We start from the raw sequence: 56,077 nt of genomic DNA, 5'->3' as shown, positions 1-56,077 counted from the left end.
CTTTTTCGCGGCGTGGAGTGTGCTCTCCAACCTGTTTTGCGCGCTGCTCATCTTCACCGTGCGGCCCTTCAAGATTGGCGACTACATCGAGGTGCTGGACACCGCCGAAAAGCCCGGGGCCAAAGGACGTGTGGTGGACATCAACCTGCTCTACACCACGCTCGAAGACCATGGCGCTGCGGCGGACCAGGTAGCCTGGCTGCAGATTCCCAATGCGCTGGTATTTCAACGCGTGGTGCGCAGGTTTCAGGGGGTGCCACCACCGCCTGCACTACCCGCCAACGCTGCAGAGGCCGCAGAAAGTGCACCGGCAGCCCCGCCTCCAGTCACGCCAGGGCCTTTCAACACGCCCTAGTCCACTGAAGCCGAGAAATCGGCTGTGCGTGAGGGTCTGGCAGGGTCGCACGCTAGGCGGCGAGCGCAGGCGGGTTGCACACCCGGCGAGCACGGCAACGACGAGGGGCGCCGCACCAGACTCCCGGCCACTGGCTCTCACGGCGTCAGGGCAACAGGTCCAAGGCCTGCAGATAGGCGGGCTGGTACATCAACTCATCCCAGGCCTGGGGAAAGGTTTCGGGCAGCAGCGCCAGGCGGCGGGATTCGCTGTCCACACTCGGCTGCCAGCGGCCCAGCTTGCGGGCCTGTTCCAGGCCGTCGATGAGTTCATCCACGGCCTTGCCATCGCCCACGCTCTGGTTGCACAACAGCACCAGGTCGCAGCCTGCCTCCAGCGCTGCCATGGCTGCGTCGGTGTAGCTGACGACCTGGCCGTCCAGACGCCGAGCGCCTTCCATGCTGAGGTCGTCGCTGAAGATGGCGCCGTCAAAACGCATCTGCCGCCGCAGGATGTCCTGCAGCCAGCGCTGCGAGAAGCCTGCGGGGCGGCTGTCCACCTTGGGGTAGATCACATGGGCGGGCATCACGCTGGTGAGCGTGCTGCTGAGCCAGGGGTATGGCGCGGCGTCGTCGGCCAGGATGGCCTTCAAGCTGCGCTTGTCCACCGGCACCTCGGTGTGCGAGTCGGCTTTGACAAAGCCGTGCCCCGGGAAGTGTTTGCCGCAGTTGGCCATGCCGGCCTGCAGCAGACCGTGCATGAGGCTCTTGGCGAGCAGCGCCACCACACGCGGGTCGCGGTGAAAGGCACGGTCGCCGATCACACTGCTTTCACCCCAATCGAGATCGAGAACGGGGGTGAACGAGAAATCAACCCCACAGGCGCGCAACTCCGCACCCAGCACGTAGCCCGCCGCCGTGGCTGCATTGGTGGCGCGCAGCGCGCCGCTGCCAGGCACGACCTTGGCGCCCTTGCCGTCATCCATCCACATCTCGCCCAGGGCGCGCATGGGCGGCAGGTGGGTGAAGCCATCGGTGCGAAAGCGCTGCACACGGCCGCCCTCATGGTCCACGCAGATCAGCAGATCGTCACGCACGGCCTTGATACTGCTGGTCAGCTGCAGCAGCTGCGCGCGGTTTTCCCAGTTGCGGGCAAACAGGATCACGCCACCGGTCAGCGGATGGGTCAGGCGGCGGCGGTCGGCGGCGGTCAGCTCTGTGCCTGCCACGTCGAGGATGAGGGGTGCGTGTTCGGTCATAGGGTGTCAAACATCAGGTTGCTATTACAAACATAGCTGCTAGCGCTTATCCATCAAGCGCTAGAGGCCATTTTTAATCCAATTTCTCTACCACACAGAAGCTGGCGGCGTAGTCGGTCTCGTCCGTAACGCTCAGGTGCGCTTTCAGCCCTTTGGCGTCAAACCATTCCTTGAGTGCGCCGTGCAGCACGATCACGGGCTGGCCGCTCGCAAGCTTGGCCACTTCACAGTGGCGCCAGGTCATGGGCATGCGCATACCCAGGCCGATGGCTTTGCTGAACGCTTCCTTGGCAGAGAACCGCGTGGCCAGGTAGCGCAGGCCGCGGTCGGGCCAACGGCCACTCCTCTCGTGCCAGGTGGCCAATTCACCGTCGGCCAGCACCTTCTGGGCAAAGCGCTCGCCGTGGCGTTCCAGGCTGGCCGCGATGCGGCGCACGTCGCAGATGTCGGTGCCAATGCCGTAGATCATGGTTTTTGAATAAAATTGGGCTCTAGCGCTTATCCATCAAGCGCTAGCAGCTATCAAATCAGGAGTTATCAGGTTGTGCGGCACAACCCGACTGGATGCAGCCCAGGTAGGCCAACACCGTGGCGGCGTAGCCCAGCTCCAGCGCGTCGGCAATGAGGGCGTGGCCGATCGAGACTTCGAGCACACCGGGCACCTCGCGCACAAAGGCGGCGAGGTTGTCACGGTTGAGGTCGTGACCCGCGTTCACGCCCAGCCCCACATCCAGCGCGGCCTGGGCGGCGGCGGCGTAGCGCTTGAGCTCAACGTCTTGCTGCGGCGTGCCCCAGGCTGCGGCATAGGGCTCGGTGTACAGCTCCACCCGGTCAGCGCCCACCGCCTTGGCGGCGGCCATCTGCTCGGGCACGGGGTCCATGAACAGGCTCACGCGCACGCCCAGTGCTTTGCACTCGGCGATCAGGGGTGCCAGGCGCTCGGCATCCTGCGGAAAGCTCCAGCCGTGGTCGCTGGTGAACTGGTCTTCGCTGTCGGGCACAAAGGTCGCCTGGTGCGGGCGAGCCTCGCGGATGAAGTCCATCAGGTTCTGAGATGGATTGCCCTCGATGTTGTATTCGCGGTCGGGCCAGGCCTTCATCAGCGTGGCCAGCTCGAACACGTCCTGGCTGCGGATGTGCCGCTCGTCGGGCCGGGGGTGCACCGTGATGCCCTGGGCCCCCGCCTGCAGGCACAGCTCGGCCGCCCGGGTGACACTGGGAATGCCCAGGTGGCGCGTGTTGCGCACCAGGGCGACTTTGTTGACATTGACCGAGAGGGCCGTGGCGTGGGGGGTGCGTGAGGTCTGGTTCATAGGGCCTGCAGATCGATCATGAGCTGGCGGGTGCGCAGCATGGGGCTGCCGCAATGGTATTGCAGCAGGGCGCGCAGCTGGGGTTTGAGTTCTGCAGCCACCGGCGCGCAGGCACGCAAGGTGGCGGTGTAGGTGGCCGCGTCGTCCAGCGCGCGTTGCAACGTCTGCCACTGGCCGCCGAGCAGGCCCACGCGGTCGGCCGAGGAGGAGGCGCGCAGGCCGCCTTCGGGCACCAGCGTGTAGCGCGTCTTGGGTTGCAAGACCTCCAACGTCATGGTCTGAACATCCAGGCCAGGAAGCAAGCCAATCTCGCGCAGCAGCAATAGTTCGAAGCTGCGCAGCACGGGTTCTAACGCATCACCATGTTCGCTGGCCAACACGCGAACCACACCGGCATAGGCATCGAACAGGGCCGCATGTGGATCGGCGCGCGCCAGCAGGCGCAGCAGTAGCTCGTTGAGGTACATGCCCGACAGCAGGGCATCACCCGTGGGCATCACATGGCCGCCCACCCACTCCGCCCCCTTGAGGGTGTGGATGTCTGCGCTGCCATCCCCGGTGAGCGTGTAGGTCACCAACAAGGGCTGGAGCGGCAGTAGCACCGGGCGGAAGTTGGAGCTGGGCTTCTTGGCCCCCTTGGCCACCAGCGCCACACGCCCTTGCTGACGGCAGAAAACCTCCAGGATCAGGCTGGACTCGCTCCAGTCGTAGCTGTGCAGCACGAAGGCGGGTTCATCGGAGATGCGCTTGGCGGCAGCCATTGGCTTCAGGCCCGCAGAAATGCATGCGGCTGGCAAGCGCCAGACAGCTTGTGCCGCCCGGACAAGACAGGGTCGCAGGCGGGCACGGAATTATTCGTAACCGAACGAGCGCACGCGCGCCTCGTCGTCGGCCCAGCCGGAGCGCACCTTGACCCACAGCTCCAGGAACACCTTGGCATCCATGAGCTTTTCCAGTTCCTGGCGGGCTTCGGTGCCAATACGCTTCAGGCGCTCGCCCTTGTCGCCGATCACCATCATCTTGTGGTTGTCACGCTCGACCACGATGGTGGCAGCGATCTTTACAAGCCGCTTGTGCTGCTTGCTGGCTTCTTCCTCAAACTTGTCGATCACCACGGTCGAGGTGTAAGGCAGCTCGTCGCCCGTGAAGCGGAAGAGCTTCTCGCGCACGGTTTCGGACGCCAGAAACTTCTCGCTACGATCGGTCAGTTCGTCTTCGCCGTACCACCAGCCCTGCTCGGGCAGGTACTTGGCGCAGATGCCAAACAGGCGCTCGATGTCGCCCTTGTTCTTGGCCGACATAGGCACAAACTCGGCAAACGGGTGGCGCTCCTGCATGCTCTTGAGCCAGGGGGCCAGCTCGGCACGGCGGTGCACCATGTCGAGCTTGTTGGCCAGCAGCAGCGTGGGGATGCCGGGCTTGAACAGCGACAGCACCTTGGCATCGGCCAGCGTGAAGTTGCCAGCCTCGACCACAAAGAGGATCAGGTCCACATCGCCAATCGCGCCCATCACAGTCTTGTTCAGCGACTTGTTGAGTGCGGTGGCATGGCGCGTCTGGAAACCCGGTGTGTCCACGAAGATGAACTGTGACTGCTCGCGCGTACGAATACCGGTGATGCGGTGCCGCGTGGTCTGCGCCTTGCGCGAGGTGATGCTGATCTTCTGCCCCACCAGCGCATTGAGCAATGTGGACTTTCCCACGTTGGGCTTGCCCACGATGGCGATCACACCACAACGCTGGCCGGGCACGGCGGCCGGGGAGCCTGCTGCCGCCAGCATGGCTTCGAGGTCATTTTGCGCTCCAACGCTTGCTGGATCGGCTTCATTCGCTACATCTTTGGTAGCATCATTCATAATTTCTTTGCTTTCAATGTGGCCAGCATGGCAGCAGCGGCTGCCTGCTCGCCCGCCCGGCGGGAGCCGCCGATGCCGCGTTCGGTGAGGCCCAGTTCAGGAATATCGCACTCGACGTCGAAGGTCTGGCGGTGCGCAGCGCCCACTGTGGCGACGACCTTGTACTGCGGCAGCTTCATTTTGCGGCCCTGGAGCAACTCCTGCAATGCAGTTTTCGCGTCCTTGGATGCAGCCTGCATCTGCGGGTTGATCTCCACGCCCTGAAAAAGGCGGTGCACCAACGCTTCGGCACTCGCGTACCCGGCATCCAGGTACACCGCGCCAATCAGCGCTTCCAGCGCGTCGGCCAGGATGGAAGGACGTTGCTGTCCACCTGATTTGGACTCGCCCTCTCCCAATCGCAGCACGTCGGAGATCTTGAGGCCCAGCGCCAGTTGGTGCAGCGTGTCCTGCTTGACAAGGTTGGCACGCACGCGAGAGAGATCGCCTTCCGGCAACGCCGACAACTGCCGATACAGCAGGCTCGCAACCGCCAGATTCAACACGGAATCACCCAGAAACTCCAGCCGCTCGTTGTGGTCGGCCGAAAAACTGCGGTGCGTGGTAGCGCGCTGAAGAAGGGATGGATCGGAGAAAACATGCTGCAGACGGGTCTGCAGCGCTTGAAGGCCGGGATGCACTAGTTGGTCTGTCCTTCAAAGCGATAGACAAGGTAAGCAGGGCCTGCCAAGGGAATCTCGCGGGAATATTTGTAAGACACAACGATTTTGTTGTCACCGCGCTTGGCAATCTCCAGGTCTTTACCTTGGATCGAATTGATGGTGTCAATGGCTGCGGCACGGTCAAACGAGGAACGGACTTCTGCGACCGTGGAGCCTTCCTTCGCGGCCTTGGCTGCAGCCTTGCTGATCGCTTGGTACTCCAGAAAGATGGGGACAGACTGTCCACCGATCGCAAAAGCAGCCACAGCGATCAAACCGATAAAAATCACCCCAATGAACGACAAGCCACGTTGGCGAAATGGGCTGGTAGAGCGATTGATATGCATATATTTCCCCCTCAGTGTCCTAAAAAGCTGGTCATCCCTCAATGGAACGACCCAATGCGCTTGAGATTACCGAAATTCATCCATACAAAAAAGGCCTTCCCGACGATATTGCCCTCAGGAACAAAGCCCCAGTAGCGCGAATCGAGCGAGTTGTCCCGGTTGTCCCCCATCATGAAATAGTGGCCCTCGGGCACCTTGCACACAACGCCCTCAACACTGTAACGGCAGTTCTTGCGGTAGGCAAAATTGCTGGCGCCTTGCACAAAGGCGGGCACATCCGGGTTGTTCAACAAACGGTGGGGCTGTGCACCCAGTTGCTCTTCAAACTGTTTGAAATAGCGCATCGAGTCTTCTTCGAAAAAGTCTGGCAGCGCCTTGGTGTCAATGGCCTGACCGTTGACCGTGAGGCGCTTGTTGATATAGGCCACCTCGTCACCCGGCACACCCACCACCCGCTTGATGTAGTCAAGGCTCGGCTGGGGTGGGTAGCGGAACACCAGAACATCTCCACGCGCAGGCTTGGTGCCCTCGGTGATCTTGGTATGGATCACCGGAAGACGGACGCCGTAGGTGAACTTGTTCACCAGGATCAGGTCGCCCACCAGTAGGGTGGGAATCATCGAACCCGACGGGATCTTGAAGGGTTCGAAAAGAAACGACCTCAGAACAAACACGGCAACGATGACCGGGAAAAGCCCCGCTGTCCAGTCCAGCCACCAAGGCTGCATGAGCAGCCGCCCCTTGGCCTCCTGCACATCCACATCGACCTTCTGGATGCCCATGCGGTCCAGCTCCGCACGGCGTGCGGTCGCCGCATCTTCGACGGCCTGGGCTGCTCGGCGGCGTTGGGGCAGAAAGTAGAAACGCTCGGCCAGCCAGTACGCGCCCGTGACCACCGTGGCCAGGAACAACAGCAAGGCGAAATTGCCTTCGATGGCACCAAAGTACCAGGCCCCGATATAGCCACCAAATGCGGCCAGCACCAGGGATGTGAAAATCTGCATGAACTGGAGCATCAGTCTTCCACCTGCAAAATGGCCAGGAATGCCTCTTGTGGCACTTCGACCGATCCGATCTGTTTCATGCGTTTCTTGCCTGCTTTCTGCTTCTCAAGGAGCTTGCGTTTGCGGCTGACATCGCCGCCGTAACATTTTGCCAGCACGTTCTTGCGCAATGCCTTGATGGTCTCTCGCGCAATGATGTTGGCACCAATGGCGGCCTGGATGGCCACGTCATACATCTGGCGGCTGATGATCTCGCGCATCTTGGCAACCACGGCTCGGCCACGGTACTGGGACTGAGAGCGGTGCACGATGATGGACAGTGCATCCACCTTTTCGCCGTTTAGAAGGATATCCACCTTCACCACGTCGGACGCACGGTACTCCTTGAACTCGTAGTCCATGGATGCATAGCCGCGCGACACCGACTTGAGCTTGTCGAAGAAGTCGAGCACGATTTCGCCCAGCGGCATTTCATAGGTGAGCATCACCTGGCGACCGTGGTACGCCATGTTCATCTGCACACCGCGCTTTTGGTTGGCGAGCGTCATCACCGGGCCGACATAGTCCTGGGGCATGTACAGATGAACCGTGACGATGGGCTCGCGGATTTCCTCAAGCCGCCCCTGGTCCGGCATCTTGGAGGGGTTCTCGACCATGATCACTTCACCATCGGCCTTGACCACTTGGTAGACCACGCTGGGTGCAGTCGTGATGAGATCTTGGTCAAACTCACGCTCCAGGCGCTCCTGCACGATTTCCATATGCAGCAGGCCGAGAAACCCGCAACGAAAACCGAAGCCCAACGCTTGGCTCACTTCAGGCTCGTAGTGCAGCGAAGCATCGTTGAGCTTGAGTTTTTCAAGCGCATCACGCAGCGAGTCATATTCGCTCGCCTCGGTCGGGTACAGACCGGCAAACACCTGGGGCTGGATTTCCTTGAAGCCAGGGAGCGCCTCGGCGGCAGGGCCCGCATTGTTGGGCAACTTCTTTTCGAGCGTAATCGTGTCTCCCACCTTGGCAGCCTGCAGCTCCTTGATGCCAGCGATGATGTAGCCCACCTGCCCTGCGTCAAGCGAGTTGCGCGGCTCGTTGGCGGGCGTGAACACACCGAGGTTGTCCGCGTTGTACACCGCACCACTGGCCATCATCTTGATACGCTCGCCCTTGAGCAAACGGCCATCGACCACACGCACCAGCATCACCACGCCCACATAGCTGTCGAACCAGCTGTCGATGATCATCGCGCGAAGCGGTCCATCGGCATTGCCGCGCGGCGCGGGCACCTTGGCCACGATGGCTTCGAGGATCCCGTCGATGCCCATGCCGGTCTTGGCGGAGCAGGGAATCGCGTCGGTCGCGTCGATGCCAATCACATCTTCGATCTCAGCCTTCGCATTGTCGGGATCGGCATTGGGCAGATCCATCTTGTTGAGTACGGGCACCACCTCGACACCCAGATCCAATGCGGTGTAGCAGTTCGCAACGGTCTGAGCTTCAACGCCTTGCGAAGCATCCACCACCAGCAACGCGCCCTCGCATGCCGACAACGAGCGGCTCACTTCATACGAGAAGTCCACATGCCCCGGTGTGTCGATCAGATTGAGGTTGTAGACCTGCCCATCCTGCGCCTTGTATTGCAGCGCTGCGGTCTGCGCCTTGATGGTTATCCCACGCTCTTTTTCGATATCCATCGAGTCCAGAACCTGGGCCTCCATCTCACGGTCCGCAAGGCCTCCGCAGCGCTGGATCAAGCGATCTGCAAGCGTCGACTTGCCATGGTCGATGTGCGCAATGATGGAAAAATTTCTGATGTGGTTCATCAACGGAAAGCGTCAAGTGATTGAATTAAAACGGAGCACACAAGAAAAAAGGGCGCGTCGAATGGCGACGCGCCCTGAACCAACAATCATTGGCAACTGCGATAGTTGGAGCTTCATTGTAGGCAAAAAGCCCGCAGTAAAAAGCCCATCCGACTGCATCCAAGGGGAGTTGCCAGGGTGCAACAGGGATCTTATCAACAACTTATACACAGTCTGCACAACTACAACGCTGGACAACTTGTGGGTGAGCTGTGGATCGGCTGTGCATGACACCGTCACATCCCGCATCGTGAATCAACGTCCAGCCAATATATGAATTAGCGTTGAACAGGGGCCTCTATTCTATCGAAATCAGTTGATAGACCTTCATAAAGTTAGCCAAGGCTAACTTTCAACATCGAAAGAAGGAAAAGACAAAAAAACCAAAATGCCCACACCTGCGACAAAGGCCTGCTGCAAACGTGGGGAAATGGGTCAACCCATCCCCCCACATCCGCCACAACGCCGCTCGTCATCGGCCGGTACGGATCAAGGCATATTGGGCCCACTCGCCGCGCCGATACAGCACATTGATGGGCTTGTTCTTGTCGGCCTTGGCGAGCACAGCCTCAAACTCCTTCACACCAGACACTTCCGTGTTGGCAATCGCGAGAATCACATCCCCTTCGCGCAGGCCGGCACGCGCTGCGGCCTCTGTGGCCGTCGCGACCAGCACACCGCCCTTGATTTTGAGCTCCTTTTTCTGGGCGTCCGAAAGTTCCGCGACCGCCAATCCCATTTGCTGTGCAGCGGCCGAAGCCTTGGGTTTCTCCTCACGCTCCGCCGTTTTGGCAGCTGGCTTGTCGGGCTCAATTTCGGCAATGGTGATGCCCAGGTCCCGCGAAGCGCCACGGCGGAACACGGTCATCGTGCTCTTGGTACCAGGCTTGGTATTGCCCACCAGGCGAGGCAGGTCCGCAACCTTCTCGATGGACTTGCCGTCAAAGCGGGTGATGATGTCACCAGCCTCCACGCCCGCCTTGTCTGCGGGTGACCCCGCCTCTACCCCAGTCACCAGCGCACCCTGGGCCTTGCCCAGGCCAATGGACTCCGCAACGTCCTTGGTGACCTGCCCGATCTGCACGCCGATACGGCCCCGTGTCACCCGGCCGGATGCGCGCAACTGCTCACTCACGCGGATGGCCTCGTCCATCGGAATCGCGAACGAAATGCCCATGAATCCACCCGAGCGCGAATAGATCTGGCTGTTGATCCCCACCACCTCACCACGCATGTTGATGAGCGGACCGCCCGAGTTGCCCGGGTTGATGGCCACATCGGTCTGGATGAACGGGAGGTAGTCCCCAGTATCGCGCTGCTTGGCACTCACAATGCCCGCAGTCACCGTGTTCTCCAGCCCGAAGGGCGATCCAATCGCCATCACCCATTCGCCCACCCGCAAACGCCCCACATCACCCACCTTGACGGCTGGCAAGCCGGTCGCCTCGATCTTGACCACCGCCACATCGGTTCGCTTGTCCGCACCAATGATCCTGGCTTTGAATTCGCGCTTGTCGGTCAGCGTGACGATCACCTCATCAGCGCCGTCCACGACATGCGCATTGGTCATCACAAACCCGTCCGCTGTCAGGATGAAGCCAGAACCCACGCCGCGCGGCTGCTCATCGTCTTGCGGCCGCTGAGGACGTTGCTGCCTGGGCACATTGGGGATCGGCACGCCAAAGCGGCGGAAGAACTCCATCATCTCCTCGTCCATGCCGTTTGCACTTGCACGGCTCGACGCTTTTTCTACCGTCCGAATATTGACCACCGAGGGCCCCACCTGGTCCACCAGATCCGTAAAGTCTGGCAACCCGCGAACCGCTGCAGCAGGTTGTGCCAAGGCCGCTTGGGGCAAACCCATACCGCCAGCAGCCCCTGCGAACATGCATGCAAATGCCAGGGAGCGCAGCGCATTTCCATCGAACTTCGACATCATCGACCTTTCGTGATTGGTAGCAAATACAGTCATCAAATTGTGTGTAACTGTGAAGAGTGTGCGGCCATTTGGTTCCCGCATCGCAAATGCACTTCGCATGCCCCTGCAAACGGCCCCGCCACAGCGCTGGCTCAGAGACAGCAGCCGCCAGCGTCACGCCCACTGGCCTCAGTGTCAGCGTGTGCGCTCCAATTGACCCGCAAACAGGCGAAGGGTCTGCAAAGGAACCTCCCCCACTACTGTGAGCCATACATCGGGCAAGACCCGTTGCGCAAGAAGCTGCGTGGCCCCCATACCCGAGACCTGGGGCTGGGGGGGGTGTCGCTGGGGATCAAAGGTCTCGATGAACAGCGATACCGATGCAAGACCATCGGAGTACAGGCACTGCAAGACACCCTGCGCACCGTCGTCAGCAGACACAGCGCGCCGATGGCAGCTCACCGGAACAAAGCCAGCAACCGGCTGACGAAGCACCCAGCCCTCGGCCATGGCCGTGGTCTTGACCACGACCGGCGCCACCACCTTGTAACCAGCGGTCGCGTCCATCAGGCGTGAAAGCTGCTCCACGCGAACGGGGGCGTTCAAGTCCAACTCCGAGAATGCAGCCTGCTCCAGAACGCGTCCGCTCGCGCCCAAGGTCTGCAGCTTCACGACCAGACCGGTCTCCCGCTCGCTCCACAGCTTGTAGCCAAAACGCAGCGAGTCCACGGGTTTGAACCACACCACGTCGGCAACAAATCCTGCAACGCGCTCTTGGCCCACAGGGCGTGCGGCATAGAACTGGGATATGGAAGTGCCCTCAACCACCGGAACTCGTGGAAACAGCCCAGAGGCATCCCGTCGATCCGACCGCACCACACGCGACTGTGGCCAGAACGTACGTACCTCGTCGTTGCGCCGAAAAATGGTCCGGGGAGTGCCACTGAGAGCCTCCACGCGCTCCATCTGCTGCGCCCCTTCACAGGCGTGCCAGATGCGTGAACTGGCCATCGCTCCAGAAGCAGCCAGCACCACAAAGGTACCGGCATACGGGCGCGCGCAGGGCGCACTGTGCATGCGCTCGATCCACTGCAGAATACTGCGCTCCGCAGGCGCGGGAGCCGCCTCTGCTGCAGAAGAAACACCCCCCTCAGCCGACGAGACCCCTGCCGATACGGAAAGTCCTGTCACACACAGGGCAGCAACCACCCCGTGTTTGAACTGCTGCGGCAGTGCTTTCAACCAAACGCACAAAACTCCCGGGTAGCTCATCACACAATCTCACCACGCCAGCAAGCCACTCCCGGCTCAGCGGCTGGGCGTCTCAAAGGTGGCATTGCGCAAAAATCCTGCAGGCATCTGCAATGCGGATGTGCTGCCAAACTGCTTGTGTGCCGCCAGCAACTCATCCAGGCGGGGATCCCGAATCATCACCTGCGCTCCGCCATCATCAGCCACTGCGACCACAGGGGCACCGGAGCTGGGGCCATTCGCACCCGACTCGGGAGAGATGGCCAGCTGGGCTCCACCCGTGGCACCGGGTGCGCCATTGCCTTGCAACGTGGCCAGAGAGGTCCAACCAATCGCCGCAACTGCCGCCAAAGACGCAAAACCCGCGACCATTTTCCAGCGAAAGACCGACGCATTGGCAGCATCCGCCATTGCCGGGGCCACCACATCCGCCTGCTGCACAGCAGCGGCCGCAGGACGTACCACAGGCCCTTCCTTGGCCAGTTCATCACGCAACCGCGCCATGAAGTTCGGATTGGCAGGTTGCGCAAGGTCGGAAGAACGCAATACATCTCCCACCAGATGGTAGAGCTGCCAAGTGGCATGGCCTTCGGCTTGCGCCGCATAGGCCAGGGCGTCCGCCACCTCGTCCCCATGCAACTGACCATCCGCCAGTGCCGACAATTGCTCGCGCCTGCTTATCTCAGCCACCACAGCACCGCCCACCAATCCATCACTTCGTACAGCGTTGTTCATTTCATTACCTCACCACCGTTTGCCTGACTGGTTCTCAAGCAGAGGACGCACTTTTGCCGAAATGGCCTCTCGCGCCCGAAAAATCCGTGACCGCACCGTGCCGATGGGGCAATCCATGGCCGTCGCAATCTCTTCGTAACTCAGCCCTTCAATCTCGCGCAACGTTACCGCCTGGCGCAGATCGTCGGGCAACGCCTCCATAGCCGCATTCACGGCTTGCGCGATTTCTCGGGCAGCGAGTACGGTTTCGGGGGTTTCGTCGCTGGTTAGTTCGTGTCCGAGGCGGGAAGTTTCATCTTCGTCCTCGTTCCCCCGCAAAGCGTTCTCCGAGATGACCGGATTGCGCTTCATATCCATGAGCGCCTTCTTGGCGGTATTGACAGCAATCCGGTAGAGCCAGGTGTAGAACTGCGCATCCCCCCGGAACTGGTGCAGCGCGCGGTAGGCCCGGATGAACGTCTCCTGCGCTATGTCTTGAACGATGTCGGTGTCCCGCACCATCCGCCCAATGAGACGCTCGATACGGCGCTGGTACTTGATGACCAGTAACTCATAGGCACGCTGATCGCCCGCTACCGCGCGCTCCACCAGTTGGAGGTCGCTATCTTCGGAAGGGGAAGGCGGAATTACAGTCATGGATACTCAGGATTCACGCCCACGGCTGCTGGCCGGGGCGGTTTCGTCAGCGTTGTCAGCGCCCGGTCTGGCGCGCGAATATACCGCACGCCGCAGATCCAGCCAACGCTCGGGCTGCGCGGAACACGCCAGCCACAGCCAGGTGCGGCGGTGCCCCACCGGAATGACATGCAGCCACAGATGTGACTGCAAATCGAGAAGGACTTCAGGAGGCCCGGACAATGCCATCCAGGCCGCCCCGGAGTTCGGAGCCACCAGCGTCCAGGCCTGGCCATCCCAGTGGATACCACCAGAAAATTGACAGAACCAAAAATGGAATGCGCTGGCGGCAGCCAGACACCAGAGACCACCCGCCATCGCTGCGGGCCATGGGGATGCAGCACCACCACTTCGCAAGAACCAAGCAGCCAGCCCCGCTGCGCTGATCAGCAACAAGGCCCCCAGCAAGCCCCCGAACAGGCGGCTGCGCCGCAGGGGGTAAAACACCGAAGGTGGTCGCTGCGAAGTCACACCCACGAAACGCTACCGAGGCTGTGCCGCCTGCTTAGCACGGAACATAGGCCCGTGCTGAGCAACCAACGATTGCAGGATCGCAACAAGACACCACGGCCTCGCCAAGTCGGGCGGCAGAGCACCTGACCCAACAATCAGACGCGCTTGAAAACCAGCGTCCCGTTGGTGCCACCAAAACCGAAGTTATTCTTGACTGCAACGTCGATCTTCATGTCACGCGCCGTGTTGGCGCAGTAGTCCAGATCGCACTCGGGGTCCTGATTCGCCAAATTGATGGTGGGTGGTACCTTCTGCTCATGCAAGGCCAGCACTGTAAAAATGCTCTCAATACCGCCCGCACCACCCAGCAAATGACCGGTCATGGATTTGGTGGAGCTCACCACAGCCTTGTAAGCATGGTCGCCCAAGGCCGCCTTGATGGCATTCGTCTCATTAATATCACCCAGCGGCGTGGAAGTGCCATGGGCGTTGAGGTAGTCAACTTGATCGGCATTCATGCCGGCATTGCGCAGGGCGTTGAGCATGGCACGGCGCGGACCATCCATACTGGGGGCCGTCATGTGGCCTGCATCGGCGCTCATGCCAAAACCACCCAGTTCCGCATAGATCTTGGCACCACGGGCTTTGGCATGCTCGTATTCCTCCAGCACCATGACCCCGGCGCCTTCACCCAAAACAAAACCATCTCGGTCCTTGTCCCAGGGGCGGGAAGCGGTCTTGGGGTCATCGTTGCGGGTAGACAGGGCGCGCATGGCCGCAAAACCACCAATGCCCAGCGGCGACACCGTGGATTCAGTGCCGCCCGCCACCACCACATCCGCATCACCGTATTCGATCATGCGACCAGCCTCGCCAATGCAATGCAGGCCGGTTGTGCAGGCCGTCACGACCGCGAGGTTCGGCCCCTTGAAGCCAAAGCGCATGGACACATGGCCCGCCACCATATTGATGATGGACGCTGGCACAAAGAACGGCGTGATGCGCCGCGGACCGCGACTGACCAGTTCCGCGTGGGTATTCTCGATAAGTGGCAAGCCACCAATCCCCGAACCGATCACGCAGGCTATGCGTGTTGCAAACTCTTCACTGAGCGCTTCACCCGTGGGCAGACCGGCATCTTCAACCGCCTGTGCAGCAGCTGCAATGCCGAAATGGATGAAGCTGTCCATCGCGCGCGCATCCTTGGCGCTGATGTACGACTCCAGGTCAAGACCTTTGACCTCCCCTGCAATCTTGCAGGCAAAGTTCGACGTGTCGAACTTGGTGATGAGGTCAATACCGGATTTTCCGGCAAGGAGATTGGCCCAGGATTCGGCCACCGTGTTGCCCACGGGGCTGACGCATCCCAGGCCGGTCACGACAACGCGACGACGGCTCATGCGTAAAAACCTTCTGTTGATCGCTTGAGTCAGGCGCAGTGCGCCGCTCAGGCCTTCTGGTGGGTGTTGGCGTAGTCGATGGCGTTTTGCACCGTCGTGATCTTCTCGGCGTCTTCGTCAGGGATCTCGATGCCGAATTCGTCTTCCAGTGCCATCACCAGTTCCACCGTGTCGAGCGAGTCGGCACCGAGGTCTGCCACGAAGGCCTTTTCATTGGTGACTTGGGACTCTTCCACACCGAGTTGTTCGGCAATGATTTTTTTGACGCGTGCTTCGATATCGCTCATGGTTTCCCTCTGGGGGTTGTGAATGAATCCGCGATTCTAGCCGCTTAAGGAGAAGCCCCTCAGCAGCCCGCCGTCCGGATGAACCGGCGTTAACTTGTCTCAATTACATGTACATGCCGCCATTGACATGCAACTCCTGCCCGGTCACGTACCCTGCTTCGCGCGAAGCAAGGTAGGCCACGGCATGTGCGATGTCTTGCGGCTTGCCCATATGCCCCAAAGGGATCTGGGCGTTGAGGGCTTTTTGCTGTTCTTCGGGCAGCACGGACGTCATATCCGTCTCGATAAATCCCGGCGCTACACAATTGACCGTGATGCTGCGGCTGCCCAGTTCGCGGGCCAGTGCACGGGTCATTCCCGCCACTCCAGCCTTGGCTGCCGCGTAGTTGGCCTGACCAGGATTGCCCGATGCCCCCACCACACTGGTGATGCTGATGATGCGCCCGAATCGCTGTTTCATCATCGGGCGAATCGCCGCGCGGCTCACGCGGAAAACTGCCTTGAGATTGGTGTCCAGCACCGCATCCCAGTCATCGTCCTTCATGCGCATGGCCAGGGTGTCGCGGGTGATGCCCGCATTGTTGACCAGCACATGCAGACCACCCTGCTGCTTGACGATGGAATCCATCAACGCCTCGATGGCAACTCCGTCATTCACATTCAGATTGGCGCCACGGCAGCCGGGGTAGGCCGCTAGGGCCTGGCTGATGCGCTCGGCGCCATCGTCCGTCGTGGCCGTGCCCACCACCTGGTAGCCGCGTACCGCCAGCTCGAGCGCAATGGCCGCCCCAATGCCGCGCGATGCGCCTGTGACCAACGCCACTTGCGCGGCCAATGAGGATTGCGTCATGCCAACAACTCCCGGGTTTCGGCCAGCGTGGCCATGTCAAACAGTGCCGCACCCACCAGTTCAGGATCGATGCGCTTGGTCAGACCCGCCAGCACTTTGCCAGGGCCACTTTCAATAATATGGGTGACTCCCCGGGCCTTGAGGGCCTGCACACACTCCACCCAGCGCACGGGGCCAAAGGCCTGGCGGTAGAGCGCGTCTCGGATCGCCTCAGCGTCCTGCTGCACCGCGACATCCACATTGTTCAGAACCGGAATCTGGGGCGCAGCAAGCGCCACATCCGCCAGCGCCAAGCGCAGCTTCTCAGCGGCAGGCTTCATCAGGCTGGAGTGAAAAGGGGCAGACACCGGCAATGGCAGTGCGCGCTTGGCACCTGCCGCCTTGAGCATTTCGCAGGCCTTTTCGACGCCGGCCTTGGTGCCCGCAATGACCGTCTGGACGGGGTCGTTGAAATTGACAGCCTCAACCACTTCTGCCGTTCCCACACCGAACGAGGACACTGCCTCGGCACATCCTGCGATGACCTTGGAAGCCTCCATCCCCAAGATGGCAGCCATGGCCCCAGTGCCGACCGGCACGGCCTCCTGCATGGCAGCTGCACGCAGGCGCACCAGCGGCGCCGCCTGGGCCAGCGTCAACACACCTGCGGCAACCAACGCCGAATACTCGCCCAGAGAATGCCCCGCAACAGCGACCGGGGCAGCACCACCTTCTGCACGCCAGACACGCCATGCAGCCACCCCAGCCACCAGCATCACCGGCTGCGTGTTGGTGGTCAGGGCCAGTGCCTCCTTGGGACCTTCCTTGATCAGCAGGCCGATGTTTTCACCCAGGGCATCCGAGGCTTCCTGCACGGTCTGGGCCACCACCGGGTGATCACCCCATCCGTCGAGCATGCCCACCGATTGCGAGCCTTGTCCCGGAAAGACAAATGCAAAAGACTTCATGAAAAATCCAGAAATATGATTGAAATTGATGCCTAGCGCTTATCCAGCAAGCGCCACAAGCTATAACTTCAGGAGCGCCGCGCCCCAGGTAAAGCCGCCGCCCACACCTTCGAGCAGCAGGGTCTCACCCTTTTTGACCTGGCCCGTACGCACCGCATGGTCCAGCGCCAGGGGGATAGAGGCTGCCGAGGTGTTGCCATGCTGGTCCACCGTGACCACCACCTTGTCCATGGACAGCTTGAGCTTGCGGGCCGTGCCCTGCATGATGCGGATATTGGCCTGGTGTGGAATCAGCCAGTCAATATCGGCCTCGGTCAGCCCCGCCTTGGCCAGCACCGCATGCGCGGCCTTCTCCAGCACGCCCACCGCCAGCTTGAAGACAGCCTGCCCGTCCATCTTGAGGACGGGGTCCCCCAGGACCTTGCCACCCGACACGTTGCCGGGCACACACAGGATGCCGACATGCTTGCCGTCGGCATGCAGGTCGCTGGACAGGATGCCCGGCGTTTCCGACGCCTCCAGCACCACGGCACCCGCACCATCACCAAACAACACGCAGGTCGTGCGGTCATTGAAATCCAGAATACGGCTGAAAACTTCTGCCCCAATGACCAGCGCGCGGTTGGCAGCACCCGTCTGGATCATGGCATCCGCCACGGACAGGGCATAGACAAAACCGCTGCACACCGCCTGCACATCAAACGCAGGGCAACCATTGGCTCCCAGCTTGTTCTGCAATATGCAGGCAGCCGAGGGAAACACCATATCCGGGGTGGACGTGGCCACGATGATCAGATCAATGTCGGTCGGCAGAAGGCCCGCCGCCTGCAAGGCATTGCGCGCAGCCTCCAGGCCCAGATCGCTGCAGGCAACATCGGGCGCTGCAAAGTGGCGCGCGCGGATGCCGGTGCGCTCCACGATCCACTCATCTGAGGTTTCGATGCCGCGCTGGGCCAGTTCAGCCACCAGATCAGCGTTGGTCAGCCGGCGCGGGGGCAGGTAGCTGCCGGTGCCGGTAATGCGGGAGTAGCGTCTCATCAATGTGTCATCGTCGCCGCAACGCCAGGCTGGGGCTGGGCATCCGCAGGCACCAGAAGCGGCGCTGCGTGCGCAATCCGGGTCCGGACGCGGTCGAGCAGGTTGTTGCGGGCTGCATCATACGCCCGGTTCAAAGCCTGCTCGAACGCCATTGTGTCAGCCGACCCATGGCTCTTGAACACCAGCCCGCGCAGCCCCAGGAGCGCCGCGCCGTTGTAACGGCGGTAGTCCATGCGCTTCATGAGCGCTTTTAAGATCGGATACGCGGTGATCGCAGCGATTTTAGTGAAGATGTTGCGAGAGAACTCCGTTTTCAGGGCACCAATGATCATCGATGCCACCCCTTCACTGGCTTTGAGGGCCACATTGCCCACAAATCCGTCGCATACCACGATGTCAACGGTGCCCTTGAAAATGTCATTGCCTTCAACATTTCCATAAAAATTCAAATCACCGGAATTGGCTGCAGATCGAAGCAATTCACCGGCTTTTTTGATTACTTCACTACCTTTGATCGCCTCTTCACCGATATTGAGCAAACCGACGGTGGGCTCCCCGCCATCCCGAAGGACCGAAACCAAGGCAGAGCCCATCACGGCAAACTGCAGCAAATGCTCGGCGGAACAATCCACATTCGCCCCAAGGTCCAGCACCGTGGTGGCACCACCTGCGGCGTTGGGCAATTGCGTCGCAATGGCGGGGCGGTCGATGCCGTCCAGCGTCTTGAGGAGATACCGGGCAATAGCCATCAGCGCGCCGGTATTGCCTGCCGAAACGGCCGCAGAGGCCGCGCCATCCTTGACCTGCTGAATCGCCACGCGCATGGAAGAATCTTTCTTCTTGCGCAGAGCCACCTCGACAGGATCATCCATGGCCACCACTTCGGTAGCAGGAATGATCGTGGCACGGTCGTGCGAAAACGATTGCAGACTATCCACCAGGCCGACGAGCAGCAGGCGGGCATCAGGGTGTGTATCGAGAAACTGGCGGCACGCCGCGAGCGTGACGCGGGGGCCATGGTCGCCCCCCATGCAGTCAACAGCCAGTGTGATCATGGGCGACTTGTCCGGCCGGCCAGGAGGGCCGGAAAAATAAATACGACGGTCAAAACAAAGGCCCGCGCTACGGTTTCAGTAGCAACGGGCCTTTGGATGGGGCGAAGATCAGGCTTCAGACTTGTTCTTCAGCACCTGACGGCCACGGTAGAAACCGTTGGGGCTGATGTGGTGACGCAGGTGCGTTTCACCGGTGGTGGGTTCCACAGCAATGCCTGGCACATTCAGGGCATTGTGCGAGCGGTGCATGCCGCGCTTGGAGGGGGACTTTTTGTTTTGCTGAACGGCCATGATGGCTCCTGATCTGGAATAGGTTGGTAAAAACGCGATCAGCCCAAAAGACACGATGGGGTTCGCGTGAAGCCCACGATTATAACCCAAATGATTTTTGGGTCGTCCAATCAGCCCTTGTTGTCTTTGCGCAGTGCGGCCAACGCCGCAAAAGGATTGGGCTTTTCGTCGTTGGCTTCCTCAAAATCGTCGTCCGAAGAAGCCAGTGGTACTGCGGTAGGGCACTCGTCGTGTTTGGGCACCACGGGCAAGGCCATCAGCAACTCATCCTCAATCAGCTCGTGAAGGTCAAACTCGCGGCTCATGGCCAGCAGGTCTTCTTCGCTTTCGTCGTCCAGAGCCTCTGCGGTGGCCTCGTCGGCCACGAAGCGAAACTCACGATCCACCTCCAGCGGCACATCCACCGGCGTCATGCAACGCTGGCATTCCATGGGGAAGCTCGCAGTAACCTTGATATGCAGCCAGACTTGGCCCATGCCGCCCAGCGCCGTGCGCACTTCGCCCACAGCCTCCCAGTCCACCATCAGGTCCGGGTGCAGGCCCTTGGCCTCCTGGGCCAGGCGTTCGTACTTCAGCAGTGAATCGTGGCCCGCCAGCCGACCGCCCGCCTGTGCAAAGGCTTTCACGTCGAGGCGCTGGGGGGAGAATTCCTTGGTCATGGCGGCAGTGTAAGAGAATCGGCGCATGCATCAATCCCCCCCCCTGAAACGCCCTCTGGTATTGGGCTCCACATCGCGGTATCGGCGTGAATTGCTTGAGCGGTTGAACCTGCCTTTTGACGTCACGGCCCCGGAGGTGGATGAGACCCCCCTGCCCGGCGAAGCCCCTCGCTCACTGGCCTTGCGCCTGGCGATGGCCAAGGCACGCGCCGTGGCGCAACTCTACCCCGATGCGGTGGTAATCGGCTCCGACCAGGTTGCCGACCTCGCTGGCGAGCCCCTGGGCAAGCCCGGCCACCACGAGCGTGCGGTGGCGCAACTGCGCCAGATGCGCAGCCAGACCGTGGTGTTCCAGACCGCCGTGGCCGTGGTGTGCGCCGCGACGGGTTTCGAGCAGATCGACCTGGCCCCGGTGGAGGTGAAATTCCGTGACCTGTCCGACGCGGAAATCGAGCGCTACCTGCGCGCCGAGCAACCCTACGATTGCGCCGGCAGCGCCAAGAGCGAAGGCCTGGGCATTGCGCTGCTGGATGCCATCCACAGCGACGATCCCACAGCCCTCATCGGACTGCCTTTAATCCGCACCTGCCGCATGCTGCGCGCGGCAGGCTTGGTGCTGCCATGACAAATCCCCCCACCGAACCGCGCTCTGGCGCTCGCAAGGGCACGCTTTATCTCGTGCCCGCCCCCCTCGACTTTGGCTGCGACACCCAGGTCCCGCTGCAGAATGCCTTGCCCTCCGCCACCCTTCAGACGGCTGCACGACTGACCCAGTGGGTGTGCGAGAACGCCAAGAGTACACGCGCCTACCTCAAACGCATCGACGCACTGCACCCCCTGGCAGCCCCCCTGCAGCAACAGCAGATCACCGAGCTTCCCCGCGAAGTCCACAAAAAAGGCGACCATGGCGACAAAGGATCAGCCCCGTTCGACGCACGCCCGCTGCTCGCAGCGGCACTGAATGGGCACGACATGGGGCTGATCAGCGAGGCGGGCATGCCTGCAGTGGCCGACCCCGGTTCGTCTGTGGTGCGCGCGGCACACGACCTTGATATCCCCGTTGTGCCCCTGGTGGGCCCTGTGTCGCTGCTGCTGGCGCTGGCGGCCAGCGGATTGAACGGGCAAAACTTTGCGTTTGTCGGCTACCTGCCCCAGGACAGCCAGGAGCGCATCCAGCGTATCAAGGAGCTGGAAAGCCTGGCCCTCAAGACAGGACAGACCCAGCTTTTCATCGAAACTCCTTACCGCAACGCCGCCCTCTGGCAGGCCCTGGTGCAAACGCTGCAGCCCCACACCCGCCTGGCGCTGGCCAGCGGGCTGACGCTGCCCGACGCACGCATCCGCAGCCAGCTCGTGCGGCAATGGCGCCAGCACCCCACGCCCCCAGACAACCGCACCCCTGTCGTGTTTGCGATGGGCCGCTAAGCATGAACCGTCTATTCACTATATTTTTTATAGCTGTTAGCGCTTATGGTTCAAGCGCTGAGGCCATTGTTCGTTGTGAATTGAATGGCAAACCCATCAATATTTCCAACGGTGCCGAAACCGCCGGCCAGTCCGGGCTGGTGCGCTGCCGCGAAGAAGACACCGGCCACCTCCAGCGCGAGCAGGAACTGCGCGACGGAAAGTTCGTGGGCCTGGAGCGCATGTTCGACCGCGAAGGCCGCCTGCAGCGCGAACGCACGGTCAACGAACGCGGCAACAGCCACGGCCGGGTGGCCGAGTTCTGGCCCAACGGCCAGGTGCGGCGCGAAGAAACCGCCGACAACGGCCGCACCCAGGGGGCCGTGAGGCGCTTTGACGCCACCGGCCGCGTGGAGCGCGTGTCGTTCCACGGCGGCGGGCAGGAGCTGTTCTATGTGGAAACCAACAGCAAGGGCCAGCCCACACGCCTGTTCTGCCCGCGCACCAGCGTGCTGCCCGAAGACCGCAAACTCTGCGGCTTTGACGGTGCCACTGACACCCTGCTCCATGCAGACAACGGCGCCAAAACCGCGCAGCTGCACTACGACCAGGGCCGCCTGCTGAGCGCGACCGAATGGACCCGCGACGGCATCGTCGCCGCCCAGCAACTCGTGGTGGACGGTCGGCGTGTGCACCGCAGCTTCACCACCGAGGGCGGCAAAAGTGTGCTGCGCGAGGAACGGGTGTTCGCACCGGATGAGCGCACACTCCGCGATACGCGGGGCTCGCTGCTCAGCGCCAAGCGCTACGGCGCATCCGGCCAGCTGATCGAGCAGCGCAGTTTTGCCGATGGGCGGGAGGTGCAGGTCGAGCGCTGGTACCTCAACGGATCGGTGCGAGAGCGCAGTACCTGGACCGGCGCCGGTGAGCAGGCGCGCGTGCAGCGCGAGATGTACCGTGACGATGGCAAGCTGGCGCGGCGCGAACAGCTCAATGCCGAGCAATGGCCCGTGGGCACGCAGCAGGCCTTTCACGACAACGGCCGGCTGGCGATTGAAGAACAGTATTCAGCCCCCGATGCCCGGGGACGCACGCGCCTTACGGCCCGCAAGCAGTGGGACGAGACGGGCAAGCTGGTGGCTGACGACACCATCCTGGAAGACGGCTCGCGCCAGCGCAAAGCGGGCGGGCTGGACAGCTAAAAACCACCCTCCTGCCAGCCCTCGGAGGCCGGCACGGCCGACTGCGTCACACCACGTACCGCCACGCAGGCCCAGATGCAAAAAAAAGCCCCGGGTGGAGTCTCCACCCGGGGCTTTTTTTGTGCATGGCCCAAAGGCCGCGTCGGACAGTGTCAGCGCAGCTGAGGTCCAGCCACTGCCAATGACTTCACGGCGCCCACACCAATCGCCGCGCCAAAGCGCTTGACCAGCCGTTCCGCCACGTTGTCGCGGCGGGTGTAGTCAATGATGTCTTCGGCCTTCACCACCTCGCGGGCCACGTAGTCCAGGTTGCCCAGCTTGTCGGCCAAGCCCATTTCCACGGCCTGCTGGCCGGTCCAGAACAGGCCACTGAAGGTGTCGGGCGTGGTCTTGAGGCGGTCACCACGCCCGGCTTTCACCACGGCAATGAACTGCTGGTGGATCTGGTCGAGCATGGTCTGCGCGTAGGCACGCTGCTTTTCGGTCTGCGGGCTAAACGGGTCGAGGAAACCCTTGTTCTCGCCAGCGGTCAGCAGGCGGCGCTCCACGCCCAGCTTTTCCATGGTGCCGGTGAAGCCAAAGCCATCCATCAGCACGCCGATACTGCCCACGATGCTGGCTTTATCCACGTAGATGTCGTCGGCTGCTGCGGCAATGTAATAAGCCGCCGAGGCGCAGGTTTCTTCAACCACGGCGTAGATCGGCTTGTTGTGCTTGGCCTTCAAACGAACAATTTCGTCATTGATGATTCCGGCCTGCACCGGGCTGCCGCCGGGCGAGTTGATGAGCAGCACCAAGGCCTGCGAGCCTTCGTCCTCCAGTGCGCTGCGCATGGCGGCCACCACGAACTCGGCACTGGCCTCGGCGCCGCTGGCGATCTCACCTTTGATGTCCACCACCGCCGTATGGGGCGTGCTCTTGCTGGCACTGGGCGATGCCTGGCGCAGGGCCGCAAAGGCAACTGCGGCAATCAGCACCAGCCATGCCAGGCGGAAGAAGATCTTCCAGCGGCGGGCGCTGCGCTGTTCTTGGAGGGCGGAGAAGGCCAGCTTTTCCAGCGTGGCGCGCTCCCAGCCGGGTTCACGCGATGAGTCGCTCACAGATGCTCCTGAATTTGTAGCTGCTTGCGCCCACAGATCGGGCGCGGGATTACTTTTTGGGTCAAAACCCGAAGAGCCGGGCTGCTGGGGGTCTGTCATGTCGTACGTCCTGGGCACTGCAACACTGCCGCCCGCGCACCGCGCTGGCTGGCACCAGGCGACAGCACATAAGGGTAATTCATCTGGATTTTCTAGAACTCTACGGGTTGCAGGTTGTAGGCAGTATGCCAGTGCACCACACCATCGCTTTCGGACAAAGCAATTTTCACCAGCCCGCCCCGGCACGGGCCGCCCGCGCACTGGCCGGTGCTCGGCAGGTAGGCGGCCCCGTGGGTGGCACACAGCAGCCAGTGGCCCGTGTCGTCAAAAAAGCGGTCCGGCTGGTAGTCCATCTCCATGGCCACATGGGTGCAGCGGTTCAGGTAGGCATGCGGCAGGCCCTGGTAGCGGATCGCGAAGGCCCGGCAGGTCTGACCTGCGTACTGCACATCAAACGGAACCGCCAAGCCCCCATCGACGAGGTCGGCACTGTTGCACAGCGCAATGGGCTGATCGGGTGGTGTGGTCATGGGCGCGTCCCGCTCCAATATCCGGCGTCACGCGTTGTGCAGCAGCCAATCGTGCAGCTCGCGCACCGAATGCACGACCGCCAGCGGTTGGAGCGCGTGAAAGGCGTCGGGCTCATGGGCGCCATAGCTCACCCCCACGCTCGCACAGCGCGCGTTGACCGCCATCTGCAGGTCGTGGGTGGTGTCGCCAATCATCAGCAGGCGCTCGGGCGCCACGTCAAATTCGGCCATCAGCTCCTGCAGCATCAGCGGGTGCGGCTTGCCAGCGGTCTGGTCGGCGGTGCGCGAGCCGTCAAACACGCCGCGCAAGTCCACCGAGTGCAGCGCATCGTCCAGCCCGCGCCGGCTTTTGCCCGTGGCCACGGCCAGCAGGTGGCCGCGTTCACGCAGGTCGTTCAGCAGCGGTAACACGCCGTCGAACAGGCTCAGGTCGTCCTGGTGCTGGATGTAGTGGAAGCGGTAGCGGTTGCCCAGCTCGGTGTACTTTTCGGGTGGCACATCCGGCGCCGCATGGGCCAGGGCCTGCATCAAGCCCATGCCAATCACATAGGCCGCCTCTTTGTCGGTGGGCACGGTGCCGCCCACGTCGCGCACCGCCGCCTGGATGCAGCGCACGATGATGGCGGTGGAGTCGAACAGGGTGCCATCCCAGTCAAAGGCGATGAGGTCGAAGCGGCGCGGACGGAAGTTTTTGGCAGACATGGAGGGGGGTTCTTCGCGCAGGATCGTCAGGCAGGGGACACAAAATCAGCCAGCTCGGGGGGCAGCTCGGCAATCAGCTGCACACGCTCGCCCGAAGCGGGGTGATTGAACTGTAACCGCCACGCGTGCAGGAACATGCGCTTCATCGAGAGCTTTTGAAGGCGCTTGTTGAGGTCAAAGTCGCCGTATTTGTCGTCCCCGACGATGGCGTGGCCCTGGCTGGCCAGGTGCACACGAATCTGGTGGGTGCGACCGGTCTTGATGGTCACCTCCAGCAACGACATGGCGGGCAGGCCCTGCGCAGCGCGCGCGGGCACGGTGCTGCGCACCTTGACCAGTGTGATGGAGCGCATGCCATCCGGGTCATCGGCCGTGGTCACACGCACGCGGCGCTCGCCGTCGGCCTGCAGGTATTTGTGCAGGGGCAGGTCGATGACTTTTTTGTTGGCAGGCCAGGTGCCCGTGACCAGTGCCAGATAGGTCTTTCCCGTTTCTCGCTCGCGGAACTGGTCCTGCAGGTGGGTAAGCGCTGACCGCTTCTTGGCCACCAGCAGGATGCCCGAGGTGTCGCGGTCCAGCCGGTGCACCAGTTCCAGGAACTTGGAGGCCGGCCGCGCCTGGCGCAGCTGCTCGATCACGCCAAAGCTCACCCCGCTCCCGCCATGCACCGCTACACCAGCAGGTTTGTCGAGGGCGATCAGGTGCTCGTCTTCGAGCAGGATGGGGAATTCGCGCGCGGGCGCCGGGCGCTCGGCCTTTTCGGCCACCTTGTCTGAAATTCGAACAGGAGGCAGGCGCACCACGTCCCCTGCTTCCACGCGGGTGTCGGCACTCACGCGGCCTTTGTTGATGCGCACCTCGCCACTGCGGATGATGCGGTAGACATGCGTTTTAGGCACACCTTTCAAGTGGCGTATCAAAAAGTTATCGAGCCGCTGGCCGGCGGAGTCAGCATCCACTTCCACCAGGCGGGCTGCGGGAAGCCCCCCAGGGGCAGCGGGCGGTTTGGCCCCTATAATGTGTTTCACCTGCGCGTTGTTATGTAAGTGGTTGATTTGTCTGGAGTTTAGTCCACACAGCCCTTGCCCCTCGTGCAGGCAGGTCGATGCCAGCGGGCGTCGTGCGCGCAGATTGCAGGCCAGATGCCTGTGGTGGCCCGCACGCCGTGCGGCGGGCTGACAGATTGAAACACTGATACGGAATCCCCCAAGCTGGCAGATGTTCCCTACCCGGGCGCAGCCTGCCAGCGGATCAAAGCGAGCATGTGGTTGTTGATGGCATGGATGGTGACCCTGTGGCGGAGGCTGCGGCCTTTGGCTGCATGCTCAAAATCGCCCTCAGCGCACAGCCAGCAAGCGCAATCAGCTACTCTTTTGCTAGCAAAACTGCGTTCCTACCACTCGCCCCCATCCACGCGCCCCTGCCTCCCGATGCTGCGCTAGAGCGCGGCAGATCATTGGCATCCCCGGCAATTCCCTTCGTTTCGATGCGTCAGTCCAGGCATTCACAGCTCCTGTAGAGCTTGTTGTATTGGTTTGGAAACTGTGGGCGGCAGCCCGCGCAGCCCTCTCCGTGGGTCACGGTTGGCTGCTCCGCTGCTGTCCGCGAAACACTGAAGGAATCGCATCATGAAGCGGATGCTCATCAACGCCACGCAGCCCGAAGAACGGCGCCTGGCCATCGTCGACGGACAAAAACTCCTCGACTACGAAATCGAAATCGAAGGGCGCGAGCAGCGCAAGGGCAACATCTACAAGGCCGTCGTCACGCGCGTCGAGCCCTCGCTGGAAGCCTGTTTTGTGGACTACGGCGAAGACCGTCACGGCTTCCTGCCGTTCAAGGAAATCTCGCGCAGCTACTTCACCCCCGGTGTCTCGCCCAGCCAGGCGCGCATCAATGAAGTGATCAAGGAAGGCCAGGAACTGCTGGTCCAGGTCGAAAAGGAAGAACGTGGCAACAAGGGCGCGGCCCTGACCACCTTCGTCTCGCTGGCTGGCCGCTACGTGGTGCTGATGCCCAACAACCCCCGGGGCGGTGGCGTATCGCGCCGCATCGAGGGCGAAGACCGCGCCGAGCTCAAGGAGGCGATGGACCAGCTCGAATACCCGAACGGCATGTCCATCATCGCGCGCACCGCCGGCATTGGCCGCACCGCGCCCGAGCTGCAGTGGGATCTGAACTACCTGCTCAAGCTCTGGAATGCCATCGACGGCGCCGCCAAGGGTGGCAAGGGCGCCTTCCTGATCTACCAGGAATCGAGCCTGGTGATCCGCGCGATCCGCGACTACTTCAACAACGACATCGGTGACATCCTCATCGATACCGACGACATCTACGAACAGGCACAGCAGTTCATGGCGCACGTCATGCCCGAGCATGCCGCCCGCGTGAAGCGCTACCGCGACGACGCCGCCCTGTTCAGCCGCTTCCAGATCGAGCACCAGATCGAATCGGCCTACGCCCGCACCGTGCAGCTGCCCTCGGGTGGCGCCATCGTGATCGATCACACCGAAGCGCTGGTGTCCGTGGACGTGAACTCGGCCCGCGCCATCAAGGGCGGCGACATCGAGGAAACCGCCACCCGCACCAACCTGGAAGCCGCCGATGAAGTGGCCCGCCAGATGCGCCTGCGCGACCTGGGCGGCCTGATCGTCATCGACTTCATCGACATGGAGGAGAGCAAGAACCGCCGCGAAGTGGAAAACCGCCTGCGCGACGCCTTGCGCCAGGACCGCGCCCGCGTGCAGTTCGGCACCATCAGCAAGTTTGGCCTCATGGAAATGAGCCGCCAGCGCCTCAAGCCCGCATTGAGCGAAGGCTCGTCCATCCCCTGCCCCCGCTGCGGCGGCTCGGGCCACATCCGCGACACCGAATCGTCGGCCCTGCAGATCCTGCGCATCATTCAGGAAGAATCGATGAAGGACAACACGGCCGCCGTGCACTGCCAGGTGCCGGTGGAAGTGGCTTCGTTCCTGCTGAACGAGAAGCGCACCGAGATCGCCAAGATCGAACTCAAGCAGCGCGTGGCCGTGCTGATGGTGCCCAACAAGACGCTGGAAACCCCCAACTACCGCCTGGAGCGCCTCAAGCACGACGACCCGCGCCTGGACCACATCGAAGCCAGCTACAAGCTTGCTGAAGAAGTGGAAGACCCCACCGCTGTGACGCGCCGCTCGCAAGAGCCCACCAACAAGCAGACGCCGGTGATTAAGGGCGTGTTGCCCGATGCACCCGCCCCGGTGGCCGAGCCCCGTGCCGAAGGCGCCGCCCGCCCACCACGCGCTGGCCAGCGCCCCGCCGCTGCGACCGCGCCAGCACCCGCCCCCGTGGCAACCCCGGCCCCGGCTGCGGCCGCCCCCCAAGAGCAAGGCTTCTTTGGGTGGATCAAGAGCCTGTTCGGCGTTGGCACCACACCGGCAGCCCCTGCCCCCGTGGCCGCGCCCGCACCGGCAGCAGCCCCGGAGACCACCGCCCGTGGCGAACCCCGCCGCGATGGCCGCAACGGTGAAGGCCGTGGCCGCCGTGGTGGCCGCGATGGCAACCGGGACGGCCAGCGCGAAGGCGCACCCCGTGACGGCAACCGCGAAGGCAGCGGCGAAGGCCGGGGCCGCCGTGGCGAACGCTCGGCCGAAGGCCGCGCACCCCGCGACGCCGAGCGCCGCCCCGAAGGCGAGGCTCGCGAAGGCCAAGGCCGCGACGGTGGCCGCAATGGACGCGAAGGGCGCGAAGGAGGTGGCCGTGGCCGCCGGGACAACACCGAGCCGCGCAACCAGAACGCAGGCTTGAACGGTGACAACAACACCGCCGTGACCGCACAGGTGGAAGGCCCCAACGCTGGCAACCCCGGCAACAGCACAGAAGGCCTACCCACCCAGCAGCCCCGTGGCGAACGCGGCCCACGCCGTGAACGTGGTGATCGCGGCAACCGTGGCGAACGTGGCGAGCGCACACCCCGCGCGGTGGAAGCCCAGGAAACGGCCGCTGCCGCAGTGCCTGGCGACTTTGCCGACACGGCGCCACTGGCTGCCTTGCCCGATCTGGACCTGTCCGGCAACGACGCTCAGCCCAACGGCAATGGTGCCGCTGCAGAAGAACAGCGCCGCGAGCGCCGTTCGCGCGACCGCTACGGCCGTGACCGCCGCGAGCGTGGCGAACGCGGTCCGCGTGACAACAACGGCAATGCTGAAGCCGCCGCACCGGCGATGCTGGATTTCGACCCCACGCAGGCCGAGCCAGCACCCGCGCAGGACGAAGCGCCACGCCGCAGCTACTTCACGGCCCCTGCAGCGGAGCCAGCGGCAGCGGCACCCGCTCCAGCGCCTGTGGCAGCACCCGTGCCCGCCCCGACCCACGCACCGGCCCCCGTTGCTGCACCTGTCGCCGCGCCGGTAGCAGCCCCGGTGGCGGCCGCGCCAGCACCTGTGGCGGCACCAGCCCCTGTTGCAGCATCTGCACCCGCTGCGGCACCCGTCGCACCGGTGGTACCCGCTGCGAACGGTCTGCCCCGCGTCCAGGCGTTCGCACTGCCCATCGACGAGCTGCAGCAAGTGGCTGCCGCATCGGGCCTGCAGTGGGTCAACTCCGACATGGACAAGATCGCTGCTGTGCAAGCTGCGATTGCCGCCGAGCCTAAGCCCATCCGCGTGCCACGCGAGCGCCCACCTGCGGTAGTGCTGGACGAAGGCCCGCTGGTGCTGGTGGAAACCCGCCGCGACCTGTCTGCCATGAAGCTGCCGTTTGAGCAGACTCCCTCGGCCTGATGCGCTGAAAACAGCTGCTGCCCCTCCGGGAGCGGCAGCTATGCAAAAAAGAAGGCGGCCCAGGCCGCCTTCTTTTTTTGCGGGAGCCTGCCAATGCCCGCAAGCGCCCGAATACGGTCCTTCAACAGGTACCATTTCGAGCCACCGCCTCCCCAGAATCGCAGCAGCCCACCCGGCCACCTGCTTCACCTTCCGAGATCCACGGACCTTCTGCCTCCATGCTGTTCCTGCTGTCTCCCGCCAAATCGCTCGACTACGACACGCCCTTGCCCGAAGGCCTGCCACACACCACGCCCCAGTTTGTGGCGCAATCCACCGCGCTCATTGAGGTGCTGCGCGAGCAATCTCCGCAGCAAATCGCTTCGCTGATGGACCTGAGTGACAAGCTCGCCGCGCTGAACGTGGCGCGCTACCAGGCCTGGCGCCCCCGTTTCACGGCCGCCAACTCGCGCCAGGCGCTGCTGGCCTTCAACGGCGATGTGTACGAGGGACTGGACGCCCGCACGCTCGCCCCGCAGGAACTGGACTGGGCACAAAGCCATGTGGCCATCTTGAGCGGCCTCTATGGCGTGCTGCGGCCGCTGGACCGCATGCAGCCCTACCGCCTGGAAATGGGCACGCGCCTGGCCACCAGCGCAGGCAGCAACCTGTACCAGTTCTGGGGCAACCAGATTGCCGAGCACCTCAACACCCGCCTGCGCGCCGACACGACTCCCGTGGTGGTCAACCTGGCATCGCAGGAGTACTTCAAGTCCGTCGACCGCAAGGCGCTCAAGGCCCGTGTCATCGAATGTGTGTTCGAAGACTGGAAAGGCGGCAACTACAAGATCATCAGCTTCCATGCCAAACGTGCGCGGGGCCTGATGGCGCGCTATGCGATCACGCACCGCGTGGCCACGCCGCACAAGCTCGAAGGGTTTGATCTGGACGGCTATGCCTTTGCCCCGGCATCATCCGAGCCCGAGCGCCTGGTCTTCCGGCGCAAGACCCTGCCCACCGCCTGACTCTGCTAACCCCATTCACGTTGAAGGACCGCCATGGCATCGCGTTCTGAGCAGCACCCTGACAGCAGCACCACAACCACCCACCAGCGCGCCAGCACCGCGCGGCAGGCCATCACGCCCGAGCTGCGCCGCTGGATCATCGAACAGGCCCAGGCCGGCTACGCCGCGCCTGTGGTGCTGCAGTCCATACGCGATGCGGGCTGGGATGAAGACGTGGCCGCCGACGCCTTGGAGGTCACGCTGCAGGACCACCTGAACGAACTGGCCGTACAACAAGGCCAGCCCGCCGCCGTGCCTGTCCCCGAGCCCCAGCTGGATGCATCGCCCGCCCAGGTGGACTGTGGCGACCGCACCGTGAATGTGCTGCTGGCCATGGCCCAGCCGCGCATCGTGGTGTTTGGCAACCTGCTCTCGCCCGAAGAATGCGACGCCCTCATCGCGGACGCTGCGCCGCGCATGGCGCGCTCGCTCACCGTGGCCACCAAGACGGGCGGCGAGGAAATCAATGACGACCGCACCAGCGACGGCATGTTCTTCCAGCGCGGCCAGAGCCCGCTGATCCAGCGCATCGAAGAACGTATTGCGCGCCTGCTGAACTGGCCCATCGAGAACGGCGAGGGCCTGCAGGTGCTGCACTACCGCCCAGGCGCCGAGTACAAGCCTCACTACGACTACTTCGACCCCGCCGAGCCCGGCACGCCCACCATCGTCCAGCGCGGCGGGCAACGTGTGGGCACACTGGTGATGTACCTGAACACCCCCGAAAAAGGCGGCGGCACCACCTTCCCCGACGTGCACCTGGAGGTCGCGCCGCAGCGCGGCAATGCGGTGTTCTTCAGCTATGAGCGCCCGCACCCGTCCACCCGCACGCTGCACGGCGGTGCGCCGGTGATCGCGGGCGAGAAGTGGATCGCCACCAAGTGGCTGCGCGAACGGGAATTCAAGTAAAAACAGGCTCTAGCGCTTATCCATAAAGCGCTATTAGCTATAAATTTAATAGCATTTATGAACACCCCGGAACAATCCCAACTCGGCAAGTCCTCCGCCTACGTGGACCAGTACGACGCATCGCTGCTGTTCCCCATCCCCCGCTCTGGCAAGCGCGCCGAAATCGGGATCACCGGCGCCGCGCCGTTCTTCGGGGCCGACCTGTGGACAGCGTTCGAGCTGTCGTGGCTGAACCTGCGCGGCAAGCCGCAGGTGGCGCTGGCGCACATCACCGTGCCCTGCGAGACGCCCAACATCGTGGAGAGCAAATCGTTCAAGCTGTACCTCAACAGCTTCAACAACACCCGTTTTGCCGATGCGGCCGAAGTGCAGGCGCGCATCCGCACCGACATCAGCGAAGCCGCGTGGCGTGGCGCGGAACACCCGGCCACCGTGGGCGTGAGGCTCATCGCGCCGGAGCTGTTCGACCAAGAACCCGTGCATGAACTGGACGGCCTGAGCCTGGACCGCCTGGATGTGGAATGCACGCAGTACCAGCCAACCCCCGAATTGCTGACGGCCACGTTCAACGAGGCACCCGTGACCGAAACACTGACCAGCAACCTGCTCAAAAGCAACTGCCTGGTGACCGGCCAGCCCGACTGGGGCAGTGTGCAGATCAGCTACAGCGGCCCGCAGATCAACCAGGAAGGGCTGCTGCAGTACCTGGTGAGCTTTCGCAACCACAACGAGTTCCACGAGCAGTGCGTGGAGCGCATCTTCATGGACGTGTGGACGCGCTGCAAACCCATCAAACTGACTGTGTACGCGCGCTACACGCGCCGGGGCGGGCTGGACATCAACCCGCTGCGCACCAGCCACCCGCAAGGTCTGCCGCGCAACGTGCGCACGGCACGGCAGTAGGCCCAGCCGCCGTCAGTCGCGTCCATCAGCTCCGCGCATCGATCCAGTCGCACCGCAGGGTGTGGCGCAGGTGGGCACGCGTTCGCCAGGTGACATAGAGGCTGGGCCCGAAGATACCCATCAGGCACAGCGGCGCGGTCCACGGCTCGCCAAAAGCGATGATGGGAAACCAGCCCACCCAGCCCAGCATCCAGACCGTCAACACCAGGTCCCACAGGTGGTATTCGAGCGGGTGGTCTGCCTTGTGCGCGACATGCCACTGCTTGATGCGTTGCAGCTCGTTGAGGGTCATGGTGATCTCCCGGAAAACGGGAAAATCACTGTAAGTTACGAGTAAGCATTCGTCAAGGTCTGCGTGGCTGGCGGTCGCTCGCCACAGCACCCGTTACCCGTTACCCCAGCCGGAACACATCCACCGAGCGGCCCAGCGACACCGCACTCTCCTTGAGCCCCTGCGCCGCCGCCGCAGACTCCTCGACGAGCGCCGCGTTCTGCTGCGTCACGGTGTCCAGCTGCGTCACCGCCTCGTTGACCTGGGCGATGCCTTGCGACTGCTCTTTGGTGGCACTGCTGATCTGCTGCACCAGCGTGCTCACGCGCTCCACTGCATCGACCACGCCCTCAATGGTGGTGCCGGCATGGCCCATCTGCTGGGCACCGCTGGCGATCTGGTTCACCGTCACGCCGATCAGACCGCTGATCTCCTTGGCGGAGCTGGCGCTGCGCTGGGCCAGCGCCCGCACCTCACCCGCCACCACCGCAAAACCCCGCCCCTGCTCACCGGCACGGGCCGCCTCGACGGCGGCGTTCAGGGCCAGCAGATTGGTCTGGAAGGCGATGCCCTCGATCACGCCCACGATTTCGCTGATCTTGGTGGACGACAGCTTCATCTGCTGCATGGCGGCGCCCACCTCTTGCACCGCCTGGCCGCCGCGCTTGGCGATGTCGCTGCTCTGCGCGCTCTCGCGCGAGACCTTGGCGGCAGTCTCGGAGGTCTCCAGCACCGTGCTGGCCAGTTGCTCCATGGCCGCAGCAGTCTCTTCCAGACTGCTGGCCTGCGATTCGGTGCGGGCCGACAGGTCCAGGCCGCCGCGCGAGATCTCGTCGGCTGAGTCAATGAAGTTGCGCACCTCGGTGCGCACATCGCCCACCACTGCGCGCAGGTTGACCTGGGTCTGCAGCAGGCGCTGCATCAGCGCGCCCAGGGGTTGGGGATAGTCAGTGCCCACCGACGTGGCCAGGTTGCAGGCCGAGATGTCGGACGCGAAGCGGGTGGCATCGTGCACGCCCTGCAACACGGTGGCCTGAAAGCGCCACAGCGTCCACCCCGCCCCCAGCAACAGCAACACCAGGCGGGCTACCCAGGCGGTGGTGCCTTGCAGACCCATCACATCGGGCAACAAGGCCAGCAGCACCGTTACCAGCAGCAGGATCGCCATGCGCGGCAGCAACGCCATCTGCGCCAGGTGCTGCTGCCAGCCACGCACTCCCCGGTAGCGCACGTTGCCCGAGTCCAGGTAGAAGCTGCTCGCGCCCGATGCCGCCTCGCTGCGCATCTGGGCATACAGGGCTTCGGCAGCAGAAATTTCTGCCGCGCTGGGCTTGGTGCGCACCGACATGTAGGCACGTGGCTTGCCGCCCTCCATGATGGGGGTGACATTGGCGCGCACCCAATAGTGGTCGCCGTTCTTGCGGCGGTTCTTGACCAGGCCCGTCCAGGGCTCCCCCCGGCCAATGGTGCGCCACATGTCCTTGTAGGCCTCGGCGGGCATGTCGGGGTGGCGGATGAGGTTGTGCGGCTGGCCAATGAGTTCGTCGTAGCTGTAGCCGCTCACGCGAACGAACGCTGGATTGCAGTGGGTAATCTCGCCCTTGGTGTTGGTGCTGGACACCAGCAGTTCATCGCCGGAATAGTCGAAGTTCTGCTGGGTCACCGGCAGGTTGATGCGCATGTTGGCTCCTGATGGGCCTGCAGCAGAGGCAGGCAGCGCGGCACGCTATTCGTTACCGCTTGATACCGATCAAGTCTAACGGGCCAACAGCGCCTTACACACTAAAAATCAGGCGCCTGAAAACGATACAAAGCGGATAACAAAACCCAGCGCAGCGGTTCTGGCGAGGCGCTGCGTCGCAGGCAGTACGGGTAGTACGACCAGACGCAGCAACAACGCAGGAAGGGTTTTTTAGCCGCTCCTACTGCGCCGGCTTGTAGGCCGCAATGGCCTTGGCCAGATCGGTGGTCTCCTCGCACTGCGCGCAGATGGCCTGCAGCTTGGCGAGCTGGGCTTCGGCCTGCGCCTTCTGGCCAACCTTGAGGTAGCCCATGCCCGAGTATTCCAGCGCTCCCTTGTGGCGGGGGTCCAGCGCCAGCGCCTTGTTGTAGGCCGCAAACGCCTCGTCGTATTTGCCGAGCCAACGGTTGGAGTAGCCCAGCAGGTTATAGGCATCGGCGTTCTGAGGATTCTGGGCCACCACCTTGCTGAAGCTGCTGGCCGCCAGCGCCCAGTTCTTGGCTTCGATGGCTTTTTTGCCCACGGCAAAGTCGTCAATGCGTGCGTTCTCCACTGGCGTGGTGGGCATATCGGCCGCGTGGGCCACGGGCAGTGCCAACACGGGCAACAGCACCAGCGCCAGGCTCAGCAGGGGCGCAGACATCAAGGGGCGAACAGGGAATGAAGGCATGGGAAGCTCCTGAAAACGTGAAGTTGGAATGGTCGGAGGCCGCGCTGGCCCCATGCCGGAGACCGGCACCTCAGATAAACGACACGGAATGCAAAACGGATGCAGCGCCGGAAAGTTATTTTTGCAAAGCCGATGGGGGCCTTGCGCCGCTCACCACAGCTTGGCGCAGTTGCCGGTGAAAAGCACGGTGCTGCTGGGCACCTGCGGCGTTGCCGATGTCTCCAGCGTCAGCATGAGTTTGCTGACCTTGAGCAGCAGCTTCTCCGACGTATCGGGCAACACCGACACCGCAGAACCCGCCACCGGCACCGTGCCCAGCACAAACGGGGCACCGTCAGCTGGCACCGCCCACAGCACCAGCTGGGGGGCTGTACCCGCCATCGTCGCTGGCATCGCTGGAAGCGTGATAGGCCCAATGACCTTCACCGTCAGCGTGCGTCCATGGCGCAGCGAACTCACCAGCACCTTGCCGTTGCCCGCCTCGTCCGTCAGCAGGCCCACATAGGCCTGCGGCAGTTTGTCCCCTGCGCGCAGGGCCACCTGGTCGCTCGACACAAACAAGGTTGGCACCGCAGCCACCAGGGCCACGGTAGCCACCACACCCAACACCACACCCGCCAAGCCCTGCAACACACCATGGCGCCGCCACAGCACACCGGCCCAACCGCCCTGCGGGGCTGCGTCTTTCACATCGCGCGGCCGGGTGCGCGCCTCAATGGCGGCCCACACGCGCTGCGGTGGCTGTTGCACCGGCACCGAACTGGCCAGCATCCCCAGCCGCCCTTCCCACTGCGCCACCAGCAACTGCACGTCGCTGCGATCGCGCAGCAGCCGCTCGAAGCGGCGGCGCGCGCCACCGCCCAGCGTGCCCAGCACGTAGGCAGACGCCAGGTGGTCCAGCAGCGCGGGGTGGGTGTACCTCATGCGCTCACCCCTTGCGCGGCCAGGCAGCTTTTCAGGCGCTCCAGGCCCCGCCGGATCCACGCCTTGACCGAACCCAGGGGCGCGCCCATCTGCGCTGCCACCTCGGAATGCGACAGGCCCTGGTAGTAAGCCAGTGCCAGGCTTTGCCGGTAGCTCCCCTCCAGCGCATTCATGCAGCCGTCGATGCGCAGCGCCTGGGTGGCCTGCTCCAGCAGATGCATCGCGCTGGGTGCGGGGGCCAATGCAGACGCAGCACCCATCGCGTCGCGGCCATCCCCATCGCTGCCTGCAAGCTCCGTGGTGTTATTCCAGGCGCTTTCAGGCCGCCGGGCGCGGGCACGCAAGGCGTCCAGCGCCTTGTTGCGCACGATGGCAATCAGCCATGTCATGGGCTGGATGGGCTGCCCGCCCACTTCGCTGCGGTAGCTTCCAGCGTTTTTCCAGATGCTCACATACGCCTCTTGCAGCACATCCTCGGCCGCCTGTCCTTGCCCCAACATACGCACGGCAACGCCGAACAGATGCACATGGGTGCGCTGGTAGACCTGCGCGAAGGCGGCATGGTCTCCCCCGGCTGCGGCATGGATCAACGCTTGCAGGTTGGCGGAGGAGGCATCGGTGGCAGTGGCCATATGCGGGCGAGTATAGGAACGCAACAGGCGGTACAGGCAGGTCTCACTCTGGGTGTTTACGCCGATTGCCATGGCCCCACCGGGCCGTGAACTGGCAGGAAACAACGTCAACCCGCGCTAAAAAAGCTGCGCCGTGCCACCCGCACCCTCTGCGCCATCTGCGGAGCCTGGCTTGCGCCGGCGTGCTTCTGCCGTTGCCCCAGCCCGTGGCTCCAGCACGGGCTCTTCGCCCCGCCGCGCCAGCGTGCTGGCCCGCACGCCCAGCAGCCGCAGGCGCTTGTCCAGCGGCACGCGTTTGAGGCACTGCCCGGCCAGCTGGCGGATGGTGGCGCCGTCGGCCGTGTAGAGGTTCGCCGTGTGGTCGCGCGTGGCGATCTTGAAGTCGTCGTAGCGCAGCTTGATGCCGATGGTGCGCGCCACATAGCCCTTGCGCTGCAGGTCTTCGGCCAGGCGCATACACAGGTCGGTGAAGATCGCGCCCAGTTCAGCGCGGTCTCGCACTGCGTGCAGGTCGCGGTCGAACGTGGTCTCGCGGCTCATGCTCACGGGCTCGCTCTCGGTCACCACCGGGCTGTCGTCGCGGCCCCAGGCCACCCGGTGCATCCACGCTCCGGTGGACTTGCCAAAGTGGCCCATCAGCCATTGCTCATCCTGCGCCGCCAGCTGCCCGATGGTTTCGATGCCCAGCCGTGCCAGCTTCTCGCCGGCCTTGGGGCCAATGCCGTTGATCTTGCGCACATTGAGCGGCCAGATCCTGGTCTGCAGATCTTCCTCGTAAACAATGGAGATGCCGTTGGGCTTGTTGAACTCGCTGGCCATCTTGGCCAGCAGCCGGTTGGGCGCCACGCCAATCGAGCAAGTCAGCCCGGTCACGTCAAAGATGCTCTTCTGGATAAGCCGCGCCAGCACCCTGCCCCCTTCACGCTGGCCGCCGGGCACGTCGGTGAAGTCGATGTACACCTCGTCCACGCCCCGGTCTTGCATCACGGGGGCTATCTCCATGATGGTGCTTTTGAACAGGCGTGAAAACCGCCGCACCTCGTCAAAATCCACCGGCAGCACGATGGCCTGCGGGCACAGCTTGGCGGCCTTCATCATCCCCATGGCCGAGCCCACACCAAACTGCCGCGCTGGGTAGGTGGCGGTGGTGATCACGCCCCGGCCGACATAGTCCTTGAGCAGCGGAAAGTCCTCTACCGGGATGAAATGCCGCTCCCGCAAGCCCGTGCCATCCGGGCCTTGCAGCAACAGTTCATCCACCTTGCGCCGCCCGCCCCCAATCACCACGGGCAGGCCCTTGAGCTGCGGGTAGCGCAGCAGTTCGACAGATGCGAAAAAGGCATCCATATCGAGATGGGCGATGCGGCGCAGCCGCTGCCCCTGGCGCTGTGGCGGGGCGCCAGTTGCGGGCTCGTTATCGGGGAAATCGGGCGCTGAAACGGTCACGCCCGCTATTGTGCGCGGCAGAGTGACAGACTGCTGCCACCGGGCATGACGGTGCTATCGCCTGGCCATGGCCGCGCTGCGAATGCCCTGCAGCGTGCCCGTGGGCGTGATGGCCTCGGGGTCGATCAAACAGTGCAACACGCTGGGCAGACCGCTGGCGCGTGCACGGGCAAGCGCCGGTGCGAAGTCTTCGGTGCGCTCCACCCGCTCTCCATGCCCGCCAAAGGCCTGGGCGTAGGCTTTGAAGTCCGGATTCTTGAGCTGGGTGGCGCTGATGCGGCCGGGGTACTCTCGCTCCTGGTGCATGCGGATGGTGCCGTACATGGCGTTATCGAGCAGCACCACGATGATGGGCAGGCCGTACTGCACAGCGGTCGCAAACTCCTGGCCGTGCATCAAGAAGTCGCCGTCGCCCGCAAACACCACCACCTCGCGCTGCGGCCACAGGCGCTTGGCACCCACACCCGCAGGCAGGCCGTAACCCATGGAGCCACTGGTGGGCGCCAGCTGGCTCGCATAGGTGGTAAACGGCCAGAAGCGGTGCACCCAGGTGGCGAAGTTGCCCGCGCCATTGCAAAAGATGGTGTTGGCCGGCAGCGTGGATTTGAGGTGCTGCATGACCTGGCCCATCTGCAGCTCGCCAGGAATCTGGATGGGGTTGGTGTCGCTCCACAGGATGTACTCGGACCGTGCCATCTCTGCATGGGCATGCCAGGCCACAGCCCCCGCAGGCCGCACACCCGCCAGCGCCGCCGTGAATGCCTGCGGCGTGGCGTGGATGGCCTGCGCGGGCCGGTACAGCTTGCCCAGCTCATCGGCATCGGCATGCACATGCACCAGCGGCTGCGTGGGGTTGGGGATCGCAAACAGCTCGTAGCCCTGCGACGGGATCTCTGACAGGCGCCCGCCCACCACCAGCACCAGGTCGGACTCGCGGATGCGCGCCAACAGGCGCGGGTTCACCCCCAGGCCCAGGTCGCCGCCATAGCAGGCGTGGTTGGCCGGGAAGAGCATTTGTCGCCGGAACGAGCAATACACCGGCAGCGACCAAGCCTCGGCAAACGCCACAAACTCGCGCACCGCCTGCTCGGACCAGCGGCTGCCGCCCAGAATGGCCACGGGCTGGTGCGCGGCCTTCAGGCGTTGGGCCAGCTCGGCCATCTGAGCAGCCCCTGGGTGCGTCTCGGTCACCTGGTAGGGCAACGCATCGGCCACGCTGGCGGCTTCGGTCAGCATGTCCTCGGGCAGCGCCACCACCACGGGGCCGGGGCGGCCCGAGGTGGCCACATGGAAGGCGCGGGAGATCAGCTCCGGCACGCGCGCCGGGTCGTCAATCTGCACCACCCACTTCGCCATGGTGCCAAACACCGCGCTGTAATCCAGCTCCTGAAACGCCTCGCGCCCCATGGCACCGCGTGCCACCTGGCCCACGAACAGGATCAGGGGGGTCGAGTCCTGGTGCGCGATGTGCACACCGGCCGACGCATTGGTGGCGCCCGGCCCGCGGGTCACAAAGCAGATGCCGGGCTGGCCCGTGAGCTTGCCCTGCGCCTCGGCCATCATGGCCGCACCGCCTTCCTGGCGGCACACCGTCACGGCAATGTCGGCATCGTGCAGGGCATCGAGCACGGCCAGATAGCTCTCGCCCGGCACGCAGAACAGCTGCTTCACGCCGTGGGTGATGAGCTGGCGGACCAGGATCTGGCCGCCCGTGCGGGAGGTGGTGGGTGCGGTAGTCATATCAGACGGTCATTTCACAAAACAGAACAAGAACTCAGAACAGTGCCTTGCACGCGCGCTGGATGCGCGCGCAGGCCTCTTGCAGGTCGGCCATGCTGGCAGCGTACGAGATACGGAAGTACGGCGCCAGCCCCAGCACGCTGCCTGGCACCACGGCCACGTGGAACTCGCGCAGCAGGTAGTCGCAAAAATCGGCGTCGGTGCGCAGCAATACACCGCCCGGCGTGGTGCGGCCCAGCACACCTTCGCAGCTGGCAAAGGTGTAGAACGCGCCCTCGGGCACGCGGCAGCGCAGGCCCGACGATGCGTTGAGGGCCGCCACCACCAGATCGCGCCGCGCCTGAAACGCACGGCAGCGCTCGGCCACCACGTCCTGCGGGCCGGTGAGCGCAGCCACCGCAGCGGCCTGGCTGATGGATGACGCGCACGATGTGGCCTGGCTTTGCACCACAGCCATGGCCGCGATCAATGCCTTGGGCCCGGCGCCGTAGCCCAGGCGCCAGCCAGTCATGGCGTAGGACTTGGAGACACCGTTCACCGTCAGCGTGCGCTCGCGCAGTGCGGGCAGCACGGCTACGGGGGTGGCAAACGCGAGCCCGTCGTACAGGATGTGCTCGTAGATGTCATCCGCCAGCACCCACACCTGCGGGTGGTGCAGCACCACCTCCAGAATAGGCCGCAACTGCTCGGTGCTGTAGGCCGTGCCGCTGGGGTTCGACGGCGAGTTGATGAACACCCAGCGCGTGCGCGGCGTGATGGCCGCGTCGAGCTGTTCGGGCGTGATGCGAAACCCATTGGCCTCGCTGCACGGCACCACAACGGGCACGCCACCTGCAATCAGCACCATGTCGGCGTACGACGTCCAGTACGGCGCGGGCAGGATCACCTCGTCGCCCGGGTTCAGGCTGGCCATCAGCGCGTTGTAGATGACCTGCTTGGCACCCGCACCCACCGTGATTTCGTTGGTGGCGAACGCGAGGCCGTTGTCGCATCGGAACTTGAGCTGGATGGCCGCCTTGAGCGCGGGCGTTCCATCCAGCACCGTGTAGTGCGTGTCGCCCTGCGCCATGGCCTGCTGCGCGGCTTCAATCACGTGGGCGGGCGTGTCAAAGTCGGGCTCGCCCAGGCCCAGCACGATGACGGGCTGGCCCTGGCGCTTGAGCTCGTTGGCGGCCTGGGTGATGCGCACGATGTCGGACACACCGATGGTGCTGATGCGGTCGGCCGCGCGGAAGGCCGTGGCAGGAACGGCGGCGTTCATTGCTGGTAGGTCTCCAGGGGCTTGTCGTTGGGAGTGGCGAACAGCTGGCGCAGCGTGGTGCCCAGCGGCAGGTTCAGGCTCATGTTCTTGGGCGGAATGGGGTTCACGAACCACTTGGTGTAGATCTTTTCCATCTCGCCGCTTTGCATGAGACGGGTCAGCACACCGTCCACCGCCGCCTTGAAGGCGGGGTCGTCCTTGCGGAACAGCAGCGCAATCGGCTCGGCGCCCAAGGGCTCGCCCACGATGCGGTAGGCCGACGGGTCCTTGGAGTTGGCGATCATCCCGGCGAGCAGGTTGTCGTCGAGCACAAAAGCATCGGCACGGCCTGTTTCCAGCAACAGGAAGCTTTCGTGGTGGTCCTTGCCCAGCACGGTCTTGATGGCGCCGCCGCCCAGTGCGCGCTCTTGCTTGCGCAGCAACTGCACGGCCGTGGTACCGGTGGATGCCGCGATGGTGCGCCCGGCAAGTTGGCTGATGGACTTCAGGTCCGAATCCTTGCGCACCGCCATGCGCACTTCGCTGACATAGGTGGTCACCGCAAACGCCACTTGCTGCTGGCGCGCCGTGTTGTTGGTGGTGGGGCCGCAGCCAATGTCGAGCGTGCCGTTTTGCACCAGCGGCAGGGTGTTTTGCGCCGTCACGGCCATGTATTCAAGCTTGGCGCCGGGCGCGATTTCTTTCAGCACCCGCTCGCACAGCTCCACGTGGTAGCCCACGTATTTTTCGTTGGCGCCCAGCGCGTAGGCCATGGGCGGCGAGGTTTCGCGTACGCCCAGCACCGCTTTGCCGCTGGACTTGATCTTCTCCAGCGTGGGCTGGGTGACGGTCTGCGCCAGCGCGGGGGCCGTGGCCATGCAGGCCAGGGCCAGGCCTGCGGCGAGCGCAGTGAAGGTCTTGCGGAAAATTGCCATGTCGTTGTCTCCTGATGTTTTGTGGTTGGCAGGTTGAGAAAAGGGTGAGGGAAAACTGGCGGTACCGATGGCGCTCAGATCACGTTCTTTTCAAGCAGCGGCGCGTTGCGCGCAATGCGCTCGATGGACAGCGGCGACAGGTCCAGGCTCTGGTAGCCGCCCGTCAACATCCACTCCGCCAGGCCACGCCCCACGGCCGGGCACTGCTGCAGGCCGTGGCCCGAAAAGCCGTTGGCAAACACCAGGTTGTCGCACGCCGGGTGCAGGCCCACGATGGCGTTGTGGTCGAAGGTGTTCATCTCGTAGTAGCCCGCCCAGGCGCCCTGCATGCGCAGTGCCTCAAAGCCCGGGATGCGCTCGGCCAGCGTGGGCCAGATGCGGTCCTCGAACGCTGCGTACTCGGGCTCCAGCGGGGCAAAGTCGGCGTCGTTGCCCACCTCTGGCGCAAAGCCGCAGATAAAACCCTTGCCCTCAGGCCGCAGCCAAATGCCACTGGTGTCGATGAGCAGTGGACAGCTCGGCAGCGCTGCGGGGCTGGCCAGGTTGAAGACCGTGCGGCGTTTGCCCACCACGGGCAGGTCGATGCCCGCCCAGCCCGCAATCGCCGCGGCCCACGGGCCGCCCGCATTCACGGCGTAACGGCAAGGCAGCACGGTGCCGCTTTGCAGGCGCACCGCATTCACATGCAACACGCCATCGCTGGCCGATGTGTCGAGCCCCACCGCCTCGTCGGCCACGTAGCGCACACCCTGGCTCTGCGCCTTTTTACGCAAAGCCGTCAGCAGCAGGTAGCCATCAAACCAGCCCTCGCCCGACAGGCCCAGCGAACCCAGCGCCACATCCTGCAGTGCCAGCCACGGAAAACGCTCTGCCAGTTGCTGGGAGCTGAGCAGCGCCACATCAGCACCGTACTGCTTTTGCAACGCATGGTTCTCGCGCAGCGTGGTCTCGCCTGCCTGGGTGGCCAGGTACAGGTAGCCGCCTTCGTGCAGACCGATGTCGGGCACATCGCCATGGCACGCCAGCAGCTGGCCCACGTTGCGCAAGAAGCCGATGCCAAATGCAGAGATCTGGATGTTGATGTCGGTCGAGAACTGCTGGCGGATCGAACTGGCCGACAGCGCCGACGACGCACGCGCGTAGGTCGGATCGCGCTCGACCACTACCACCTCGCAGCCCGGCTGCTGCAGCGTGAGGAAGTACGCAATGGCGCTGCCGATGACACCACCGCCAATGATGACGATGGGGTGTTGGTCCTTGGCGTTAGACATAGACGGAGCGGCCAGTGCGTGGGTCAAACGTCAAACGTCACGCCCTGCGCCAGCGGCAAAGCGGTGGAGTAGTTGATGGTGTTCGTTGCCCGGCGCATATAGGCCTTCCAGCTGTCCGAGCCCGCTTCGCGGCCACCACCGGTTTCCTTCTCGCCGCCAAACGCGCCACCAATCTCGGCGCCACTGGGGCCAATGTTCACGTTGGCGATGCCGCAGTCCGAGCCCGCTGCGGACATGAACTGTTCGGCCTCGCGCACGTTGAGCGTGAAGATCGACGACGACAGGCCCGCGCCCACGGCGTTGTTCATGGCAATGGCTTCGTCGATGCTGCTGTAACGCACCACGTACAGGATGGGCGCAAAGGTTTCGTGCAGTGCGGGGCCTTCGTGTTTTTGCAGTTCCACCAGCGCAGGGCGCACGTAGTACGCATCCGCACCGCCCACGCCCTCCACACGGCCGCCGCCGTGCACCGTGGCGCCCAGCGCGCGGCTTTGCTCCAGCGCCTTTTGCATGCCGTCATAAGCCATGCGGTCGATCAGCGGGCCCACCAGCGTGCCAGCGGTGCGCGGGTCGCCCACCTGCACGTTGGCGTACACCTTGGCGAGCTGGGGCACGAGCTGGTCGTAAATGCTTTCGTGCACAAACAGGCGGCGCAGCGTGGTGCAGCGCTGGCCCGCCGTGCCCATGGCGGCAAACGCGATGCCGCGCAGTGCCAGGTTCAGGTCCGCCGTAGGCGCCACGATGGCCGCGTTGTTGCCGCCCAGCTCCAGAATGCCGCGCGCAAAACGCGCTGCCAGGCGCGGGCCCACGGCGCGGCCCATGGCGGTGGAGCCGGTGGCTGACAACACCGGCAAGCGGGCGTCATCCACCAGCACCTCGCCAATATCGCGCTGACCCACGATCAGCTCCAGCAGGCCTTCGGGTGCATCGGCGCCAAAGCGTGCGATGGCGCGCTGCGCAATCGCGTGCGTGGCCAGAGCCGTGAGCGGGGTTTTTTCCGACGGCTTCCACACCACCGAATCACCGCACACCAGTGCCAGCGCGGCGTTCCACGACCACACGGCCACGGGGAAGTTGAAGGCAGAAATCACGCCGCACACGCCCAGCGGGTGCCAAGTTTCCATCATGCGGTGGCCGGGGCGCTCGGTGGCAATCGTCAGGCCGTACAGCTGGCGCGACAGGCCCACGGCAAAGTCGCAAATGTCGATCATCTCCTGCACCTCGCCCAGGCCTTCGGACGGGATCTTGCCCGCCTCGATGGTCACCAGCAGGCCCAGGTCAGCCTTGGCGGCGCGCAGCTCCTCGCCCAGCAGGCGCACCAGTTCGCCCCGGCGCGGTGCGGGCACATTGCGCCATGCCTGGAAGGCCGCATGCGCGCGGCCGATGGCAGCGGTGGCATCGGCTGCACTTTGCTGCGGCACCTGCGCCAGCACCTCGCCCGTGATGGGCGAACGCGCTGCCAGCGTACCGCCGGTGTACGCAGCGCGGGGCACGCCCAGGCGTTGCAGCAGTTGATCGACTTCGGACACGAGGGGGGTGGCGACAGGGGTGGCGGACATGGCGGCTCGCTAGCTTGGATGGAGGCAGAGAAAGGGAAACAGCGTGGGAAAACACACGCAGTGAATCCGCCAATATCCGCCAATCGCGCCGCGCTGGATAGCAAAAAAATGGAACTACTTGATCACAAATCAGCATGAAGTACCTGAAAATACCAGGACCGCTACCCTATACCCAATGAGCGAGAGGGGCTCAAAAGGCTCAATTTTTGGCGTCGCCAATCATTCCCCCAACGCATGACCCAGTATGACCCTGCTGCGCCGAACCTTCCTGCCCTCTACCGCCGACCTGCTGGCCTTCGAGGCCGCCGCCCGTCACCAGAGCGTGTCGCGCGCGGCCGAAGAGCTGCACCTCACCCAAAGTGCCGTGTCGCGCCAGATCCGCCAGTTGGAAGAGCAAATCGGCACCGCCCTCTTCCACCGCGTGCGCCAGCGCGTGGTGCTGACCGACGCGGGCCGGGTCTACGCGGCCGACGTGCAAAACGTGCTGCAGCAACTGTCGGCCAGCACACAAAAAGCCATGGCGTTCTCCAGCACCGACGGCCTGCTCAACTTGGCCGTGCTGCCCACGCTGGGCACCCGCTGGCTCATCCCGCGCCTGGGCGGCTTCATGGCACTGCACCCCGAGGCCATGGTCAACTTCTCGGCCCGCACCGAGCCCTTTGACTTTGCGGGCACGCCGTTTGACGCGGCCATCCACTTCGGCACGCCGCACTGGGCGGGCGCCGTGTGCGAATACCTGATGCACGAAGAAACCGTGCCCGTGTGCAGCCCCACCTACCGCGACCGCCACGGCATTCACACCCCGCAAGACCTGACCCGCGTGGTGCTGCTGCAGCAAAGCACCCGCCCCACCCAATGGGCCGAATGGTTTGAGCTGGTGGGCGCCCCCACAGCCCTGGCCCTGCGCGGCCCCCAGTCTGAACACTTCGCCATGATTGCGCAGGCTGCTGTGTCCCACCTGGGGGCGGCGCTGCTGCCGCGCTTTTTGATTGAGCAGGAACTGGCTGCGGGGAGCCTGGTGGAGCTGTCAGACCAGGTGCTGACGAGCACCGATGCGTACTACTTGGTGTACCCGGAGGCACGGGCGCAAACACCGTTGGTGAAGGCGTTCAGGGATTGGGTGGTGGGGGAGTGTGCGGGGCAGCGGCAAGGGTGAGGACCGATCGCTCATACCGAGAGACCGGGGCATATCGCCAAGAGGATGAGGCGGCAATCAAAATGGCCTGTAGCGCCATATTGCAAAGCGGCCACAGCTCATCAAAATTGGCACAAAACACCTGCTGATCCATGCCCGGACCGGGAGCTCGCTCGGTTGCTATCGGCCAGAAGCGAAAGTTGGCAAGACGGTGCTAACGTCATATTCATGCTTGAAGACTATTTCTCCCTGCAATTGAAATTTGCCACGCACTATGCAGCGAAAGCGGCAGTGCCTCTCGACGTCGCCATTGACCGTTGTACCAACTTGCGACGCAGGCTGAATCTGTGGGGGGACACTGGCGCAAGTAGGTGGAAACTCTTTCTGAACAAGGTAAAAAGCGCGGTTGATGACCGTGCCGAGCAAGTCGCTTTGTGTGCCGATTTCCAACAATCTCTTTCCTACATCGAAATCAAACGGTCGTTCGGCTGTTTTTCTTACGATCCGCCCGATGCATACGGTACCTTGCGCATCCACTTTGTTGCGCCAGATGGAATCAATTCCAGTCCGCTTGCTATTGAGAATTCCAGCGCAAGGAGGGCCGATTTACAAGAACTGATATCGCATGTTCAGCGCACGGAGCCACGCGCTACAACCGTGCGCGGCGTTTCTTGGCTCTACAACCTGCAGGCATACAAGCGACTCTTTCCAACGGCCTATAGCGCTTCAGTTCAGTCCGCATGGTTTCCCTTGCACTTGAACGGAAGTTCGACCTGGGGCCAAGTGCTGAACTGGCGGCAGGAGGTGAAACCGGATGTGCGAGATCAATTGCTAGTTCGCCTCAATGACATGGAGGTCGCAACTCCTTGGCTGGTCTTTCCGCTCCAAGCTTTGGTCGCTACCAGCCAGATTGAGGTGTTTTATGACCAGTTCACATGAAGGTTGTCGAATGTCGGACATGGGCCCTGAGCCGACAGTCGCATCCCAACCCAAAAGCGGCCATTGATTCCAAATGGATTGATCGGCCCCGAAGAGCACAGTCGGTCGGCCCAATCCCAACTGTGGGCACGCTATAGTTTGCTGCCTTGACGCTTGCCTGGTTAGTGTCCAGCTGATCCCGCCAGTGTTTTGCGGTCTAAATTACGTTAGGTGCCATGGACTCACACGAGCAACTCCACCGGACTTTAAGGGCTGCAGCGCAGCTTCTCGATAGTGCAGCCAGTCAAATTCGTGATCTTCCGCTGCACCCCACGCGCGAGAACATTCGTCTTGTCGCAGAAGCGCTCGCAATCACATTTCAAGTACGGCGCAATGTTGAGGTAGAGCTGCCGGCCTTGGCAAAGCACCATCCTGAGCCGATTGAGGAAGACAGAGCGGCCAACAAGCGGCTTGGGGATGCGCTGGTCGCAGCTGATGATATGGCGGAAGGCCGTTCCAATGCTGAGGCGGCGGTCTTCCTTGAGCATTTTGCTAGACAAGAATCTTCGGCGTTTCACCGTGATCTTGCACTCCTTGAAGCGGGCCGTTACAGACTGCGAGATGAAGCCTAAGACCTCCATCGAGTGGACTTTTCAAATGTTGAGTGCCCGCTTTGCCTGAGAGCCAACGACCGCTTCTGGCCGGACTCAGTCGGTCAAAGGACGGTTCGAGCCGACGCTCACCCATCACGTTGAAGCTGCTTGCGCATCAAGGCATTTGGGACGGTCACACCGCGAAGCATTGGTAGTCGTCGCTCTACGATATTAAACCCGTGGAGAGCAAAGAACGGCTCGGCAGTCTTGCTCACATCCGACGTCAGCTCGCTCAGTCCAAGCGACTTGGCTTCTTCATGGATACGAGCCATCAGCAGTGTGCCAATTCCCTGTCGCGGATGAGCGCCTGACACGAAAAAATGGTCGATGTAGCCGTGCGTCTGAACGTCCGCATAGCCAACGATTTCGCCGTCAAGCTCAACCAAGAAGGGGCGAATTTCTTGAACCTTATTTGCCCACAGGTCCATGTCAAGGTCCGCCGGTGCCCATGCATCAATTTGCTCAGGTGTGTAGTTGCGGCAGGCGACTTCATGGATTGCCGTGAAATACACACGGAACAACGCAGCTGCATCACCAAGCCGGAACCGACGAACTTCCATGAGAGTCTCCACTACATCACAAATTGACCACGAGTCTGTCACATATAGGTTGCATCGCGATCGACCGCTCTTGGCCGAATTCTGCCCTACGGTGAAGTGCGCCAGCGTGCACGAGGCAGCGCCCTATATCGAATTCGTTCTAACCAACCTCTCACAAATGCCTCAGCAGATACCCCAACCCGGTATTCGCCACCAGCCCCACCAACACCAGCCCTCCAGCCACCACCGCTGCACGACCCGCGCCTAACCCCGCGCGCTCGCGCACCCAGTGCCACTCGGCGACAAAAAACCACAGCAGCGCCAGGAGTGCAAGCCCCACTCCGGCAGCGGAGAGCAGCCCACCCGACAGTGCGAACGTGGTGCTGACCGACATGGCCATTGCAAACGGTGCCACCAGGTAGCACTGTTCGTAAAACGGGTTGCGCAGGTTGACGCGGTGGATGGGCTGGCGGCTGTGGCACATGTACCAGACGGCGCCTGCCAGAGACCAGATTCCAAACGCCATGGTGCGGTACAGCAGCAGGTTTTGCTCGGACTTGAGCAGTTCGGCCGCGAGCGTTCCCATTTCTTGCGCCGCTTGTTTGCGCAGGGCCAGGTCGAACACATGGGACACCAGCACGCACAGGATGAGCAGCAGCGGCGGGCTGATGGCGTCGCCGTAGCGGTCGTCGCCTTCGCGGGTTTGCTCGGCCTGCACGTAGGCCACCATCTGTCGCGGGCGCAGCACGATGCGCACCAGGGTTTTGGGCAGCAGGATCAGCCAGATCAGTGCCTCGTACACAAAGTCTTCAAATGACTTGAGGATCTTGAGAAAGTCCACAGGAGCTCCTTGCGGCGGTGGGCAGGGTCAATGGGTCAGGCAATGGTGCGGGTAGAGGCCAGCACAAAGGCCATGATCGTCCAGTCGTTGGCAATGTGGGCGATGGTGCTGGCCCACAGGTTGCGGGTATAGATGAAGACTGCCGTCAGCACCAGGCGAGCGGTGCCTATAACGAGCAAGGCCTGGCCCAGATGCCATTGGTAGGTGGGCAGGTGCAGTGCGCCAAAAGCCAGCGCCGTAACCATCCATGCCACGGTCACGGCCCAACGGGCGGGCATGCCAGCGCGGTGCAGCAAGGCCACCGTGGCCAGCAGTGGCAGGATGGTGACCAGTTCTTCGCCCAGCAGTTGCACGGCAACCAGTGCGAACCGCCCAACCAGCTGCGCTGGGGACAAGCCCGCAACAGCATCGATGCTGGCGTTGGCGCTGAGGTGAGACATGCCCAAACCATATGCAGCCACCAGCGCGGGCAAGCCGATCACCAGTGGCACAGCGGCCAGCCCCAGCGCCACATCGCGCCAGCGGGGACGCCTGAACAGCGCCCTCCATGCCGGGCCCACCGCCCATCGCAGGCCCGCCCACTGAACGCCCACAAACAGCAGCGCGGCCAAAGCGCCACCCCACTGGTCGGGCAACCAGCGCGGCACCGCCAGCAACAGGGCGAAGGCGATTGCGCTGGCGGCCCACAGCATCACGCTGCTGCGAGTGCTCAATGGCACGGGGTTGCCAAAGCTGAAGGGCAGACCGGATTCGATCGGCGACTGTGAATGAGGAAGTGGGTGGGGAGGCGACGTTGATGCGGATGGTGTGCGTTGCAAGGCAGCCTCCGTGGGTGTGCAGCAAGCATGCAGGCAAAGGCAAGACGGCAAAAGCGTTTTCGGGCGTTAGGTTACCTGGGCTTGGCAACAGCGGCGCCGTGAACGCTGGCTACCTGCCAAGCACGACGGCACCGCGCACCAGCAGCCAATAGGTGCTGCCGGTGATTGGCTCCACACATTCCACCGACCGCGTGAAACCCAGGCGGCTATAAAACGGCACGCTCAAGGGGTTGAAGGTTTCCAGAAAACACGATGCACCGGCCTGGTCGGCCTTGGCCAAGGTGGGTGCCAGTAGCAGCTGCGCCAACCCGTGGCCACGCGCGGCGGTGTGCACACCCAGTATCGACAGGTACCACGCGCTGTGCAGATCGGCAGGCACCTGCGCTTCCATGGCGGCGCAAATGCGCTGGTAGTGGTCAAACCCGAGCGGACCCAGCAACTGGCGCAAGCTGCGGGTGCGCTGGGCGCTGTATTGCGCCTTGTCTGCGGCTGGCGCGTGGGGTGTGATCCACAGTGCGGCGCCGTGGAGGTCGGCCACCTGCACGTCGCCCACGGCGCGGGCTTCGTCCATGGCCAGCGCGCAGTAGTGGGCCAGCACCTGCAGGCGGCGAACAGTGTTGGCCGCATGGTCGATGGTGACGGCTTGGTAGAACGGATCGTTGAACAATGCCTCGGCCAGTGCTGCGCAAGCGTGCGGGTGGGCGTGCAGCGACGGCGAATTCGGTTGCGTTGTGGCGGACATGGGGTGTGGGCCTGCGTGTCGTGTCTAACTCTTCAATCCTGCTCTGCGGGTTGAATGGCGTGGTCGTTGCGCACGCTCGACAGACTTTGCGCGGGCCGCCGCAGGGTGGCATCAAATGGATTGATCTTGGGCCCAATGGCTGCTGCCTCGCGCTTGAGCAACTCCACCACCGTGGGAAGTCGGTCGTCGTTCAGTCGCGCAGAGATGGTGCCCACGCTCAGCGCCGCCACCGCACGGCCCTCACGGTCCAGGATAGGCACAGCCACACCGGCCATGCCTTCGAGCAAGCCGGTATTGCGGCCCGCGTACCCCAGCTGGCGCACCCGCTCGATCTCGGTACGCAGATACACCTCGTCAAACACACCGTACTCGCGCACGCGCGAGAGGTTGAAGCGGATGACCTCTTCGCGCTCGGCCTCGGGCAAGAAGGCCAGGATGGCCAGCGCACCCTGCCCCACGCCCAGGGCCACGCGGCCGCCGATGTCGCCGGTGAAGGAGCGGATGGGGAAGGGTCCCTCGCTGCGGTCCAGGCACACGGCATCGAACCCGCTGCGCACCAAGAGAAAGATGCTGTCGCCCAGGCTGGCGCACAGGCGCAGCAGCGCGGGGCGGCACAGGCTGCGCAGGTCGCCGGGGTTGCCCGCTTTGGCAGCCAGGGCGAAGAAGTCCATGCTCAGTCGGTAGAGCTTGCTGCGCTCGTCCTGCTCGACCATGCCCTCTGCCACCAGCGATTGCAGCAAACGGTGCGTAGTGCCCTGCGTCAGGCCCACAGCACGCGCCAATTGGGTGACTCGCCCGCCCTCGGCCTGCACGGCCGACAGGGCCCGGATGACGGCAAACACCCGGGGTACGCCGCCGGTGGCGGTGGATGCGGCTTCCATACCTCGCTCCTGTGGAATTCGTTGATCAAACTGAAGGCATCATATTTCATTGAACGGAATAAATTCAATAAAAATTCTGTTTAATGGAATACCCGAAGCATTCTGGTTTGTTTATTGCAATAGATTCAATTGAATCGAGCGGCTGTTCCAGCTTTTGTATGGCACTTGCACCACCCCGGTGCACGCACACCGAAGGCCCGCAGCCCATCCCTGCAACTCCACAGCAGGTGGCACGCATGGCCCCCAGGCAAACCGTGCGATGCCACTACCGGAAAGGCTTTCGCCATGTCGTTTCTCAAGCTCACGGATGTGACCAAGTTCTATGGCAGCACCTGCGCGGTGCAGTCCATGAACCTCACGGTGCAAAAGGGTGAATTTGTGTCGCTGCTGGGCCCTTCGGGCTGCGGCAAGACGACCACGCTGCAGATGGTGGCGGGGTTTGAGGCCGTGACCAGCGGGCGCATCGAGCTCGATGGCAAGGACATCACCCACGCCAAGGCCAACACGCGCGGGCTGGGCGTCGTGTTCCAGAGCTATGCGCTGTTCCCGCACATGACGGTGGCGGCCAACGTGAGCTTTGGGCTGGAGATGCGCAAGGTGCCCAAGGCCGAGCGCGCCGAGCGCGTGGCCCAGGCGCTGGCCCTGGTGCACCTGGAAAAGCATGCCACGCGCTACCCGCGCGAGCTGTCCGGCGGCCAGCGCCAGCGGGTGGCGCTGGCCCGTGCGCTGGTGATCGAGCCGCCCGTGCTGCTGCTGGACGAGCCCCTGTCCAACCTCGACGCCAAGCTGCGTGAGGAGATGCAGTTTGAGCTGCGGCAGATTCAGCGCAAGGTGGGCACCACCACCATCATGGTCACGCACGACCAGAGCGAAGCCATGTCCATCAGCGACCGTGTGGTGGTGATGGAAGCCGGCCGCGCCACGCAGATCGACCACCCGCACCGCGTATACGAGCACCCGCGCACGCGCTTCATCTCCACCTTTGTGGGCAAGGCCAACCTGCTGCCCGGTCAGGTAACGCATGCAAGCGGCATGCACACGCAGGTGAAGGTGGGCGCCCTCACGATGGAGGTGGACGGTGCCCGCTACCGCCCCGGCGCCGCCGTGCTGCTGAGCGTGCGGCCTGAAAAAGTGCAACTGGTGCCCGCCGTGCAGGGCCGGATGGATGGTCAGGTGTGCGAGCGGTTCTTCCTGGGCAGCCAGTGGCTGTACCGTGTGGGCACCCCCGTGGGCGACCTGATGGTGCTGGTGCCCAACGACGGCCGCGCTGCGCTGGCCGAGGGCGAGCACACGGGCGTGGACTGGCCCGACCACTGCATGCGCCTGCTGCCCGCCGATGAAACCGCCATGGCCGAGCTGGAGGCCGAAGACACCGCCGCCGAGGTGACGCCATGAGCTTGGCCACCACCTTGCTGCACAAAAAGGCCGCGCCCTGGTGGTTGTCCGGCCCGGCGCTGCTGCTGTTCACGGTGCTGCTGCTGGTGCCGCTGGCACTCACGGCCGTGCTGTCGTTCAACGCGTTCGACCCGGCCACGGGGGTGAAGGCGGGCGAGTTCACGCTGGAGCACTACGCCCATGTGTTCACCGATTCTTACTACCACGCCATCTTCTGGCGCACGTTCTGGATTGCGGGGCTGGTCACGCTGATCTGCGTGCTGATTGGCGCGCCCGAGGCCTACATACTGAGCCGCATGGGCAACCCGTGGCGCTCCATCTTGCTGCTGGTGGTGCTGGCACCGCTGCTGGTATCCGTGGTGGTACGGGCCTTTGGCTGGAGCATGCTGCTGGGGCCTGAGGGGCTGGTGAATGGGTTGTTCGGGCTACTTGGATTCGGCCCCGTGAAGATGCTTTACACCGAGATCGCCGTGGTGATTGCGCTGGTGCATGTGATGCTGCCGTTCATGGTGATCCCGGTGTGGACATCGCTGCAAAAGCTCGACCCGGGTGTGGAGAACGCCGCCCTGTCGCTGCAGGCGACGCCCTTCACCACGCTGCGACGCATTGTCTTGCCGCAGGTGCTGCCAGGCATTTTGTCGGGCAGCCTGATCGTGTTTGGGCTGGCGGCCAGTTCGTTCGCCATCCCCGGCCTGCTGGGCGGGCGGCGCCTGAAGATGGTGGCTACGGTGGTGTACGACGAATACCTGCACGAGCTGAACTGGCCCCTGGGCGCAGCGATTGCGCTGACGCTGCTGGTGGCCAACCTGGTGGTGATGCTGAGCTACAACCGGCTGGTTGAGGGCCGGTACAAGAAAGCGTTGGGCTGAAGTTATGCAGAAGAACGGACCTTTGGCCCTCGCGTTCAACGCGCTGGTCATCACCTTCATGCTCGCCCCGCTGCTGGTGGTGTGCATCGTGGCGTTCACGCCGCACAACACGCTGACGCTGCCCACCACTGAGTTCTCGCTGCGCTGGTTCAAGGCAGTGTTCGCGCATTCGGACTTTGTGCAGTCGTTCTGGAACAGCCTGTGGCTGGCGCTGGCATCGGCCACGCTGGCCACGGTGCTGGCCGTGCCGGCGGGCATTGCCATCACACGCTACGAGTTTGCGGGGCGCGGCTTTCTCAACGGCCTGTTCCTGTCGCCGCTGATCATTCCGCACCTGGTGCTGGGTGTGGCCCTGCTGCGCCTGTTTGCACTGCTGGGGGGCACGGGCAGCTTTGGCTGGCTGGTGTTTGCGCATGCGCTCATCGTTACGCCCTACACGCTGCGGCTGGTGGTGGCCGCACTGGTGGGGTTTGACCGCAGTGCCGAGCATGCCGCGCTGTCGCTGGGTGCCAGCCAGGCCACGGTGTTCACACGCATCACGCTGCCGATGATTTTGCCCGGCGTGACGGGCGGCTGGTTGCTGGCCTTCATCAACAGCTTTGACGAAGTGACGATGTCGATCTTTGTCACCTCGCCCAGCACGGTGACGCTGCCGGTGCGCATGTACATGTACGCCACCGAGTCGATTGACCCGCTGATGGCGGCGGTGTCGGCACTGATGGTGGCCCTGACGGCCTGCGCGATGGTGATTCTCGACCGGGTGTATGGACTCGATCGCGTTCTGGTCGGCCGGAAATAAATGAGCACCGCAACCATGAGTTCCAGCCAACCTCTGCTCCACCGCGTGGCCGAAAAAGACCGCACACCAGTGCCCTTCGTGCTCGATGGCGAACCCGCCGCTGCGCTCGAAGGCGACACGGTGCTGACCGCCATCCTCACCCACCGCGCCCAACTGCGCCGCAACGAGTTCAGCCACGAGCCGCGCGCAGGCTTTTGCCTGATGGGCGCGTGCCAGGACTGCTGGGTGATGACGGCTACCGGCGAACGCCTACGGTCTTGCGCCACCTTCATCCAGGCGGGCATGCAGCTGACTACCGGAGGGGCCGCATGACCGCCCCCACCTTGCAACCCGTGATCGTGGGCGCAGGCCCTGCGGGCATTCGCGCCGCGCAAACCCTGGTGGCGCATGGCGTGCGGCCCGTAGTGATTGACGAGGCCGCGCGTGGCGGCGGGCAGATCTACCGCCGCCCGCCCGCCCACTTTGCCCGCAGCGCGCAGACGCTATACGGCACCGAGGCATCACGCGCCACGGCATTGCACAGCACGCTGGATGGCTTGGCCGCCCACATCGACTACCAACCCAACAGCCTGGTGTGGAACGCCCAGGGTGGCCAGCTCGATGTGCTGCATGGCCCCACACAGACCACGCGCACGGTGCCATACGGCCAGCTTATCGTGGCCAGCGGCGCCACCGACCGCGTGCTGCCCGTGCCGGGCTGGACACTTCCAGGGGTGTACACGCTGGGTGGAGCACAAGTGGCGCTGAAGTTTCAGGGCTGCACCATCGGCCGCAACGTGGTGCTGATGGGCACCGGGCCGCTGCTGTACCTGGTGGCGTACCAATATGCCAAGGCAGGCGCCAAGGCGGGCGTGAAGGTGGCTGCAGTGCTAGACACCGCCCGATTTGCCGACCAGCTGGCCGCCCTGCCCGGCATGCTGACGCAGCCTGCCGTGCTGGCCAAAGGGATGTACTACGTTGGCTGGCTGCGCGCGCATGGCGTAGCGGTGTACACCGGCGTGCGGCCTTTGCGCGTGCAGGGCGAAACACGGGTCAACGCCGTGGTGTGGAGCGACGGGAACGCCGAGCACACCGTGCCCTGCGATGCTGTGGGCTTTGGCTACGCACTGCGGTCCGAAACCCAACTGGCCGACCTGCTGGGCTGCCGCTTTGCCTGGGCCCCCATGCACCGCGCCCACCTGCCTGAGCGCGACACAGCAGGCCGCACCAGCGTGGCCGGTGTGTACCTGGCGGGG

57 protein-coding genes (2 of these 57 cut by a window edge) are annotated in these 56,077 nt (G+C 63.5%); 16 read left to right on the top strand and 41 right to left on the bottom strand.

All coding sequences use genetic code 11. The features are described from left to right. Positions 1-355, top strand: partial view of a mechanosensitive ion channel family protein gene (locus tag LPA35_RS09735; RefSeq protein ID WP_121422808.1) — the 3' portion only. It extends 302 nt beyond the left edge of the window; 355 of the gene's 657 nt are visible here — the last part of the coding sequence; its start codon lies off the left edge, out of view; it ends in the stop codon at positions 353-355. A 145-nt stretch (positions 356-500) separates the two neighbouring features. On the opposite strand, the gene nagZ is transcribed toward LPA35_RS09735, so the two are convergent. The 21 genes from nagZ to LPA35_RS09630 form a co-directional block, all read right to left on the bottom strand. Next, on the bottom strand, positions 501-1,592 hold the full coding sequence (gene nagZ, locus LPA35_RS09730) for a beta-N-acetylhexosaminidase (protein ID WP_228896764.1): 1,092 nt from the start codon (positions 1,590-1,592) through the stop codon (positions 501-503). Positions 1,593-1,665: 73 nt separating this feature from the next. Continuing rightward, complete coding sequence (gene acpS, locus LPA35_RS09725; protein ID WP_121420761.1) at positions 1,666-2,061, bottom strand: holo-ACP synthase; 396 nt, start codon at positions 2,059-2,061, stop codon at positions 1,666-1,668. A gap of 58 nt (positions 2,062-2,119) precedes the next feature. Continuing rightward, positions 2,120-2,905 (bottom strand): pyridoxine 5'-phosphate synthase, encoded by a 786-nt coding sequence (locus LPA35_RS09720; RefSeq protein ID WP_228896762.1) that lies wholly within the window; start codon positions 2,903-2,905, stop codon positions 2,120-2,122. Beyond that, the gene (recO, locus tag LPA35_RS09715) at positions 2,902-3,666 is read right to left on the bottom strand and encodes a DNA repair protein RecO (RefSeq protein ID WP_228896760.1); all 765 of its coding nucleotides are present in this window, start codon (positions 3,664-3,666) and stop codon (positions 2,902-2,904) included. The genes LPA35_RS09720 and recO overlap by 4 nt, the downstream gene beginning before the upstream one ends. A gap of 90 nt (positions 3,667-3,756) precedes the next feature. Then, entirely contained in the window at positions 3,757-4,761 is a 1,005-nt protein-coding gene (gene era, locus LPA35_RS09710; protein ID WP_228896758.1) for a GTPase Era, read from the bottom strand. Further along, positions 4,758-5,441 carry a ribonuclease III gene (rnc, locus tag LPA35_RS09705; RefSeq protein WP_228896755.1) on the bottom strand — a complete coding sequence of 228 codons (684 nt, stop codon included), beginning with the start codon at positions 5,439-5,441 and terminating at the stop codon, positions 4,758-4,760. The genes era and rnc overlap by 4 nt, the downstream gene beginning before the upstream one ends. Next, positions 5,441-5,809: a DUF4845 domain-containing protein gene (locus tag LPA35_RS09700; RefSeq protein WP_228896753.1), complete on the bottom strand. Its 369-nt coding sequence runs from the start codon at positions 5,807-5,809 to the stop codon at positions 5,441-5,443. The genes rnc and LPA35_RS09700 overlap by 1 nt, the downstream gene beginning before the upstream one ends. Before the next feature lie 38 nt (positions 5,810-5,847). After that, a complete protein-coding gene (lepB, locus tag LPA35_RS09695) occupies positions 5,848-6,825 on the bottom strand; it encodes a signal peptidase I (RefSeq protein ID WP_176886635.1) in 978 nt (325 codons plus the stop codon). After that, the gene (lepA, locus tag LPA35_RS09690) at positions 6,825-8,633 is read right to left on the bottom strand and encodes a translation elongation factor 4 (RefSeq protein ID WP_228896751.1); all 1,809 of its coding nucleotides are present in this window, start codon (positions 8,631-8,633) and stop codon (positions 6,825-6,827) included. The genes lepB and lepA overlap by 1 nt, the downstream gene beginning before the upstream one ends. Positions 8,634-9,144: 511 nt before the next feature. Continuing rightward, positions 9,145-10,611 (bottom strand): DegQ family serine endoprotease, encoded by a 1,467-nt coding sequence (locus tag LPA35_RS09685; protein ID WP_228896834.1) that lies wholly within the window; start codon positions 10,609-10,611, stop codon positions 9,145-9,147. Positions 10,612-10,785: 174 nt separating this feature from the next. Further along, complete coding sequence (locus LPA35_RS09680) at positions 10,786-11,862, bottom strand: MucB/RseB C-terminal domain-containing protein (protein ID WP_370641392.1); 1,077 nt, start codon at positions 11,860-11,862, stop codon at positions 10,786-10,788. 36 nt (positions 11,863-11,898) lie between these two features. After that, on the bottom strand, positions 11,899-12,576 hold the full coding sequence (locus LPA35_RS09675) for a sigma-E factor negative regulatory protein (protein WP_228896747.1): 678 nt from the start codon (positions 12,574-12,576) through the stop codon (positions 11,899-11,901). 9 nt (positions 12,577-12,585) lie between these two features. Further along, entirely contained in the window at positions 12,586-13,212 is a 627-nt protein-coding gene (gene rpoE / locus LPA35_RS09670) for an RNA polymerase sigma factor RpoE (RefSeq protein WP_055399464.1), read from the bottom strand. A 647-nt stretch (positions 13,213-13,859) separates the two neighbouring features. Then, the gene (fabF, locus tag LPA35_RS09665) at positions 13,860-15,104 is read right to left on the bottom strand and encodes a beta-ketoacyl-ACP synthase II (RefSeq protein WP_055399467.1); all 1,245 of its coding nucleotides are present in this window, start codon (positions 15,102-15,104) and stop codon (positions 13,860-13,862) included. Between the two features lie 47 nt (positions 15,105-15,151). After that, entirely contained in the window at positions 15,152-15,391 is a 240-nt protein-coding gene (acpP, locus tag LPA35_RS09660; RefSeq protein ID WP_003058049.1) for an acyl carrier protein, read from the bottom strand. Between the two features lie 103 nt (positions 15,392-15,494). After that, on the bottom strand, positions 15,495-16,241 hold the full coding sequence (gene fabG, locus LPA35_RS09655; protein WP_228896745.1) for a 3-oxoacyl-ACP reductase FabG: 747 nt from the start codon (positions 16,239-16,241) through the stop codon (positions 15,495-15,497). Further along, positions 16,238-17,188 carry an ACP S-malonyltransferase gene (gene fabD / locus LPA35_RS09650; RefSeq protein WP_228896743.1) on the bottom strand — a complete coding sequence of 317 codons (951 nt, stop codon included), beginning with the start codon at positions 17,186-17,188 and terminating at the stop codon, positions 16,238-16,240. The genes fabG and fabD overlap by 4 nt, the downstream gene beginning before the upstream one ends. A gap of 60 nt (positions 17,189-17,248) precedes the next feature. Continuing rightward, complete coding sequence (locus tag LPA35_RS09645) at positions 17,249-18,226, bottom strand: beta-ketoacyl-ACP synthase III (RefSeq protein WP_228896740.1); 978 nt, start codon at positions 18,224-18,226, stop codon at positions 17,249-17,251. Continuing rightward, positions 18,226-19,281, bottom strand: coding sequence for a phosphate acyltransferase PlsX (gene plsX / locus LPA35_RS09640; protein WP_055399475.1), 1,056 nt, complete (start codon positions 19,279-19,281; stop codon positions 18,226-18,228). The genes LPA35_RS09645 and plsX overlap by 1 nt, the downstream gene beginning before the upstream one ends. A gap of 108 nt (positions 19,282-19,389) precedes the next feature. Further along, entirely contained in the window at positions 19,390-19,572 is a 183-nt protein-coding gene (gene rpmF, locus LPA35_RS09635; RefSeq protein WP_005794249.1) for a 50S ribosomal protein L32, read from the bottom strand. A gap of 110 nt (positions 19,573-19,682) precedes the next feature. Further along, positions 19,683-20,231, bottom strand: a complete 549-nt coding sequence (locus LPA35_RS09630) for a DUF177 domain-containing protein (protein WP_121420774.1) — start codon at positions 20,229-20,231, stop codon at positions 19,683-19,685. Between the two features lie 25 nt (positions 20,232-20,256). On the opposite strand from LPA35_RS09630, the gene LPA35_RS09625 reads away from it, so the two are divergent. From LPA35_RS09625 to LPA35_RS09615, 3 genes are all read left to right on the top strand, one after another. Continuing rightward, complete coding sequence (locus tag LPA35_RS09625) at positions 20,257-20,856, top strand: Maf family nucleotide pyrophosphatase (RefSeq protein WP_228896738.1); 600 nt, start codon at positions 20,257-20,259, stop codon at positions 20,854-20,856. Next, complete coding sequence (locus LPA35_RS09620) at positions 20,853-21,656, top strand: SAM-dependent methyltransferase (RefSeq protein ID WP_228896736.1); 804 nt, start codon at positions 20,853-20,855, stop codon at positions 21,654-21,656. Before LPA35_RS09625 ends, LPA35_RS09620 begins: the two co-directional genes overlap by 4 nt. An 80-nt stretch (positions 21,657-21,736) precedes the next feature. Further along, complete coding sequence (locus LPA35_RS09615; RefSeq protein WP_228896734.1) at positions 21,737-22,837, top strand: toxin-antitoxin system YwqK family antitoxin; 1,101 nt, start codon at positions 21,737-21,739, stop codon at positions 22,835-22,837. A 152-nt stretch (positions 22,838-22,989) separates the two neighbouring features. On the opposite strand, the gene LPA35_RS09610 is transcribed toward LPA35_RS09615, so the two are convergent. From LPA35_RS09610 to LPA35_RS09595, 4 genes are all read right to left on the bottom strand, one after another. Beyond that, on the bottom strand, positions 22,990-24,036 hold the full coding sequence (locus LPA35_RS09610; protein ID WP_176886645.1) for a S49 family peptidase: 1,047 nt from the start codon (positions 24,034-24,036) through the stop codon (positions 22,990-22,992). Positions 24,037-24,128: 92 nt separating this feature from the next. Continuing rightward, on the bottom strand, positions 24,129-24,506 hold the full coding sequence (locus LPA35_RS09605) for a Rieske 2Fe-2S domain-containing protein (RefSeq protein WP_055395307.1): 378 nt from the start codon (positions 24,504-24,506) through the stop codon (positions 24,129-24,131). Positions 24,507-24,533: 27 nt separating this feature from the next. Beyond that, complete coding sequence (locus LPA35_RS09600; RefSeq protein ID WP_055395306.1) at positions 24,534-25,208, bottom strand: HAD family hydrolase; 675 nt, start codon at positions 25,206-25,208, stop codon at positions 24,534-24,536. Positions 25,209-25,234: 26 nt separating this feature from the next. Next, positions 25,235-26,236 carry an RluA family pseudouridine synthase gene (locus LPA35_RS09595; RefSeq protein ID WP_228896732.1) on the bottom strand — a complete coding sequence of 334 codons (1,002 nt, stop codon included), beginning with the start codon at positions 26,234-26,236 and terminating at the stop codon, positions 25,235-25,237. 600 nt (positions 26,237-26,836) lie between these two features. Between LPA35_RS09595 and LPA35_RS09590 the strand changes: the two genes are divergently transcribed. The 4 genes from LPA35_RS09590 (at position 26,837) to queF (ending at position 32,823) form a co-directional block, all read left to right on the top strand. After that, positions 26,837-29,968 carry an Rne/Rng family ribonuclease gene (locus LPA35_RS09590; protein ID WP_228896729.1) on the top strand — a complete coding sequence of 1,044 codons (3,132 nt, stop codon included), beginning with the start codon at positions 26,837-26,839 and terminating at the stop codon, positions 29,966-29,968. Positions 29,969-30,186: 218 nt separating this feature from the next. Next, on the top strand, positions 30,187-30,972 hold the full coding sequence (yaaA, locus tag LPA35_RS09585) for a peroxide stress protein YaaA (protein ID WP_228896727.1): 786 nt from the start codon (positions 30,187-30,189) through the stop codon (positions 30,970-30,972). 33 nt (positions 30,973-31,005) lie between these two features. Next, the gene (locus tag LPA35_RS09580) at positions 31,006-31,920 is read left to right on the top strand and encodes a 2OG-Fe(II) oxygenase (protein WP_228896720.1); all 915 of its coding nucleotides are present in this window, start codon (positions 31,006-31,008) and stop codon (positions 31,918-31,920) included. Positions 31,921-31,977: 57 nt separating this feature from the next. Further along, positions 31,978-32,823, top strand: a complete 846-nt coding sequence (gene queF / locus LPA35_RS09575; RefSeq protein ID WP_228896718.1) for an NADPH-dependent 7-cyano-7-deazaguanine reductase QueF — start codon at positions 31,978-31,980, stop codon at positions 32,821-32,823. Positions 32,824-32,848: 25 nt separating this feature from the next. Here queF and LPA35_RS09570 read toward each other — a convergent pair whose 3' ends face one another. The 11 genes from LPA35_RS09570 to LPA35_RS09520 all read right to left on the bottom strand — a co-directional run bounded on the left by LPA35_RS09570 (position 32,849) and on the right by LPA35_RS09520 (position 45,252). After that, entirely contained in the window at positions 32,849-33,115 is a 267-nt protein-coding gene (locus tag LPA35_RS09570; RefSeq protein WP_121505738.1) for a hypothetical protein, read from the bottom strand. A gap of 100 nt (positions 33,116-33,215) precedes the next feature. Further along, positions 33,216-34,775 carry a PAS domain-containing methyl-accepting chemotaxis protein gene (locus LPA35_RS09565; RefSeq protein WP_228896715.1) on the bottom strand — a complete coding sequence of 520 codons (1,560 nt, stop codon included), beginning with the start codon at positions 34,773-34,775 and terminating at the stop codon, positions 33,216-33,218. A gap of 241 nt (positions 34,776-35,016) precedes the next feature. After that, the gene (locus LPA35_RS09560; RefSeq protein ID WP_228896713.1) at positions 35,017-35,505 is read right to left on the bottom strand and encodes a tetratricopeptide repeat protein; all 489 of its coding nucleotides are present in this window, start codon (positions 35,503-35,505) and stop codon (positions 35,017-35,019) included. Positions 35,506-35,655: 150 nt separating this feature from the next. Next, entirely contained in the window at positions 35,656-36,429 is a 774-nt protein-coding gene (locus LPA35_RS09555) for an anti-sigma factor domain-containing protein (RefSeq protein WP_228896711.1), read from the bottom strand. Next, entirely contained in the window at positions 36,426-37,061 is a 636-nt protein-coding gene (locus LPA35_RS09550) for a sigma-70 family RNA polymerase sigma factor (RefSeq protein ID WP_228896709.1), read from the bottom strand. The genes LPA35_RS09555 and LPA35_RS09550 overlap by 4 nt, the downstream gene beginning before the upstream one ends. A 117-nt stretch (positions 37,062-37,178) precedes the next feature. Further along, entirely contained in the window at positions 37,179-38,408 is a 1,230-nt protein-coding gene (locus LPA35_RS09545) for a DNA polymerase IV (RefSeq protein WP_121420790.1), read from the bottom strand. Positions 38,409-38,561: 153 nt separating this feature from the next. Next, positions 38,562-40,247 carry a thiamine pyrophosphate-binding protein gene (locus tag LPA35_RS09540; protein WP_121505732.1) on the bottom strand — a complete coding sequence of 562 codons (1,686 nt, stop codon included), beginning with the start codon at positions 40,245-40,247 and terminating at the stop codon, positions 38,562-38,564. A 34-nt stretch (positions 40,248-40,281) separates the two neighbouring features. Further along, the gene (locus LPA35_RS09535; RefSeq protein WP_228896707.1) at positions 40,282-41,508 is read right to left on the bottom strand and encodes a pyridoxal phosphate-dependent aminotransferase; all 1,227 of its coding nucleotides are present in this window, start codon (positions 41,506-41,508) and stop codon (positions 40,282-40,284) included. Then, positions 41,505-42,422: an amino acid ABC transporter substrate-binding protein gene (locus LPA35_RS09530; protein WP_370641391.1), complete on the bottom strand. Its 918-nt coding sequence runs from the start codon at positions 42,420-42,422 to the stop codon at positions 41,505-41,507. The genes LPA35_RS09535 and LPA35_RS09530 overlap by 4 nt, the downstream gene beginning before the upstream one ends. A gap of 74 nt (positions 42,423-42,496) precedes the next feature. Then, on the bottom strand, positions 42,497-43,693 hold the full coding sequence (locus LPA35_RS09525; RefSeq protein ID WP_228896705.1) for an FAD-binding oxidoreductase: 1,197 nt from the start codon (positions 43,691-43,693) through the stop codon (positions 42,497-42,499). Positions 43,694-43,716: 23 nt separating this feature from the next. Then, entirely contained in the window at positions 43,717-45,252 is a 1,536-nt protein-coding gene (locus tag LPA35_RS09520) for an aldehyde dehydrogenase family protein (RefSeq protein WP_228896703.1), read from the bottom strand. A gap of 244 nt (positions 45,253-45,496) precedes the next feature. On the opposite strand from LPA35_RS09520, the gene LPA35_RS09515 reads away from it, so the two are divergent. The 3 genes from LPA35_RS09515 to LPA35_RS09505 all read left to right on the top strand — a co-directional run bounded on the left by LPA35_RS09515 (position 45,497) and on the right by LPA35_RS09505 (position 47,937). After that, the gene (locus tag LPA35_RS09515; protein WP_228896700.1) at positions 45,497-46,408 is read left to right on the top strand and encodes a LysR family transcriptional regulator; all 912 of its coding nucleotides are present in this window, start codon (positions 45,497-45,499) and stop codon (positions 46,406-46,408) included. 207 nt (positions 46,409-46,615) lie between these two features. Further along, entirely contained in the window at positions 46,616-47,326 is a 711-nt protein-coding gene (locus LPA35_RS09510; protein WP_228896698.1) for a hypothetical protein, read from the top strand. A 215-nt stretch (positions 47,327-47,541) separates the two neighbouring features. Further along, positions 47,542-47,937, top strand: coding sequence for a hypothetical protein (locus tag LPA35_RS09505; protein WP_228896696.1), 396 nt, complete (start codon positions 47,542-47,544; stop codon positions 47,935-47,937). Between the two features lie 107 nt (positions 47,938-48,044). On the opposite strand, the gene LPA35_RS09500 is transcribed toward LPA35_RS09505, so the two are convergent. The 5 genes from LPA35_RS09500 to LPA35_RS09480 all read right to left on the bottom strand — a co-directional run bounded on the left by LPA35_RS09500 (position 48,045) and on the right by LPA35_RS09480 (position 51,779). Then, a complete protein-coding gene (locus LPA35_RS09500; RefSeq protein WP_228896695.1) occupies positions 48,045-48,518 on the bottom strand; it encodes a GNAT family N-acetyltransferase in 474 nt (157 codons plus the stop codon). Between the two features lie 151 nt (positions 48,519-48,669). Continuing rightward, entirely contained in the window at positions 48,670-49,338 is a 669-nt protein-coding gene (locus LPA35_RS09495; RefSeq protein ID WP_228896693.1) for a hypothetical protein, read from the bottom strand. Between the two features lie 35 nt (positions 49,339-49,373). Next, complete coding sequence (locus LPA35_RS09490; protein WP_228896691.1) at positions 49,374-50,057, bottom strand: CPBP family intramembrane glutamic endopeptidase; 684 nt, start codon at positions 50,055-50,057, stop codon at positions 49,374-49,376. Positions 50,058-50,265: 208 nt separating this feature from the next. Then, complete coding sequence (locus LPA35_RS09485) at positions 50,266-50,898, bottom strand: N-acetyltransferase (protein WP_228896689.1); 633 nt, start codon at positions 50,896-50,898, stop codon at positions 50,266-50,268. Positions 50,899-50,930: 32 nt separating this feature from the next. Continuing rightward, positions 50,931-51,779 (bottom strand): IclR family transcriptional regulator, encoded by an 849-nt coding sequence (locus tag LPA35_RS09480; protein ID WP_055400641.1) that lies wholly within the window; start codon positions 51,777-51,779, stop codon positions 50,931-50,933. 285 nt (positions 51,780-52,064) lie between these two features. Between LPA35_RS09480 and LPA35_RS09475 the strand changes: the two genes are divergently transcribed. The 5 genes in view from LPA35_RS09475 to LPA35_RS09455 are tightly spaced (at most 15 nt apart) and all read left to right on the top strand, a layout consistent with a single transcriptional unit that may run on beyond the window. After that, entirely contained in the window at positions 52,065-53,174 is a 1,110-nt protein-coding gene (locus tag LPA35_RS09475) for an ABC transporter ATP-binding protein (RefSeq protein WP_228896687.1), read from the top strand. Then, entirely contained in the window at positions 53,171-54,043 is an 873-nt protein-coding gene (locus tag LPA35_RS09470; RefSeq protein ID WP_228896684.1) for an ABC transporter permease, read from the top strand. The genes LPA35_RS09475 and LPA35_RS09470 overlap by 4 nt, the downstream gene beginning before the upstream one ends. A 4-nt stretch (positions 54,044-54,047) precedes the next feature. Next, positions 54,048-54,842: an ABC transporter permease gene (locus LPA35_RS09465; protein WP_121505723.1), complete on the top strand. Its 795-nt coding sequence runs from the start codon at positions 54,048-54,050 to the stop codon at positions 54,840-54,842. A gap of 15 nt (positions 54,843-54,857) precedes the next feature. Further along, positions 54,858-55,154, top strand: coding sequence for a (2Fe-2S)-binding protein (locus LPA35_RS09460; protein ID WP_228896682.1), 297 nt, complete (start codon positions 54,858-54,860; stop codon positions 55,152-55,154). Next, positions 55,151-56,077: the 5' portion of an NAD(P)/FAD-dependent oxidoreductase gene (locus LPA35_RS09455; RefSeq protein WP_228896680.1), read on the top strand. 474 nt of this gene lie beyond the right edge of the window; the window shows 927 of its 1,401 coding nt (coding positions 1-927); it begins with the start codon at positions 55,151-55,153; its stop codon lies off the right edge, out of view. Before LPA35_RS09460 ends, LPA35_RS09455 begins: the two co-directional genes overlap by 4 nt.

Origin of the sequence: Acidovorax sp. Leaf73, from assembly GCF_916855635.1 — a bacterium.
GTDB lineage: Bacteria > Pseudomonadota > Gammaproteobacteria > Burkholderiales > Burkholderiaceae_C > Acidovorax > Acidovorax facilis.
The sequence above is the reverse complement of the archived record's forward strand: the minus strand, read 5'-3'. Positions and strand labels throughout refer to the sequence as shown.

Excerpts from the sequence above, each read along its gene's own strand:
- LPA35_RS09500 (WP_228896695.1), bottom strand. The coding sequence starts at position 48,518 with ATGGAAGTTCGTCGGTTCCGGCTTGGTGATGCAGCTGCGTTGTTCCGT.
- fabG (WP_228896745.1), bottom strand. The coding sequence starts at position 16,241 with ATGACGCAATCCTCATTGGCCGCGCAAGTGGCGTTGGTCACAGGCGCA.
- LPA35_RS09510 (WP_228896698.1), top strand. The coding sequence starts at position 46,616 with ATGCTTGAAGACTATTTCTCCCTGCAATTGAAATTTGCCACGCACTAT.
- LPA35_RS09515 (WP_228896700.1), top strand. The coding sequence starts at position 45,497 with ATGACCCTGCTGCGCCGAACCTTCCTGCCCTCTACCGCCGACCTGCTG.
- LPA35_RS09505 (WP_228896696.1), top strand. The coding sequence starts at position 47,542 with ATGGACTCACACGAGCAACTCCACCGGACTTTAAGGGCTGCAGCGCAG.
- LPA35_RS09460 (WP_228896682.1), top strand. The coding sequence starts at position 54,858 with ATGAGTTCCAGCCAACCTCTGCTCCACCGCGTGGCCGAAAAAGACCGC.
- LPA35_RS09700 (WP_228896753.1), bottom strand. The coding sequence starts at position 5,809 with ATGCATATCAATCGCTCTACCAGCCCATTTCGCCAACGTGGCTTGTCG.
- LPA35_RS09645 (WP_228896740.1), bottom strand. The coding sequence starts at position 18,226 with ATGAGACGCTACTCCCGCATTACCGGCACCGGCAGCTACCTGCCCCCG.
- LPA35_RS09565 (WP_228896715.1), bottom strand. The coding sequence starts at position 34,775 with ATGCGCATCAACCTGCCGGTGACCCAGCAGAACTTCGACTATTCCGGC.
- LPA35_RS09630 (WP_121420774.1), bottom strand. The coding sequence starts at position 20,231 with ATGACCAAGGAATTCTCCCCCCAGCGCCTCGACGTGAAAGCCTTTGCA.
- rpoE (WP_055399464.1), bottom strand. The coding sequence starts at position 13,212 with ATGACTGTAATTCCGCCTTCCCCTTCCGAAGATAGCGACCTCCAACTG.
- fabF (WP_055399467.1), bottom strand. The coding sequence starts at position 15,104 with ATGAGCCGTCGTCGCGTTGTCGTGACCGGCCTGGGATGCGTCAGCCCC.
- LPA35_RS09550 (WP_228896709.1), bottom strand. The coding sequence starts at position 37,061 with ATGGCCACTGCCACCGATGCCTCCTCCGCCAACCTGCAAGCGTTGATC.
- LPA35_RS09530 (WP_370641391.1), bottom strand. The coding sequence starts at position 42,422 with ATGGCAATTTTCCGCAAGACCTTCACTGCGCTCGCCGCAGGCCTGGCC.
- yaaA (WP_228896727.1), top strand. The coding sequence starts at position 30,187 with ATGCTGTTCCTGCTGTCTCCCGCCAAATCGCTCGACTACGACACGCCC.
- LPA35_RS09475 (WP_228896687.1), top strand. The coding sequence starts at position 52,065 with ATGTCGTTTCTCAAGCTCACGGATGTGACCAAGTTCTATGGCAGCACC.
- LPA35_RS09675 (WP_228896747.1), bottom strand. The coding sequence starts at position 12,576 with ATGAACAACGCTGTACGAAGTGATGGATTGGTGGGCGGTGCTGTGGTG.
- lepA (WP_228896751.1), bottom strand. The coding sequence starts at position 8,633 with ATGAACCACATCAGAAATTTTTCCATCATTGCGCACATCGACCATGGC.
- acpS (WP_121420761.1), bottom strand. The coding sequence starts at position 2,061 with ATGATCTACGGCATTGGCACCGACATCTGCGACGTGCGCCGCATCGCG.
- LPA35_RS09485 (WP_228896689.1), bottom strand. The coding sequence starts at position 50,898 with ATGTCCGCCACAACGCAACCGAATTCGCCGTCGCTGCACGCCCACCCG.
- LPA35_RS09600 (WP_055395306.1), bottom strand. The coding sequence starts at position 25,208 with ATGTCTGCCAAAAACTTCCGTCCGCGCCGCTTCGACCTCATCGCCTTT.
- LPA35_RS09560 (WP_228896713.1), bottom strand. The coding sequence starts at position 35,505 with ATGCCTTCATTCCCTGTTCGCCCCTTGATGTCTGCGCCCCTGCTGAGC.
- LPA35_RS09465 (WP_121505723.1), top strand. The coding sequence starts at position 54,048 with ATGCAGAAGAACGGACCTTTGGCCCTCGCGTTCAACGCGCTGGTCATC.
- queF (WP_228896718.1), top strand. The coding sequence starts at position 31,978 with ATGAACACCCCGGAACAATCCCAACTCGGCAAGTCCTCCGCCTACGTG.
- LPA35_RS09625 (WP_228896738.1), top strand. The coding sequence starts at position 20,257 with ATGCATCAATCCCCCCCCCTGAAACGCCCTCTGGTATTGGGCTCCACA.
- LPA35_RS09540 (WP_121505732.1), bottom strand. The coding sequence starts at position 40,247 with ATGACTACCGCACCCACCACCTCCCGCACGGGCGGCCAGATCCTGGTC.
- LPA35_RS09520 (WP_228896703.1), bottom strand. The coding sequence starts at position 45,252 with ATGTCCGCCACCCCTGTCGCCACCCCCCTCGTGTCCGAAGTCGATCAA.
- lepB (WP_176886635.1), bottom strand. The coding sequence starts at position 6,825 with ATGCTCCAGTTCATGCAGATTTTCACATCCCTGGTGCTGGCCGCATTT.
- recO (WP_228896760.1), bottom strand. The coding sequence starts at position 3,666 with ATGGCTGCCGCCAAGCGCATCTCCGATGAACCCGCCTTCGTGCTGCAC.
- LPA35_RS09525 (WP_228896705.1), bottom strand. The coding sequence starts at position 43,693 with ATGTCTAACGCCAAGGACCAACACCCCATCGTCATCATTGGCGGTGGT.
- LPA35_RS09470 (WP_228896684.1), top strand. The coding sequence starts at position 53,171 with ATGAGCTTGGCCACCACCTTGCTGCACAAAAAGGCCGCGCCCTGGTGG.
- LPA35_RS09685 (WP_228896834.1), bottom strand. The coding sequence starts at position 10,611 with ATGATGTCGAAGTTCGATGGAAATGCGCTGCGCTCCCTGGCATTTGCA.
- LPA35_RS09555 (WP_228896711.1), bottom strand. The coding sequence starts at position 36,429 with ATGAGGTACACCCACCCCGCGCTGCTGGACCACCTGGCGTCTGCCTAC.
- LPA35_RS09580 (WP_228896720.1), top strand. The coding sequence starts at position 31,006 with ATGGCATCGCGTTCTGAGCAGCACCCTGACAGCAGCACCACAACCACC.
- LPA35_RS09480 (WP_055400641.1), bottom strand. The coding sequence starts at position 51,779 with ATGGAAGCCGCATCCACCGCCACCGGCGGCGTACCCCGGGTGTTTGCC.
- LPA35_RS09720 (WP_228896762.1), bottom strand. The coding sequence starts at position 2,905 with ATGAACCAGACCTCACGCACCCCCCACGCCACGGCCCTCTCGGTCAAT.
- LPA35_RS09535 (WP_228896707.1), bottom strand. The coding sequence starts at position 41,508 with ATGAACGCCGCCGTTCCTGCCACGGCCTTCCGCGCGGCCGACCGCATC.
- rpmF (WP_005794249.1), bottom strand. The coding sequence starts at position 19,572 with ATGGCCGTTCAGCAAAACAAAAAGTCCCCCTCCAAGCGCGGCATGCAC.
- LPA35_RS09570 (WP_121505738.1), bottom strand. The coding sequence starts at position 33,115 with ATGACCCTCAACGAGCTGCAACGCATCAAGCAGTGGCATGTCGCGCAC.
- LPA35_RS09590 (WP_228896729.1), top strand. The coding sequence starts at position 26,837 with ATGAAGCGGATGCTCATCAACGCCACGCAGCCCGAAGAACGGCGCCTG.
- LPA35_RS09605 (WP_055395307.1), bottom strand. The coding sequence starts at position 24,506 with ATGACCACACCACCCGATCAGCCCATTGCGCTGTGCAACAGTGCCGAC.
- LPA35_RS09620 (WP_228896736.1), top strand. The coding sequence starts at position 20,853 with ATGACAAATCCCCCCACCGAACCGCGCTCTGGCGCTCGCAAGGGCACG.
- era (WP_228896758.1), bottom strand. The coding sequence starts at position 4,761 with ATGAATGATGCTACCAAAGATGTAGCGAATGAAGCCGATCCAGCAAGC.
- plsX (WP_055399475.1), bottom strand. The coding sequence starts at position 19,281 with ATGATCACACTGGCTGTTGACTGCATGGGGGGCGACCATGGCCCCCGC.
- LPA35_RS09680 (WP_370641392.1), bottom strand. The coding sequence starts at position 11,862 with ATGAGCTACCCGGGAGTTTTGTGCGTTTGGTTGAAAGCACTGCCGCAG.
- acpP (WP_003058049.1), bottom strand. The coding sequence starts at position 15,391 with ATGAGCGATATCGAAGCACGCGTCAAAAAAATCATTGCCGAACAACTC.
- LPA35_RS09610 (WP_176886645.1), bottom strand. The coding sequence starts at position 24,036 with ATGACAGACCCCCAGCAGCCCGGCTCTTCGGGTTTTGACCCAAAAAGT.
- fabD (WP_228896743.1), bottom strand. The coding sequence starts at position 17,188 with ATGAAGTCTTTTGCATTTGTCTTTCCGGGACAAGGCTCGCAATCGGTG.
- nagZ (WP_228896764.1), bottom strand. The coding sequence starts at position 1,592 with ATGACCGAACACGCACCCCTCATCCTCGACGTGGCAGGCACAGAGCTG.
- LPA35_RS09545 (WP_121420790.1), bottom strand. The coding sequence starts at position 38,408 with ATGGATGCCTTTTTCGCATCTGTCGAACTGCTGCGCTACCCGCAGCTC.